Here is a 50,257-nt window from a genome sequence, read left to right as displayed (position 1 = left end):
CTGCTGGACGAGCGCGAGAAACCCGCCGTAGAACAGGTTCACCAGACCAAGGATGGCCAAGAGGGACCCCAGACTGGCCATCAGATCGGGGAACAGCCCCACGCCGAGGCGCATCATTCCGTACCCGCCGATCTTCAACACCAGTCCCGATTCCAGCATCACGACGGCCGGATGCGCTTCCTGGTTCACCCGAATCATCCAGGTATGCAGCGGCACCACGGGCAACTTGACCGCAAAAGCGGCAAGGATGGCCAGGAGCACGCCCCAGCGAAGCGGATCGCCGAGACCTGCCATCGTCCGGTACTGTTCATTCCCCAGCATCGACTGCAATTGCAGAAAATCCAGCGTCCCCGTATGTAACAACAAAACGATCAGGGCCAAAAGCAATATCAGCGACCCAATCCCGTTATAGAGGAGAAACTGAATGCCGGCCGACTCCCGTTCTCTGAAACCCCAGAAGCTGATGAGAAAATACATCGCCACAATCACCAACTCAAAGAACAGGAAAAACAGGAGCAGGTTCAGGGAGACAAACGTTCCCAAAAGCCCCGCCTCAAGGAGGAAGAGCAGCATCAGGAACGCTTTCACCCGCTCTGCAAGGTGCACCGCCGCAAGGGCGACCACGCAGCTGACGATGGCCGTCAAAAGGATGAGCGCCATCGACAGCCCGTCAACGCCCACCGTATATTCAAAGACAAATCCTTGCCCCATCCCCCCCGGGATAGGGATCGCAAACCAAGGGACTGAGCCGTCAAACTGCATCCCTTCGGCATCCCGGTCAAACTGGGCATACATCAGCAACGCAAGCACCAGCGGCACCAGCGCAACCAGTACGCCCACCGTTTGCAAAAGCCGCTTGCTTTCCCGCGGGAGAAAGGTGAGGATGAGGATGCCAAGCAGCGGCGACAGCAACAGTGCCGTTGTCCAGAGCATCACAGCCAGACACCCCCCAGGGTCAAGATCAGAAGCAGGACGACCAGTCCCACCACGCTGACCAGATGGGCGGTCTGCACCTGTCCTGTCTGCAAGCCCGCCCCCAGCCGGCCCACACCCGCGGCCAGCATCCCTGCCAGCGCCACCAGACCGGAAATGATCCAGCGGTCAATCCACTGCAACAGTCTGCCCATCTGAACGGCAAGCCAAACCACCGTCACCCGATACAGTTCATCAATCCAGTACTTGTTCAGCAACACCTGATAGACCGCAGAAAACCGGTCAGCCAGACGCGCCGGCGACAATGCCTCGCGGTAATACATCAGGAAGGCCAGCCCGATGCCACCCAACGCCAGCAGGACAGACAGGACCGTAATCCAGCCGTTGAACGTGGGCGCCGCATAGGAAGCGGTCAACTGATCCGCGCTCAGCCAACTGGCCAGGCCGTGGCTCCACGGCGTGTTGACCCATCCGGCGACGACGCTCAGAATGGCCAGTATAATCATGGGTACCGACATCTCGCGGCCGATGGGCCGGATCAGTCCCTCCTTTTGCGGCGCACCGGCAAACACCATGAAGTACAGGCGAAACATGTAAAAGGAGGTGAAAAAGACGGCGGCGAGCGCCAGCCAGAAAAGAAAGGGATGGCCGCTCTCCCAGGTGGCCAGCAAGATCTCTTCTTTGGAAAAATAGCCGGCAAACGGAGGAATTCCCGAGATGGCCAGCGCCCCGATCAAAAACACCCATCCGGTCAGCGGCATCTTCCGCCAGAGACCGCCCATCTCCCGGATATCCTGCGTATGGAGCGCATGAATCACTGCGCCCGCGGCGAGGAACAACAGCGCCTTGAAAAAAGCGTGCGTGCCCAGGTGAAAGACGGCCGCGGTATATCCGGCCGCTCCCAGAGCCAACATCATGTAGCCCAGTTGGCTGACCGTCGAATAGGCCAGCACCCGCTTGATGTCCGTCTGCACAAGGCCGATGGAAGCGGCAAAAATGGCCGTAAAACCGCCCACTGCCGCAACCACCAACAGCGCCGTCTCTGACGCCTCAAACAACGGATAGGTCCGCGCCACCAAGTACACCCCGGCGGCCACCATGGTGGCTGCGTGGATCAATGCGCTGACCGGCGTCGGTCCCTCCATCGCATCCGGCAGCCACGTATGCAGCGGAAACTGTCCCGATTTGCCCATCGCGCCAATAAAGATCAGGATGGCCGTAAGGGTCACCATCCCGGACGGGATCTTTCCCGCATCCACCGCCGCGAAAATTTCGCTGAACTGGAAGGAACCCACCTGCCAGAACAGCAGGATCATCCCGGCAAAAAGGGCCACGTCGCCCACCCGCGTCATCAGAAACGCCTTCTTGGCCGCCTCACGCGCCTCCGGCTTGAAATACCAGAAACCGATCAGCAAGAACGAGCTCAGGCCTACCAGCTCCCAGAAAATGTAGGTCTGCAACAGGTTGGGAGAGATCACCAGCCCCAGCATGGAAAAGGTAAACAGCGCCAGGTAGGCGAAATAGGTGCCGTACCGCTCATCGCCCTGCATATAACCCAGCGAGTAAATATGTACCAACAGGCTGACAAAGCTGACAATCCCCAGCATCAGCGCATTGAGCCGGTTCACTTCCAGACCGACCGAGAACGTCGTCTCCCCCGCCGTCAGCCAGCTGACCTGCCGCACGAAAGACCCTGCCATCATCCACTGTTCGGCCAGGACGTACAACGAGAGGACAAACGAGACGGCAACCGCCAGAGAGGCAAGATACCCTGCCGCCTGCTTGAGCCTGCTGCCGAATCCGATCAGAAAAAGAAAGACCAGCAGCGGAAGTACCGGTATGAGCCAAATATATGCGGTCATCGGGATCACCTCTTCATCAAATCCATCTCGTTGACCTCAGCCGTGCCCCTGTTTCGGAAGAGGGCAATCAGGATGGCCAGCCCCACCGACGCTTCGGCTGCCGCCACCGTGAGAGAAAACAACGTGAACACCTGGCCGTCCAGTCCCGGAAACAGGCCGTATTTGGAAAAGGCCACCAGGTTCAGGTTGACGGCGTTGAGCATGAGCTCAATGGAAAGCAAGACAATCACGGCATTGCGCTTGGTCAGCACGCCGAACAATCCGAGACAAAACAAAATCGCCGCAATGGACAGATAAGACGCCAGATTTACCATCTAATCCTCCACCTCCCGTCTGGCCAAGACAACGGCCCCGACCAATGCCGCCAACAACATCATTGCCGCCAGTTCAAAGGGGATCACGTACTTGTTGAACAGCGCCAGCCCAAGCTCCTTGACGTTGTTCTCCGCCAGCGGCTTGTCCGCAGGCGCCTGCCATGGGGTGGTCATAATCCCATACAGGAGAAACACGAAGAGCCCCCCAACACCCGCCACGGCAAACAAGGTGTGCACCGGGCGGCGGATGGGGATGTCTTCCGCATCATGGCGCGTCATCATAATTCCGTAGATCATCAGGATGGTAATCGCCCCGGAATACACCATGATCTGGGCAAAGGCGATAAACTCCGCCTCCAGCAACACATAGATGCCGGCCAGTCCGAAAAAGGTAAAAGCCAGCGCCACCACCATGTGTACCACTTTGTACAGGTTGAGCATGTAGAGCGCCCCGCCGATGGCGACCATGGCCAGGACGAAAAAGGCGATCAGGGTCCAGTCCATTCAAGCGTCACCTCGGCGGATCTTTGTGTCATTCTCGCTCAGCCATTTCATGTCCTTGAACAATTCGTCACGGCTGTAGACGGACAGCTCGTAGTTGTTGGTCATCAGGATGGCTTCCGTTGGGCAAACCTCCGTGCACAAGTCGCAGAGGATGCAGATCTCGAAATTGATGTCAAAACTCTCCAGCACCTTTCCCTTGCCTGCGGGATTCGGCTTGCCCTGAATGTCGATGCACTGCGTCGGGCAGATCCGCTCGCATTGCAGACAGACAATGCATTTGTCCACATCCAGGTATTGGATGCCGCGGAAACGCTCCGGCATCTCCAGCGGCTTGTCAGGATAATCATAGGTGGACTTCTGCTCAAACATCTGCTTGAAGGTATACCCCAGGCCTTTCATAAAGCCGGGAATGGCTGACATTTTTTCCACCTCCAGATGGAAAACCTTCCGATTTTCGAATCACGTTTTCAAAACACGTTCTCAAACCATGGCCTTGATCAGGGCCGTCGCCACCAGGTTCAGCAGGCTGACCGGAAGCAGCACCTTCCAGGCAAACTTCATCAGCAGCTCCGTCTTGAAACGGGGCATCGTGGCCCGCAGCCAGATCCAGTAAAAGACGACCGCCACAAACTTCAGGAGAAACCAGATGATTCCCGGAACCGCCTGCAAAAACTGCAGGCCCGGCACCCATTGCAAAGGCGGCAGCCAGCCGCCGAGAAACAGCACGACGATCAGGGAGGACATGGCAAACATGTACACATACTCCGTCAGCATGAAGATGGCGAAGCGGAAACCGCTGTACTCCGTGTGATACCCGGCCACCAGCTCCGATTCCGCTTCCGGCAGGTCAAAAGGCGAGCGGTTCATCTCCGCATTGGCGGCGATCAAAAAGATCAGGAACCCGATGATTTGAGGAACGACAAACCAAACGCCCATCTGCTGCTGGTATTCCACGATGCCGCGCAGATTCATCGTGCCGGCCATCACAACCACCCCAAGCACCGAGAGGAGCAGGGGGATTTCGTAGCTGATCATCTGGGCAGCCGAACGCATCCCGCCGAGCAGGGAATATTTGTTGTTGGAAGCCCACCCCCCAAGCAGGATGCCCAGGATGGTAATGCCGCTCAGCGCGATGTAAATCAGCAGGGCCACGTTGGTGTCCGTAAAACCGATGGCGTCCGTAAACGGGATCACGGCAACGACCGTGAAAGAAGGCACAAAGGCGAGCACCGGGGCCAGGATGAACAGCGGCTTGTCAGCCAGCTTCGGGATGATGTCCTCCTTGAGGAGCAGCTTCAGCACATCGGCCGGTGTCTGAAGGAGCCCGAACGGCCCCACCTGCGTCGGTCCGTGCCGCAGCTGAATCCAGCCGATCACTTTCCGCTCGAAGTAGATGACATACGTGACAAATCCGAGCACGATGACGAGCAGCAACACCGCGAAAAGCGCCATCCAGACAAAAGTGCCGAACGTCATCGGCTGGTGCAGCCAGTCGATCATCAGCCGTCCACCTCCCCAAGGACAATGTCAATGGCACCGAGAACCGCCACAAAGTCGGACATCGAAAGGCCCACGGCCAATTTCGGGAGAATCTGCAGGTTCACAAAGGAAGGACGGCGAAACTTGATCCGGTAAGGCCGGTCCTTGCCGTCGCTGACAATGTGGCAACCCAGCTCTCCCCGTGCCCCCTCGATGGAGGTGAACACTTCACCCTTGGGCGGACGCAGCATCTTCGGCACCTTCGCCATGATCGGCCCATCCGGAATCTGCGCCACCGCCTGCTCCACAATCCGCAAGGACTGCCGGATTTCCTCCAGGCGCAACATATACCGGGCATAGCAATCCCCTTCCTCCGAAAGGGGAACCTCAAAGTCAAACCGGTCGTAGATCGAATAGGGCTTGAACTTGCGGATGTCGTAATTCACCCCGGTACAACGCAGGTTGACCCCGCTCAGCCCAAAGGCCAGGGCCGTCTCCGCGTCATACTTTCCGACCCCGCGCATCCGGGAGAGGAAGATTTCGTTCCCCGTGACCAGCGTGTGAAACTCGTCCACTTTCTGGCGCATGCGCTGGACAAACTGCGCCACTTTCTCCAGCCAGCCCTCCGGCGCATCCCACTTGACACCGCCGACGCGCATGTAGCTGTAGGTCAGGCGCGCCCCGCACAGTTCATTGAACAGATTGAGAATCGTCTCCCGCTCGTTGAAAGCAAAAAGAAATGGACTTAACGCCCCGATGTCCAGCAGGTAGGTCCCAAACCAAACCAGGTGACTTGCCACCCGGTTCAGCTCCATGGTAATGACCCGCAAATACTCTGCCCGCTCGGGGATCTCCAAGCCCATCAACGTTTCCACAGCATGTACCAGGTTATAGTTGTTCAACATCGCCGCCAGATAATCCATCCGGTCGGTATAAGGAATGATCTGGGTAAAATTGAGATCTTCCGCCAACTTCTCCGTTCCCCGGTGCAAATAGCCGACGACGGGCTCCACATGCGTGATCCGCTCCCCATCCAACGTCACGACAAGACGCAAGACGCCATGGGTGCTGGGATGCTGGGGCCCCACGTTCAACGTCAATTCTTCGGTCCGAATCATCTCCGTACACCTCCAACTCGTCCACCAGCGGCACACGCGCTAAATCTCGATGTCATACGGCTCATAATCCTTGCGCAGCGGATGGCCCACCCAGTCCTCCGGCAGCATGATACGGCGCAGATCGGGGTGCCCGGCAAACCGAATTCCCAGCAAATCGTACGCCTCCCGTTCCTGCCAGTTTGCTCCTGCCCAAACGGAAACCACCGAAGGAACGCTTGGCTCTTCCCGATCCGTCCTGACCTTCACGGTGAGGTGTTCACGGTGCGCGATGGAGACGAGGTGGTACACCACTTCCATGTATTGAACGTAATCGACACCCACAATGTCACTCAGGTAAACAAAGGAAAGCTCCGGATCCTCCTTGAGGAAACGGGCCACCTCCAGCCAGTGTTCCTTGTTCACAACCAGGGTCGGCCGATCCTGGCTCAGGCGGTTGATCAACGCCTCTTCCACCACACCCTCGCCAAACCGCTCCTTGAGCCGCCCGACAAGCCTGTCTAACCAGGGTTGTTTGGGCGAGGGTTTCTCCGGCTTCTCTTCCGCCTGCTTGCCGGCGCCTGCCCTCGGCGCTCCTGCCGCACGGCCTCTCGCCGGGGCTTTCGCTTCCTGACGCGGCGACGCGGTCTGGGGACGGGGAGTCTTGTCCGTTTCCGGGTCATCCACCTGGCTGGCCGTCGTCCCGCGGGCGCCCGCACCAGGCTTTCCATCCCGCTCTCTGGCCAGCTTCTCGGTTACCTCGCCGGCATCCGTTCCGCCCGCTTGCCTCGCGCCACCCGTTTCACTTGCGCCGTCCGCTTCACTTGCGCCTCCTGCTTCACTCGCGCCGCGCGCCGCCTCAGCCCCACCGGCTTCGCCCGTTTCATTCGCCGCGGCGGCTGTCGCTTTTTCCTCTTGTCCCGCCGGCGCCCGCTCCGCCTTTTCTTCCGGCTGCGGTGCGCGCTTGGTGTCCTCTTCCCGGCTCATCCGTCGGTCACCTTCTTTCCGGTTCGCGCCTCGTAGCGGATTTTATACTGCAATTTCTTGATTCCGTATATCAACGCCGCCGGATTGGGAGGGCAGCCCGGAATATACACGTCTACCGGCACAATCTGATCCACGCCCTTGACCACCGCATAGGAACGGACATAGGGCCCGCCTGCCGTGGCGCAGGAACCCATCGCGATCACATACTTGGGTTCCGGCATCTGATCGTACAGCCGCCGGAGCAGCGGTCCCATCTTCTTCGTCACGGTCCCGGCCACGATCATCAAATCAGACTGTCGCGGCGACGGCCGGAAGATCACGCCGAACCGGTCCAAATCGTAATGCGGTGCGCCCGCGTTCATCATCTCAATGGCGCAGCAGGCCAGGCCGAACGTCAAGGGCCACATCGAGTTGCTGCGCGCCCACGCCTTGATCTGTTCCACGGTCGTAAAAAGAACATTCCGCTTTAACTCCTCAGCGGCCTGCAGCTCCTCCAGATCCAGCCCTTCCAGTTCCAATTCTAAACCCATTCTAACACCTTCTTCTTCCAGGCATAGACCAAACCGATGAACAGCAGAACGACAAACAGAACGGCTTCGATGAACGCAAACAATCCCAACTGGTCAAAAGCGACCGCCCATGGCAACAGGAACAGCGCCTCCACGTCAAAAAGCACGAACAACAAGGCAAACATGTAGTAACGAACATGAAAACGCACCCAGCTTTTTCCCTTCGGGTCGACACCGCTTTCATACGTGGTTTGCTTTTCCGGCGTCGGGTTGCTGGGTCTCAAAAGACGTCCCACAAACAAAGCCGCGATTGGCAGAAAGATGCTCAACAGCAAAAAAACGGAGAGCATCAAGTAACTGTTGAGATATGTGTCCATGGCTTCCCCCCATTGGCCGTTCGCAAATCGCTGACTGGTGCGATCTTCTGTTGGTAGGTCCTCACCTATTGTCATTCCAGTTTCCTGTACATTTTAAACCATGTTAAATTTTTCCGCTCCCATTATAACAAATTGACGATTTTGTGTCTAATCACGACCCCGGAAAAAAAGCAGGCGCCCCTTTCATGGAGAGGCACCTGCTCTGACGACAGGCCTTACTTGCGGGCCAGTTTGAGACGGTTCATGGCGCGCTGCAACGCAAGCTCGGCCCGTTTGAAGTCGATCTCCTCCGAACCTTTCTCCGCGAGCCGCCGCTCTGCCCGCTCCTTCGCAGCCAGGGCACGGTCGACGTCGATCTCCTCCGGAAATTCGGCCGCCTCCGCCAGGACGACCACCCTTTCCGGGGTCACCTCCAGGAATCCGCCATGGACCGCCAATTCGTGCGTCTCTTCCGCCTCTTTGATCCGCAAGATGTCAATGGCCAGGTTGGCAACCAGGGGGGCGTGTCCAGGCAAAATGCCGATTTCCCCGACCGTGGTCTTGGCCACCACCATCTCCACTGGCCGACTGATGACCGTCCGTTCCGGCGTAACCAGATCAAATTGTACCGTGCTCATCGTGCCATCCGCTTCGCTCTCTCGACCGCCTCTTCAATGGTGCCCACCATCAGGAAGGCTTCCTCAGGCAAGTCGTCGTGTTTTCCTTCGACAATCTCCTTGAAGCTGCGGACGGTCTCCTTGACGGGCACGTATTTGCCGGGAATATTGGTAAACTGTTCGGCCACATGGAACGGCTGCGAAAGGAAGCGCTCCAGACGGCGGGCCCTGTGCACGATCAGTTTGTCCTCGTCGGAGAGTTCATCCATGCCGAGAATGGCAATGATGTCCTGCAGTTCCTTGTAACGCTGCAGAATCCGCTGTACTTCCCGGGCCACCCGGTAATGCTCTTCCCCAACCACGGCCGGATTGAGCAAGCGGGATGTGGATGCCAGCGGGTCCACAGCCGGGTAGATCCCTTTTTCCGCAATGCTCCGCTCCAGGTTTGTGGTCGCGTCCAGGTGAGCAAAGGTGGTCGCCGGCGCCGGGTCGGTGTAGTCGTCAGCCGGCACGTAAATGGCCTGGATCGAGGTAACGGACCCTTTCTTGGTCGAGGTGATCCGTTCCTGCAGCTGTCCCATTTCCGTCGCCAGCGTCGGCTGGTAACCCACCGCCGAAGGAATCCGTCCCAACAGCGCGGATACTTCCGAACCGGCCTGTGTGAAACGGAAAATGTTGTCGATGAACAACAACACGTCCTGGCCTTCCCGGTCGCGGAAATACTCCGCCATCGTCAGCCCGGTCAAGGCCACGCGCAGGCGGGCGCCAGGCGGTTCGTTCATCTGGCCGAACACCATCGTCGTCTTGGAAATGACGCCGGATTCCCGCATTTCGTGATAAAGATCGTTCCCTTCGCGCGTCCGCTCGCCCACGCCCGCAAAGACGGACAAGCCGCCGTGCTCCTGGGCGATGTTGTGAATCAGTTCCTGGATCAAGACGGTTTTCCCCACGCCGGCTCCTCCGAAGAGACCGATCTTTCCACCGCGCGCATAGGGAGCCAGCAAGTCAATCACCTTGATCCCCGTCTCCAGAATCTCCTCTGTGGCGGACAGTTCCTCAAACGAAGGGGCAGGCCGGTGAATCGGGTGGTACTCTGTCGCCTTCACCTCGCCCGCGTTGTCAATCGGCTCGCCCAGAACGTTGAAGACGCGGCCCAATGTGGCTTCCCCAACCGGCACGCTGATGGGCTTGCCGGTGTCCACGGCCTCCATTCCCCGTACCAAACCATCCGTGGAAGCCATCGCAATACAACGGACGACGTTATCGCCGAGGTGTACCGCCGCTTCCACCGTCAGGTTGATGTCCCGCTCATGTTCCGACCTCGCCCGATGTTCGATGCGAATGGCGTTGTAGATTTCAGGCAAGTGGCCGCGCTCGAACTGGATGTCGACAACGGGCCCCATCACCTGTAACACACGTCCCTTGTTCAAACACATTCCCTCCTTACCATCCCGTTACGATCTATAAATCCGCTATCCCTGCAGGGCATTGGCGCCGCCGACAACCTCGGAAACTTCCTGCGTGATGGCCGCCTGTCTGGCCCGGTTGTAATAGAGGTTGAGTTGCTTGATCATCTCACCGGCGTTATCCGTCGCATTGCCCATTGCGGTCATCCGCGCTGCCTGTTCGCTGGCCTTGGCGTCCAGCAGAGCGGCATAAATCAGGCTCTCCGCATACTTGGGCAAAAGCGCCGACAACACTTCTTCCGGTGAGGGCTCATACTCGTACACATAACGCTTGGCAGACCCCTGCTGGTCGTTCCCCAGCTCTTCCAGCAGGTTGACCAACGGCAGGAGCAACTCTTCGCGCGGCTGCTGCTGCACGGGATTGACGAAATGGTTGTAGTACAGATACAGTTCGTCAAAGGCCTCCTCGGCAAACAGCGACACCGCCGCGGAAGAGATATCCTTGATGTCGGCATACGTGGGAAAATCGGACAGCCCCACGATCTGCCTGATCACCGGGTAGCCGCGCTTGCGGAAAAAGTCCGCGCCTTTGCGTCCGATCACGAAAATGACGTATTCTTCCGGAGACTGGTGCCGCTGGCGGATCTTCCCTTCCACTAACCTCAGCAGGTTGGCGTTATAGCCGCCGGCCAGTCCCCGATCGGAGGTGATTACCAGGTAACCGGTTTTTTTCACTTCCCGCCGGCTGAGCATGGGATGGCGAAAGCCGCTCGAGCCGGCGGCCACACTGGCGATCACCTCGCGCATCTTATCCGCATAGGGACGGGAGGATTGCGCCCGTTCCTGACAGCGGCGCAACCTGGCGGAAGCCACCATTTCCATCGCCTTGGTCACTTGCTGCATGTTTTTGGCACTGCGTATCCGGTTTTTGATCGCTTTCGTCCCTTGCAAATGAACTCACCACCTTTGCGAGTGGTCATATGAGGAATCGTTCCAGCTTCCGCGCGGGCAGTCAGGAGGCAGCGCCGTCACGCCTTGCTGGAGACAAAGCCTTTCTTGAAGTCTTCAATGCATTTTTGCAGTTTTTCCTCTGTCTCAGCGCTCAAGTCTCCAGTCTCACGAATCGCTTTGAGCACTTCCTGTCCCTGCGGCTGGGCATCCATGTAAGCGAGGAATTCGGATTCAAAGCGCAGGACATCTTCCACCGGATACTCGTCCAGATACCCTTTCACAGCCGTGTAGATGCTGACCACCTGCTTTTCCACGGGCATCGGCTTGTACTGATCCTGTTTAAGAATCTCCATCGTCCGCTGTCCGCGAATCAGCCTGGCCTGTGTCGCCTTGTCCAGATCGGAGCCAAACTGGGCGAAGGCAGCCAGCTCCCGGTACTGCGCCAGGTCGAGACGCAGCGTCCCGGCCACTTTCTTCATCGCCTTGATCTGCGCCGCTCCCCCTACCCGCGAAACGGACAGACCGACGTTGACCGCGGGGCGTTGGCCCGAGTAGAACAGATCGGATTCAAGGAAGATCTGACCGTCCGTAATCGAGATCACGTTTGTCGGAATGTAGGCCGACACGTCACCGGCCTGCGTCTCAATAAAGGGCAATGCCGTCAGCGACCCGCCTCCCAGCTCGTCGTTCAGCTTGGCGGCCCGCTCCAGCAGGCGGGAGTGCAGGTAGAAGACGTCACCCGGATAAGCTTCCCGGCCTGGCGGACGGCGCAAGAGGAGCGACAACTCCCGGTAGGCAGCCGCCTGTTTGGACAGGTCATCGTATACGACCAGCACGTGCTTGCCCTTGTACATGAAATATTCGCCCATGGCGCAACCGGCATACGGCGCCAGGTACAAGAGCGGTGCCGGCTCCGATGCGGAGGCGCTGACGACAATGGTGTAATCCATCGCGCCGTGCTTTTTCAACGTCTCCACGACGCTAACCACCGTCGACTGCTTCTGTCCGATGGCCACGTAGATGCAGATCATGTTCTGGCCCTTTTGGTTGATGATCGTGTCCACGGCAATCGCCGTCTTTCCGGTCTGGCGATCCCCGATGATCAGCTCCCGCTGGCCGCGGCCGATCGGCACCATCGAGTCGATCGCCTTGATACCGGTCTGCATCGGCTCATGCACCGACCGCCGATCGATCACGCCAGGGGCGGGAGATTCAACCGGACGGTATTCGCTCGTCTGAATCGGACCCAGCCCGTCGATGGGCTGACCCAGCGGGTTGACCACCCGTCCCAGCAGGGCCTCGCCCACCGGCACCTCCATAATCCGTCCCGTCCGCTTGACGCGGTCGCCTTCGTGAATGCCGGTGAAGGGACCCATGATCACGACGCCGACGTTGTCCTCTTCCAGGTTCTGGGCCATTCCCATGACGCCATTTTCAAACTCCAAGAGTTCTCCGGCCATCACATTGGACAGGCCATAGACACGCGCAATCCCGTCACCAACCTGGATGACGGTCCCGACATCGCTGACTTCCAGTTCGGTCTGGAAGTTGGCGATCTGCTGCTTGAGTATGGTACTGATTTCCTCAGGTCGGATGCTCATTGATTCACCCCTTCTCTCACATTACTGCCCTAACCTGCTGTCAGGCTGTCACCAGTTGTTTCTCCATCCGCTGCAGAAGACCACGGACGCTGCCGTCGTACAGCCGGTCGCCGATCCGGACCAGCACCCCGCCGATCAGCTCGGGGTCTGTCTCCTTGTGCAGGACGACCTCCGTCTTTCCGGTCAACTCCTTCAGCGAGGCGGCGAGGTGCTCCTCTTCTGTCTCCGTCAGCGGGAACGCGGACGATACATGCGCATGGACCACACCCTTGTACTCGTCCACCATGTCCAAATAGCTTCTGACCACCTGGCTGATGAGCAGTGCACGCCTGTTTTTGAGCAAAATCAGCAGGAGATGCAATACTTCAGGGGAGACCTTTTCCCCGTACAGCTGGCGAACCGCGGATTGCTTGTCCTGAGCCGACACCTGCGGGTTGGCCAGCCACTCCCGCCAAGGGGCATGTTGATCGATACTGTCTCTGATCAGCGTCAAGTCAGCGGCGATCTCATCCAGCCGCCCCTGTTCCAGCGCCAGTTCAAACATCGCCTTGGCATATCGCTTTGCCACCATCATTGCACTTTCCCTACCTGTTCGACAAAGCTGTCAATCAGCTCACGCTGCGCTTGCGGATCGATTTCCTTTTCGATGATTTTGGCCGCAATCTGAACAGAAAGGACAGCCATTTGCTCGCGCATCGCGGCAAGGGCCACCTCTTTCTCCCGCTGAATTTCAGCCAGTGCCTGCTGCCGCTGGCGTTCGGCTTCCGCCTTGGCCTGGCTGATGATTTCTTCCGCCTGCTTCTCGCTTGTCACGCGGGCGCGTTCGACAATCTCGCGCGCCTCCTCGCGCGCCTGCTTGAGGAGCTGTTTCTGTTCAGCCAGTAGCTGTTCCGCCTCCTGGCTGCGGGCAGCCGCCTCCTCAATCTGTCTGGCGATCTCCTCCTGACGCTTGGCCATCACTCCGATCAGCGGACCAAACGCGTAGCGGCTCAGCAGCCAGAAAAGAATTCCAAACGCGATAATGGTGATCAAAAAATTGCCGATGTGAAACGCCAAGCCGACTCACTCCTTTTTTCTCTGATACAAGACAAAGGCGGGGCGAGATCTGCCGCCGCCCTGATCATCCCCCGCTCCTGTCCGTCAGGAGCTTTTCGTCCTTTGTTAGGAGAAGAAGGCAAGCAAACCAATAACCACCGCGATGATCGGCAAGGCTTCAACCAGACCGAAGCAGATAAACATCAGACCCATCAAACGACCCTGCAATTCGGGCTGCCGGGATACCCCTTCCACGGTACGGCCAAACAGCAACCCGTTGCCAATCCCTGCTCCAACGGCGGCCAGACCTGCTGCAATCGCTGCGGCTAAAATATTGAGACTCATTAATGTCAGCACTCCTTTCACAATTTGAAGACAAATATTTGGAAATGGCAGCAACCTGTCATGAAATGAAGCAAGATATCATATCATGAAACCCATGGTTCACATCCATGGCTCGGGAAAAATTCCGGAAATCAGTGACTGTGTTCAATTTTCCGGCTGATATAGACCATGCTCAGGACTGTAAAGATAAAGGCCTGCACGGCGCCGACAAACACGCTGAATCCCTGCCAGACAATCATCGGCACGATACCGACCGCGCCCAGCATGAGAATGACCGCGATCAGCACCTCGCCCGCGAAGATATTGCCAAAAAGACGCAGGCCCAGCGTCAGCGTGTTGGCCACCTCTTCAATCAGGTTGAGCGGCAAAAAGACGGGATAAGGTTCGACAAAATGTTTCAGGTAGGCTTTGGGACCGGCCATGCGAACGCCGAGGATATGACTGAGAACGATGATCATGAATGACAACCCCAGCGTCACACTGGCATCAGCTGTCGGCGATTTCCACCAGACCATGGAGACGCCGTGCTTGCCCTCCGCCTCCGCCTCTGCCAGCATCTCTTCCGAAACCACCTCGATCCCCAGAATGGTCAGGGGTTCGGTGTGTTCGGTCTCGATCACCCAGATCAGTCCCAGAAGATTGGCGACGAAAATGAACATGATCAAGGTCAGCCCCAGCGAGAGGAAGCGTTCCCCTTTCCGCAGGTCCATCGCGATGCCGATGATGTTGCGGACAAAATCCACCAGCCATTCCAGGACGTTTTGCAATCCCCGGGGCACGCCCGTGGTCGCGCCACGTGCGCCGAACCAAGCAATGAGAAACACGATGACCATCGTGATCAGCGTCATGTAGAGGGTGGACAGGTCAAACGTCAACCACGGCAGACTCTCCAGCGGCACCCAGACCGGACTCTCATGCAACGGTATCACCCCTTTCACGGTTGGTTATTGCGGATAGAGTATTCCTTGAGGGTTAACAGGCCATGAATGAGGGTCATGGCCGGGGCTGTCACAAGTCCCAGGATCGTGCCGAGCAAATCCACCTGCGGCCAGCGCCAGGCCACCAGGGCTGCCAGGATGGCCATGCTGAACCGGAATGGCGTGCCAGCCGCAAGCCGCGGCCGCCTCCCGGTCAGGTTGTACCATCTGAAAAACCGCCGCACCCTCCAGGCCATGTGCAACGCATTGACGAGGCTGACCAGGCTCCCCACGATGAGGCCCAGGAAAAACGGTTTCCATGGCGTAAATCCCCAGCCGAGCACCCAAACCGCCATGAGCAGCAGCATCAAACGAACCAGGCCGTTCACCCGGCGGGTCAAATCATCGTTCATGGCCATCTCCCGCCAAGCGCTTGACAATGGGCAAAAGGCTTAACACCCAGCCGAGCAAACCCAGCAACATGCCCAGGATCATGAAAAGAGGCATCGTCTGAAAGATGCGATCCAGCCAGCGTCCCAGCGCCACGCCGAGGAGAAAAAAGATGGCCAGATCGATGCCGATCACGCTGACGATCGCAGCCGCCCGCCATAGGTTCCCGCGCTCGGGGTGGGTCACGCCTCGCTCTCCTTTCTGGCCTCAAGCTCCCGATTCTGTTTCTTGCATACTCGTGGAAACGCTTCTCGTGTCCTATGCTATGGTACAATAGCCGGGTAACCATGTCAACGAAAGGCACAGGGTCCCCGGCTATTTCCAGCTGTTCCATGCGATTTGTGACAAAATTGTCACAAAGACGCTTGCGGCGAAAAAGGTTCAGGCGGTTCTTTTTCAAATCCGAAATGGTAACCAATCGCCCGGGCAATCCTTGCGGCAGCCTGTCCGTCGCCGTAAGGGTTGGCCGCCTGCGCCATCCGGCGATACGCGTCCTCGTCACGCAGGAGCCGGTCGGCTTCGGCAAAAATCCGCTCTTCGTCCGTTCCCACCAGCCGCAGCGTCCCCGCCTCCACACCCTCCGGCCGTTCCGTCTTCTCCCGCAGCACCAGTACCGGCACCCCGAAAGCGGGTGCTTCCTCCTGAACGCCGCCCGAATCGCTGAGTATCAGGTGCGCGCGGGCTTCAAAGTTGTGAAAATCCAGGACATCCAGCGGTTCGATCAAGTGAATTCGCGGATGTCCGCCGAGCCCTTCCCGGACCGTTTCCTGCACCGCCGGATTGAGGTGTACCGGGTATACCACGGCAATCTCCGGATGCTCCTCCACGAGGCGCAAAACGGCGCGGCAGATCCGGCGCAGGGGCTCTCCAATGTTTTCCCGCCGGTGCGCCGTCATCAGCACCATCTTTTTTCCTGCGATCTTTTCCAAAACGGGGTGGCTGTAGTCCGGACGGACCGTCGTCGCCAGCGCGTCAATCACCGTGTTGCCGGTGATCCAGATCTGCCCGGAGGGTTTGCGTTCCCGGCGCAGGTTCTCAGCCGCCCATTTCGTCGGCGCAAAATGCAGGTCAGCCAGCACGCCCACCAGCTGCCGGTTCATCTCTTCCGGGTATGGCGCGTTTTTGTCGTATGTACGCAAGCCCGCCTCCACATGTCCCACCGCCACATGATGGTAAAAGGCGGCCAAAGCCGCGGCAAAACTGGTGGTGGTATCCCCGTGGACCAGGATCAGATCAGGGCGCAACTCCTGGATGATGCGCTCCAGCCCTTCCAGCACGCGCGTGGTAATCTGGGTCAAACTCTGCCTGGGCGTCATGATGTTCAAGTCATAATTCGGATCAATGGCAAATGCCTCCAACACCTGATCCAGCATCTGCCGGTGCTGGGCGGTGACACAGACATAGGAACGGATGCCCGGCATCTGCCGCAGGCGATGAACCACCGGTGCCATCTTGATCGCCTCCGGCCGGGTGCCGAATACACTGAGAACCTTCATCTATGACGGACAACTCGCTGTCCTCTACCCTCCCTTTTGCTTCTCCTTGCTTGCGCCATACGTTCCGGTTTCTTTCTTGCTGTGTTTTTTCTTCTCTCTGTTTTTTCTTCGCTTACTTGGTCCCAAACAACCGGTCTCCGGCATCCCCCAGGCCGGGAACGATATACCCGCACTCATTCAGGCGTTCATCCACCGCGGCGACATAAATGTCCACATCCGGATGCTCCTCCTGAATCCGCCGAATTCCCTCCGGGGCCGCAACCAGGCACATCAACTTCACACTTTTGGCGCCCCGTTCTTTCAGCAGCGCAAGCGCCGCCGCAGCGGAACCGCCGGTCGCCAGCATCGGATCGATGACAATCAATTCCCGTTCCGCGATGTCCGTAGGCAGCTTGACATAGTATACCACCGGCTGCAGCGTCTCGTGATCCCGATACAATCCCACATGCCCCACCTTGGCCGCCGGAATCAGCTTCAGTATGCCGTCCACCATGCCCAATCCGGCCCGCAAGATGGGGATGATGCCCAGTTTTTTGCCGCTGATCACGCGGCTTCTGGCAGTCCCCACCGGCGTTTCGATCACCACTTCCTGCAACGGCAGGTCGCGGGTGATTTCATAAGCCATCAGCGTGGCCACTTCGTCCACCAGTTCGCGGAACTCCTTGGTCCCCGTGCGCCGGTCGCGAATAAAGGTCAACTTGTGCTGAATCAACGGATGATCAAAATGATAAACTTTGCCCATGTTTTCCCTCATCCCCAGTCGCCAGTTTCTCTTCCGCGCAAGGCGTTCTCCGCCACCGCTTCACGCCTCGGCATAACGAAGCTGGGCATACAAGGGAAAACGCCGGGTCAGCTCAGCCACTTTGCGGCGGGCCTCCTCCTTGACCGCCGCATTGTCCCGCTCCTTGAGCACCGACGCGATGATCCCGGCAATTTCGACCATCGCCTCCGCATCCATGCCACGCGTCGTGACAGCCGGCGTGCCGATGCGGATGCCGCTGGTGACCATCGGCTTGGCCGGATCGTACGGAATGGCATTTTTGTTCACGGTGATATTCACCTCGTCGAGAATGGCCTCCGCCTCTTTGCCGGTCAGGCCGAGGTTGCGCACATCCACCAGGATGAGGTGATTATCTGTCCCGCCGGATACCAGCTGCAGCCCATGATTCATCAGCGATTCGGCCAGCGCCTTGGCATTCTCCACCACCTGCCGGCAATAATCCCGGAACGCAGGCTGCAGCGCCTCGCCAAAAGCCACCGCCTTGGCGGCGATCACATGCATCAGGGGGCCGCCTTGAATCCCCGGGAAAATGGCCTTGTCGATCTCCTTGGCAAACGCCTCCTGGCAAAGAATCATGCCGCCCCGCGGCCCGCGCAGCGTCTTGTGGGTGGTGGTGGTGACAAAATGAGCGTACGGAATCGGAGACGGATGCAGCCCGGTGGCCACCAAGCCGGCGATGTGGGCCATGTCCACCATCAAATAAGCTCCGACCTCATCGGCGATCTCCCGCAATGCGGCGAAATCGATCACCCGCGGATAGGCGCTGGCCCCTGCCACAATCAGCCTGGGACGGTGCTGGCGCGCCAGCTCCCGCACTTCATCGTAGCGGATCAGGTGGGTTTTTTCATCCACCCCGTAAGGGATGAACTGGTACAGCTGGCCGGAAAAGTTGACCGGGCTGCCGTGGGTCAGGTGACCGCCGTGGGCCAGGTTCATCCCCAGCACCTTGTCGCCGGGCTTCAGCACGGCACTGTAGACGGCCATGTTGGCCTGGGCGCCGGAGTGCGGCTGCACGTTGGCGTGATCGGCCCCAAAAAGCTGTTTGGCCCTCTCCCGCGCCAACTCTTCCACAACATCCACATACTCGCAGCCACCATAATAGCGGCGCCCAGGATACCCCTCGGCGTATTTGTTGGTCAAAACGGTACCCAGCGCCTCCAGCACGGCCGGACTGACGAAGTTTTCCGAAGCGATCAACTCGATGTTCTGGTTTTGCCGCTGCAATTCCTTTTGCAGCGCGGAGGCCACCTCCGGATCCTGCCTGACGAGATGTTCCAGCATGTTTGACGTTCCCCTTTCTTTGCTAAAATGGCAGACGATTGACGCGTCAGTTCCTCGAATACACAGCCCGTGAGCCGCCAATCAGCTTGGGCCTTGTCCACGCGGCGGTGACATGGGCACGGCCCACTTGCCGGCAGGATGGCCGAAAAGGAACCGCAACCGGCTTCAAGTGCATCCCGATCAGAGTGTCGCCAATGTCGATGCCGGCATCCGCCCGGATGGCCTCGACCACCACCGGATCCTCCATGTGGGCAAATGCATAGGCAGCCAGCGCCCCTCCCGCTTCAGGAACCGGAACCACCGTCACCGGCTCCCAGGAATGGGCCATCGCGGTGCTCCGATCCACCACCAACGCCCGATTGAGATGCTCGCAACACTGGTAGGCCATCCGGATGTCCCGTTCCCGGGCCACCTCTTCTGCCGCGCGAAAAATCCGTGCCGCAATCGCCTCGCTGCCCTGTTTGCCAATCGGATGGCCCTGTACCTCGCTGGTGCTGGCCCCGATCACCCAAACCTGCGGCGCTGCAGGCCCCCTCTTTTGTCCCTGCCACAACGCTTCCCTCTGTTTCTCCCACAATTCTTCCAGAATGGATCGGACCGCCTGATAGACGCCGTCCAGATCCAAAGTGCCAGCCGCTCCGCATACGGGCGTCTCTGCCAGCTGCCGGTTCCGATCGCTCACCGGCTCACCTCCTCATTTCCCTGCCCCATCGCAACAGGAAGGCAGATGATCAGGCTCCGGATGTTCCTGTGCTTCCAGCTCCCGGATCTTTTCGATGCGCCGCTGATGCCGCCCGCCGGCAAACGGCGTTGTCAACCAAATCCGCACGATCTCCCGCGCCAGCCCCGGGCCGATCACCCGCTCCCCCATCGCCAGCAGGTTGCTGTCGTTATGTTCCCGCGTCGCCCGCGCGGAAAAGGCATCATGCACCAAGGCGCAACGTATTCCGCGCACCTTGTTCGCCGCAATCGTCATGCCAATCCCGGTGCCGCAGATCAGAATCCCGCGATCAAATTCGCCCGCTGCCACCTTTTTCGCCACCGGGATGGCAAAATCGGGGTAATCTACAGAATCAGGCGAATGGGTGCCGAAATCCTCGTAGATAACCCCCATCTCTTCCAGTTCTTTCTTAATCTCTTCCTTCAGGCGAAACCCCCCGTGGTCTGCCGCTAGTGCCACTCTCAACTGGCCGTTTTCCATGAAAGGCTCCCTTCCTCTCTGCAAACTCCTCTGCAAACTCCCTGCCATTATAACGCATCTTCGGGCTGGCTGACAGAGGCTGCCAACAACTGTAACAAATGGCGGATGTTCTCCTCCAGCTCATCCCGTGTCTGCCGGTAAACTTCCAGCTCTCCGCCGAACGGATCCCTGACGTCCAGCGAAGAAAAATAGGACTCCAGGTACTCCCATGAAAAATCATCAGGCCCATCCCCTGACTCCCCGGACTCCTGTGGCTGCTTCGCTTTGGACTCCTCTGGCCCTTCCGCTTCCGCCGCCGGCGACGCACCGGTGGCTTCCGCATCGGCTCCGGCCGCCTTTTGCGGGCCATGTTCCCGTATGTACTCCTTCAAGGTAAACGTCTTATCCTGAAAATCAGGAAACTCCTCCCACAAGTGGCGCTTATGTTGCATGGTCATCGTCAACACCAGATCTGCCCATTTCATATCCTCCTCCTCCAGCATGGCAGCCTGGTGCTCCATCTCAATTCCCCTTTCGCCCAGCGCCTCACGCGCATATTGGCTCAACGGGTCGCCAGGCGCGGCATACAATCCCCGGGAGCGCACCTCAAGCGCATAGGGCAAAGCCAGTTCCTTCCCCAGTTTTTCCGTCAATGCGGCGGCCATCGGCGAACGACAGGTATTGCCCGTGCATACGTAAAGCAGTCGGATGGTTCTCACGTCCTTGTCCCCCCTTTCACGATCTGGCATCCCTTTCATGCGTCATCGAACACCTTCATAATAAAAATGATACTCCAAACACCACCAATATCAAACCCCCCAGGATTTCCCCCACCATCCCCAGTTGCTGCCCGACGCGGCGCCCCAGCACCAGTCCGGCCAGGGACATCCAAAAACCGCAAAAACCAAACACCAACAGGGAGAGGATGATGTCAACCGAAAAAAGCCCCATCGAAAAACCAATCGCCAAGCTGTCCACGCTGACGCCAAACGCCAGGAGGATGAGCCACCACAGGGACCCGTCAAGCCCGCTTCGCATCTCCAGGGAGGATCCCCGCAACCCGGAGACGATCATTTGCACACCCAACAAAAACAAAAGCAGGCCGCCCAGCAAGACAGCCATGTAACCCATGCGATGGCTGAGCCAGCCGCCAACCAGGATACCCAACGTCGGCGACAAAATATGAAACATCCCGACCAGCAAACTCAAATAAACCATCTGCCGGCGCCGAATTCCACTCATCCCTACGCCGATTCCCAGTGAAAGTGCATCCATCCCCATGGCCATGGCAATGGAACCAATCGTCAGCCACTGGCCAATCTGGACCATCACCGCATCCAGCGCCTCTGCCATGCTACCCCTCCCGGCCCTTGTCTGTCGTCTCCTGTCCAATATATGCGACAAGCCGGAGGGTTAGCATCCTTTTTGGCTGATAGGAACGCTTTTGACTATTCACGCTTTTGACTGATAGGAACCCTGGGCTGATATGAAACGGCCGCCGCTGGCCTTCTCCAGGCGATTCATGATCGCCGCGCCAATCCCTTCGGACGCAAAGGACTCGGCATAGATCACCTGGATATCCGCCGCATCAAACTGGCGCAGACAGGCATACAAAAACCGGGCCACCGTCTCCAGCCGGCTGCGCCTGCCGCAAGGGAGAACGAGCACCGGCAAACCAGCCAGCGCCTGCCGGTAATAGGCTTCCCCTTCCTCTGTCGTCAGGATTCCCACCCTGAGCCCCGAACATCCACGAGCGCGAGCCTCTTCCACAATCCGGCGGCGCACCTCAGCCAGCGAACCCTTGACCAGCCACAGCTGCCCTTTTGGCGCATAATGGGTGTACTTCATCCCGGGCGCACGCGGCACCAGGGAATCCTCCCGCCCGGGGGCAGATCCCTGTTTTTCTTCAAGCCCTGCCGCCGGGATCGCTGTGCCCAGGACACGCTCCAGCTCCTCCCGCGTGATGCTGCCGGGCCGCAAGATGACTGGACGGCCTTTGCTCACATCCACCACGGTGGATTCGGTGCCGATGGGTACCGGCCCGCCATCCAACACGCCGGCAATCCGCCCTTTCAGATCCTCCAGTACGTGCCCCGCGGTGGTTGGACTGGGGCGTCCGGACCGGTTGGCGCTTGGCGCCGCCAGCGGAAAACCGCACGCCTTGAGTAACGCCTGCGCGACAGGATGGGAGGGCATCCGGACCGCCACCGTCTCGAGCCCCCCGGTCACCTCCGGGGCAACACGTCCTGACGATGGCAGAATCAAGGTTAACGGCCCAGGCCAGAATGTTTCCATCAGGAGGCGGGCCGCCTCCGGAACGACGGTCACCAGCTCCTCCAGGGACTCCGGATGCCAGATATGGACGATCAACGGATTGTCGCTGGGACGGCCCTTCGCCGCAAAGATCTTCCGAACGGCGTCTGAATGATAGGCATTTGCGCCCAGACCATAAACGGTCTCTGTCGGAAACGCCACCGTCTCCCCCCGGCGCAAGCATGCCGCCGCTTCCTGAACCGCAGGATGCTCCGCAAGCTGCGGCGACTGCGAATCGATCAGCCAATGTGCGGTATCCAGTCGCTTCATCTTGATTTTCATCCCCATCTCTTCCACAAGGTTATCCACAATCTTATCCACAGTTCCGCCAAAACTGTGGATAATTTCAGCATATCAATTTCAGCATATCACAAGAAAGCCCGCCATCCACCCATACGATTCGGGCGTGGCGAGCCATTTCCCGTCCTGGATCCATTCCCTCTTTCACTCTCCATGCATGATTCCCTATGCTTCATCATTCACGATTCCTTCTCAAACCATCCCCGCAACCAGTCCCACAGGAAAAAACGGATTTCGGCATGTAACGGCGCCGAATCGGCCTTCGTTTCCCTTGCCTCCTCTTCCCCCTTGTCCGGATTGTCCGGACCCGCAAAACACAAAGGCGGAAACAGCACGCACCACCAATTGTCACCCTGTCCCTCGCCGAGGATAATCCGCAGCGCCTCATACTGCCCGGCGGGAACCGTGCGGCCACCGAACGTCTTTTTCGGAAAAGGCACCTCGCCGTAATCTACCCTGCTCCGGTAGGGAAAGCCGTTTTCCATCAACACCCGATCCGCCAGGGCCTGCAGCTCGTCAACCCGGTTCCCCAGCACCTGGCGAACCGCATGCACATCCGCCGCATCGCCGACCCAGCGTTCAATCTGCGCGAGAACCGCATCCCTCACCCGGCGTTTGACCCATTGATCAGCCACCGTATTGCTGTTGGCCAGCACGCGAAAGCGGATCGCCTCGTCCGGAATCGTGAAGCTTGCGAGCGGAGATGAAGCGGGCTGAATCGAAAAAGGAACCATCCATGAGTGCAGCAGCCATAATCCGGCCAGCAATGAAAGCGTCAGCGCGCCGGCAAAACGGGACAGAAAACGGCGCAAAAGCGGAATCCACAAAACCCACATTCTCTTCTCCATCGGTTTCTCCTCCTCACCCACCAGTATGGGCAAGGATAAGAAGTTCTAAACCTATGAAAGAAAGAGAATGACGTTCCTAAACCCAACGGGCAAACACAAAACGCGGAATCCCCGCCAGATCGGCCCTCGCCTTGCAATCTGCAAACCCTGCTGTCTTCAGCATCCGGCACACTTCATCCGCCTGGTGAATCCCGACTTCAAAAGCCACCAACGCACCGGGGAGCAGGACCGAAGGAAGATCGCGGATAATCCGGCGGTAGGCATCCAGACCATCTTCCCCGCCGTCCAGCGCCAGGCGTGGCTCATAATCCCGGACGCCCGCCGGCAAGGCGGCCAGGTCGGAGCGGGCTACATACGGCGGATTGGAGATCAAAAGATCCACCCACACCCCCTGCTCCTTGAGGGGCTGACAAAAATCGCCTTCCAGCCAATGGATTTGCCCCTCCATCCCCAGCCGCCGGGCATTCTCTCGCGCCACGGCCAGCGCCGCGGCAGAACAGTCGACCGCCCAGACCTCCCAGCGGGGATGCAGGCGGGCCAACGTGATGGCGATGACCCCGCTTCCCGTCCCGATATCCGCCATGCGAAGGGGGCGTTCGGCGTTCCATCCGGCCTTCACCTCACGCAGCGTCTCCTCCACCAACAGCTCGGTCTCCGGCCGGGGAATCAGGACATGCCGGTTGACTGTAAACGTCATGTCGTAAAAGGAAACCTCTCCGAGAATGTACTGCAGCGGTTCGCCGTCCCGGTGCCGCCTGACCCATTCCTGAAAGACGGCCCATTGTTCCCTGGTCAGGGGCATCTCCGGCTCTGCAAACAGCTCCTCCCGCCGCCAGCCGCCTGCCCCGCAGAGAAGCATTTCCGCCGCCCTTTGCGGACGCTCTACCTGCCCGCGAAAAAAGGAGGAAGCCCAGCGCAGGGCTTCCCGAACGGTCACACCGGCCGCTTCCGGCCTGCCTGCTTCACCCATTTTCCATCACCCGTCTGTTCCGGCCTGTTTCAATCTTTCCGCCTGTTCGTGGGCAATCAGCGCATCGATGATCTCATCCAGATCCCCTTCCAGGATCTGCTCCAGCCGGTGCACGGTCAGGCCAATCCGGTGATCGGTCACTCTCCCCTGGGGAAAATTGTAGGTACGTATCCTTTCACTCCGATCGCCGGTGCCCACCTGGCTGCGGCGTGCACTGGCCTGTTTCTCCAGCTCCTCCTGCCGGTACTTGTCGTACAGGCGGGCGCGCAACACCCGCATTGCCTTCTCCCGGTTCTTGATCTGCGACCGCTCATCCGAGCAGCTGACGACGATGCCGGTGGGCAAATGGGTAATCCGTACCGCCGAATCGGTGGTGTTGACATGCTGCCCGCCTGCCCCGCTGGAGCGGAACACATCGATCCGCAAATCCTTTTCGTGGATTTCCACTTCCACCTCTTCCGCCTCAGGAAGCACCACCACGGTGGAGGTCGAGGTGTGAATCCGGCCTCCCGATTCGGTCACCGGCACCCGTTGCACGCGGTGAGCGCCGCTTTCATACTTGAGCCGGCTGTAGGCACCCTTCCCCTGAATCGTGAAGATCACTTCCTTGAAACCTCCGATCCCGGTCGGATGCGCCTCCACCAACTCGGTCTTCCAACCCTTGCTTTCCGCGTACCGCGTGTACATCCGGTACAGGTCGGCCGCAAACAAGGCCGCCTCTTCGCCGCCTGCCGCGCCGCGGATCTCCATGATCACATCTTTCTCATCATTGGGATCCCGGGGAAGCAGCAAGATCTGAAGGCGGTTTTCCAGCTCCGACTTTCGCGCCGCCAGATTGGCCATCTCTTCCCGAATCCATTCCTTCATTTCCGGATCAGAAGTGTCATTGGCCATCTCCCGGGCCTCTGCCAACTGCTCGTCGACGGAAAGGTACTCCCGATATACCTGCACGATTTCCTGCAAGTCGCTCTGTTCCTTGGAATATGCACGCAGCTTGGCCGGGTCATTGATCACTTCGGGATCGCAGAGCCATTGGCTCAGTTGTTCATAGCGCTCCATGATGGCCGCAAGGCGCTCAAACATGACCCAACCCCCTTTTTCACGTTCCAAAAGACTAACAGAATCATTGTACTAAATCCCTCGAACCGCGGGCAAGGGCGGCAGCCGCAAGACGGCCAATCCCTGAGACAAAAACATGCCGCACCCAGCAAACAAAACATGCCGGACGCAGGAAGATCTTGCCGCTTCCTCGTCCGGCACCTTGCATAGGAGGTTCCGTTGATCTGCTGTTTGTTGATGATGGGGTTTATCGAACCGGGGCGCGGTGCGTGCGAGCCTCAGCCATCCGGTCGTCAATCACGCCCAGCTGGTTGCGGTAATCATCCACCGGCCTGCCGCCGCGCAAGCCGTTGTCGATTTCCCTGAGCTGACCGAACAGATCGGCGTCGGACGTCACGACAACATGATAGCGGGGTGCCACGCGGCTGACGTGCCTGGCCACCTGATCCTCAACGGCGTCGGCCTGCCGGCGGTTCACCCGGGTATTCAGATCCAGCCCGACATATGCCGTCCCGCCGACAATCACTGCGGTGGCATTGTTGACGCCATTGACTTGTGCGGCCGCCTTGGCAATCCGGTCCGCATCCTGGAAGAAATTATTGACATTATTGCGGTTTCGTCCGTAATAAAGGTTCGGGTTGGCATTGGTAAACCCTTGCATGCCGTCATCGGGGTACGCGGTCCGGTCAGGGGCTGGCGTAAAGGGACGTCGCACGTTGTCATAGCGGTTATTGACCCGGCTGAAATCGTCCTGCCGCATCGGCGTTCCATTCGGAGCCTGGCGGTATTGATTGGGGGCCACATCCTGATCGGGAGCGGGACGGGCTGCCGGCGCACAGGCGGCCAACGTCAGCGACGTCGTTGCCGCCACGCCAAGCATCAGCATTTTTTTGCTCAGCATAGATCCACCTCCTAGAGGTAGCATGTCCGGGAGGCGGATCAATATGCCTTCCAATGATGCCTTCCGTTCTTCCATGATGCCTTCCGTTCTTCGCATAACCAGCAGGGGTTCCAAACAGGACAGCTCCCGCAAAGCGCGGGAGCTGATCCTGAAACAGGTTATTTGATGTTGTATTTCCTCTTGAAGCGTTCCACACGGCCACCCGTGTCGACAAACTTCTGCTTCCCCGTGAAGAAAGGATGGCACTCCGAGCAAATCTCGACCCGCAGGTTCTCCTTCACCGAACCGGTTTCAAACGTGTTCCCGCAAGCACAGGTCACCGTCGTCACTTTGAATTCGGGATGAATGCCTGTTTTCATCTGTTCCACCTCGCTTGCCCTGCTTCCCTAACCTGAAGCAGAGTAAAATTCGTCAATGAAAATGGACGGTCAAAAAAGACACGTGGTTATTGTATCACCACCCGGTCCCGATATGCAAGGGGAAATCGCTGCCACCACCGGCAGGAGGAGCGCCCTGCAGAAGATCCCCCCTTAAAGGAACGCCTGCCCGCGCCCGGGAGGTTAACCGGTTCTTGACAAGTTAGCCGGTCTTGATGAGTCAGCCGGTCTTGACAAACGGATCCTGAGAAGCTGTGAGGTTTGCCAAAAATTCCTCGTTGCTCTTGGTCGCCCGCAGGCGGCGAAGCAGCTGCTCCGTAAATTCATACGGATTTTCCGCGGCCATCGCCCGCCGGAGAGCCCAGACCTTTTCCAGGTGTTCCCGCGGCAGCAACAATTCTTCCCGCCGCGTTCCTGACCGGTGGATGTCGATGGCCGGAAAGATCCGCCGCTCCGCCAGCCGCCGGTCCAGGTGAAGCTCCATATTTCCGGTCCCCTTAAACTCCTCATAAATCACGTCGTCCATGCGGGAGCCCGTATCGACCAGAGCCGTGGCCAAAATGGTCAAGCTGCCTCCTTCCTCGATGTTCCGCGCTGCGCCGAAAAAACGCTTCGGCCGGTGAAAGGCAGCCGGATCGATGCCCCCCGACAACGTCCGGCCGCTGGGGGGAATCACCAGGTTATAAGCGCGGGCCAACCGGGTGATGCTATCCAGTAAAATCACCACATCCCGTTTGTGTTCGACGATCCGCTGGGCCCTCTCCAGCACCAGTTCCGCCACCTTGATATGGTGCTCCGGCAACTCGTCAAACGTGGAACTGATCACCTCGCCTTTGACCGAACGCTGCATGTCCGTGACCTCTTCAGGCCGTTCGTCGATCAATAAAATAAACAGTTCCACATCCGGATAGTTGGTGGCGATGCTGTTGGCGATTTCCTTCAGCAGGACGGTTTTGCCGGCTTTTGGAGGTGCGACGATCAAGCCGCGTTGGCCCTTGCCGACAGGCGCCAGCAGATCGATGATGCGGGTCGATAATTTATCCGGAGATGTTTCCAGAATGAAGCGTTCTTGTGGATGGAGGGGTGTCAGGGAAGCGAAGTGAAGCCGTTTCGCGGCGTTTTCGGGGTTTTCGCCATTTACTGCCTCCACTTGCAGGAGACCAAAATACCGCTCATTTTCTTTCGGAGGCCGAACTTTTCCGGATACCAAATCGCCGGTTCGCAAATCGAAACGCCGGATCTGTGAAGCGGAAATGTAGATGTCCTCATTGCTCGGAAGATAATGAAGCGGTCGCAAGAATCCAAACCCTTCAGGGAGGATTTCCAGGACCCCTTCCATGAACATCAGTCCATCCTGCTCCGCCAGTGAGCGCAGAATGGCAAAAATCAATTCTTTTTTCTTCATTTGACCATAATATGGAATCTTTAATTCTCGCGCCAGTTCATAGAGTTCGGTCAGTTTCTTGTTTTCCAGTTCGCCTAACGTCATCCGCATGCTCCATTCAATGCATTCTTTTAAAACGTGCTTGTAATCCGGATTTATGCTTTCTATACTTTTCTTAATCAATAGAACTTCTTTTATCAATGATCTTCTCTTATCAATGATGATGATATTTATCGATGATGCCGATCATTCCTGGATATCGATCATTCTTGCCGAATTTGCTCCGATTAAACCCAACGGTTAGCTGGAAGACCCCAGCTGGCTGGGATCCAGCCCATCCGTAAACACCAAATTGAGTTTGCGATCGAGGCGGTGTTTGCCCAAAATCCGGCGCACGGTGCCCGTTTTGGCCCGCATCACGATCGACTCCGTCGTCGCCTCCCTGCCGCGGAAGCGAACGCCTTGCAACAGTTCGCCGTCGGTGACGCCCGTCGCCGCAAAGATGGCATCATCCCCCTTGACCAGATCATCCATGCGCAGAATCTGCTGCGGATCGGCGATGCCCATCTTGATACAGCGCTCCCGTTCCTGTTCGTTTTGCGGCAGGAGACGCCCCTGGATTTCCCCGCCCAGGCATTTCAGCGCCACAGCCGCCAGCACGCCTTCCGGCGCTCCGCCCGTGCCGAAGAGAATATCCACGCCCGTATCTTCAAAAGCGGTATTGACGGCGGCGGCCACATCGCCATCCCCGATCAGCTTGATCCGGGCTCCGGCAGCGCGGATTTCCTCAATCAGTTTTTGATGCCGCGGCCTGTCCAGGACAACGGCCACAAGATCGGATACATCCCGGCCCAACGCGCGAGCCACCGCCTTCAGGTTATCCGCCACGGGAGCATCGAGATCCACATGGCCCGCCGCTTTCGGACCCACCGCAATTTTTTCCATGTACATATCGGGTGCGTGCAGGAGATTTCCCCGTTCCGCGATCGCCACGACGGACAGGGCATTCCAGCCGCCGTTGGCGACGATGTTGGTTCCTTCCAGGGGATCCACCGCAACGTCCACTTCCGGAGGATATCCCATCCCCAGCCTTTCTCCGATGTACAACATGGGCGCCTCATCCATCTCGCCCTCACCGATCACGACGGTCCCCCGCATCGGGATGGTGTCGAACACGGCCCGCATCGCTTCGGTGGCGGCGCGATCGGCCTCGTGTTTGTTCCCCCGGCCCATCCAGCGGGCGGCAGCCAGTGCGGCAGCTTCCGTCACCCGAACCAATTCCATCGTCAAACTTCGTTCCATGCTGCTCCTCCTCTGTCTCACCTTTTCAGTATATCACGTCATATATCCCGTTTCACCCTCTGCTGACCCGTGCTTTTTTCGCCGTCTCCCCAAGGGTGCCCGGATGGCGGGCCACACCAAGATACAGCAGCAAGATACCGACAAGTTCGCTCAACGGGAGAAAAACGGCCAGCCCCGCCGCAGCCAGACGGCCGCCGATGCTCATCACCAGAGCGCCCAAAAAGATGAAGAGGTTGCCCCAATAGCGGGTGCGGACAAACGAATACAGGCTGACAACCAGCAAAACAATCCCGCCAACGCCGGAAAGCCAGAAACTGTATTGCCGCACCGATTCCGGCATCGCGCTGCCCCCCACGGTCAGGCCAGCAGCCGGCAAGAGATCCTCCTTCACCTGCGCAGGGATGATTTGCAGCAGCATCAGGAGACTGGTCACGACCACATAGAACAAAAAGAGGTTTCCAATCGCCCTTCGTCGCAGCAGGAACACCGAACCGCTGGCCAGCACCGGCACCAGCACGATGCCCGTATAATAGTACACCTTGTAGATGAACGGCGACCAGCCGAAGACCATGGCAAACCATTCCACAAAGGCAGCCAGCGTAAAAAGAGCCAACCCGCTCGCATAAGCCAGCTGGTGGGCCTTTCGCTTTTGCAGATACTGCCGGGTCATGTCAACTGTCAGGAACAAACTGGTCAGTGAAGCCAAAAGCGGGATGACCCACATCCTCCGCGCACCTCCAGAAGCGAGCAGCTGTCATCACGTCTTCCGATCCTCGCAACTCTAGCAACTAGCTATCCTCGCCATCAGCGGACTGGCTCCTCAGGCGCCGCATGTCCGCGCCCAGGGCAGCGAATTTCTGTTCCAGCCGCTCATAGCCACGATCCAGATGGCCGGGATTGGCCACTTCGGTCACACCCTCTGCCACCAGGCCGGCAATCACCATGGCCGCCCCGGCGCGCAGATCGCTTGCCTGAACCCGCGTCCCTGTGAGCGGCGTCCGGCCCCTGACCACTGCCGTCCGGCCCTCGATTTGAATCGAGGCGCCCATGCGAAGCAACTCCTCCACATGCTTGAACCGCGAAGCGAAAATGTTGTCGGTGACCATGCTGATGCCTTCCGCCTGCGTCAGCAGGACGGTAAAAGGCTGCTGCAGGTCTGTGGGAAATCCCGGATATGGAAGCGTCTTCACATCCACCTGGCGAAGCGTCCGCCCGCTGGCAACCAGTTGCACGCGTTCGGCGTCCCACTCCACCTGCGCCCCCATTTCGCGCAGTTTGGCCAAAACGGCATCCAGGTGTTCCGGGATGATGTTCTCCAGGCAGACCTCGCCACCCGTGGCAGCGGCGGCAATCAGATAGGTCCCCGCCTCGACGCGATCCGGGATCACGTCATGGCGGCAGCCCTTCAAGTATTTGACACCTTCGATTTTGATCACATCGGTGCCGGCTCCCGTAATCCGGGCCCCCATGGCGTTCAGCAAGGTGGCCAGATCCACCACTTCGGGTTCCTTGGCCGCATGTTCCAGAATCGTCGTCCCTTTGGCCAGCACGGCGGCCAGCATCAGGTTGATCGTGGCTCCGACGCTGACGACGTCCAGGTAGATGCGCGTGCCGGTCAGCCGTTTGCCTACCAAGCGCAGGCACCCGTCATCGAAAGCCACCTCTGCGCCCAGCGCCTGAAAGCCCTTGATGTGCTGGTCGATGGGGCGCGGACCGAGCGCGCAGCCGCCCGGAAGGCCCACGATCGCCTCGCCGAAACGAGCCAGCAGCACCCCCATCAGGTAATAGGAAGCGCGCAGCCGCTTGACCAACCCATTCGGCAGCGGCTGATTCCCCAGCTTGGAAGGATCGATCTGCAGCATGCTGCCCGTCCTTTCCACCCGTGCCCCCAGATTCTCCAGCAACAGCCGGTACGTGTGAACATCCTGAATCTGCGGCACCTGATCCAAGATCACCGGAGAATCAGCCAAAAGCGCGGCCGGCATCAACGCAACCGCGCTGTTTTTGGAACCACTGATCGAAATGCTGCCCTTCAGGGGCACCCCGCCGCGGATGACCAGTCGATCCATTCGATGCCCCTCCCCGCATCAAGGTTTGGGGACCTTCTCCCAATCGGCCAAAAACCGTGCAATCCCCTGTTCCGTCAGGGGGTGGTGAAGCATTTGCCGGATCACATGATAGGGAATCGTGGCAATATGTGCCCCGGCCCGAGCCGCCTCCGTCACATGGATCGGATGGCGGATGCTGGCTGCAATGATCTCGGTCTCGATCCGGTGCAACTCGAAGATCTCCGCGATGTCCCGAATCAATTGCAGGCCGTCGTAACCGATATCATCCAGCCTGCCGATAAACGGCGAGACGTAACTCGCACCGGCGCGCGCCGCCATCAGCGCCTGGTTGGCCGAAAAGATCAGCGTCACATTGGTGCGGATTTTTTTCTTCGACAGCATCTTGACCGCCTTCAGCCCCTCACCCGTCATCGGAATTTTGATGACGATGTTCTTCGACAGGGCGGCCAACGGCTCCGCTTCGGCCACCATTTCCTGCGCCTGCGTGCTGACCACTTCCGCGCTGATCGGCGCATCCACAATGTCGGCGATCTCCTTCAGGGTCTCGATAAAGTTGCGGCCCTCTTTGGCGACCAGGGATGGGTTGGTGGTCACGCCAGAGAGAATCCCCATTTCATACGCTTCGCGAATTTCCTCGACGTTGGCGGTGTCAATGTAAAATTTCATCGGCTTGCAGCCACTCCTTTAGGTGCATGGTTATTCTAAGCCTTGCCATTGGAGCCGAACAGGCGGATCTTGCTGCGGACCACTTCTTTCATGGCCTCCTTGGCCGGTCCCAGGTACTTGCGCGGGTCGTAGACCTTCTCATCCCGGGCAAAAATCTCCCGGATCGTCTTCGTCATCGCCACCTGGTTCTCCGTGTTGACGTTGATCTTGCCCACGCCCAGCGCAATCGAACGGCGAATGGCCTCATCCGGAACGCCGGAACCGCCATGCAACACGATCGGCACATCAATTTGGGAGGCTACCTCCTGAATGATTTCATACCGGATGCGCGGCTCACCCTTGTACATCCCGTGGGCCGTGCCGACCGCAATCGCCAGGCAGTCCACGCCCGTCTCCCGCCAGAAGCGAATCGCTTCCTCGGGTTTGGCCAGCATCGCGTCTTCCTCATCGACGGACAAATCATCCTCGACGCCGCCAATCGTCCCCAGCTCGCCTTCCACCGAGACCCCTACCGCATGGGCTGCCTCCACCACTTTTTTGGTGAGCCGGATATTTTCCTCCAGGGGCAGGTGCGAACCGTCAAACATCACGGAAGTAAAGCCGGCCCGAATGCACTTCATGACGATCTCAAAACTGCTGCCGTGATCCAGGTGCAGGGCTATCGGCAGGCCGGATTCTTCGGCAGCCACGCGGGCCATCGCGACCGCGTACTCCAGCCCCATATATTTGATCGCGCCTTCACTCACGCCAAAGATAAAGGGCGATTGTTCCTCCATGGCCGCTTCTGTGATGGCTTTCGTAAATTCCAGGTTGTTCATGTTGAATTGTCCGACGGCAAAGCCTTCCGCCTTGGCACGCGGCAAAAACTCCGTCATCGGCACCAAAGGCATGTTTCATCGCTCCTTTCCGCATTCAGGCATGAGTATGTGTCGACTCGGCGGCATGTGCTGAGGCAAACCATTCACGCACGGATTCCCGCAATTTATCGATGTCAAAGGGCTTTGTAAAATAAGTCTTCACGCCCAAACGGGTCGCCTCTTTTATCATATCCAATTCTCCGTATGCTGTCATCATGAATACCTGCACATCGGACGGACGTTTGCGAATCGACCGCAGAATATCCAGGCCGTTCATCCCCGGCATCTTCATATCCAGGATGACCAGTTCCGGTTTCACTTCGTCAAACAGTTGCAAGGCTTCCTTGCCGCCGGACGCCTGGTAGGTTTGGTACCCATCCAGGGACAACACTTCGTGAAGCAACATCCGCACGCCAAACTGATCGTCAACCACCAAGATTTTTTTCGACATCGATCGACAAAACCCTCCTTCATATCAGCGGATTGCAGCCGGTATTTCCACCAAACGCCGCCAAAAATGACTATCCTGACGATGCGCGCATCTTCATTCTCTTTGTCTTAATTCTCTTTTTCTTGCATATTTCCTGCAAACGCCGCGGAAAAGACCCGGCCGAGACAAAAAAAGCCCGGAAAGGATCCCTTCCGGGAGACCCTTCCGGACATCTCAAGCCCAGGGCATCTCCAACGCGTTCAATGAACCGGCTGGCGTTCCCGGCAGCATATCGCCGCCCGGACGAACTCGCGAAACAGGGGATGCGGACGGTTTGGGCGGGAAGTGAATTCCGGGTGAAATTGCGTCGCCACGAACCAGGGGTGATCGGCATACTCCATAATCTCGGCCAGGCGGCCGTCGGGAGAGAGCCCGGTGACCCGCAACCCATGCTTCTCAAATACCTCTTTGTACTGAAGGTTGAACTCATAGCGGTGGCGATGCCGCTCCGCAACCTCTTCCGTCTGGTAGGCCTGGCTGGCCAAAGAACCGGGAAGCAGGCGGCAGGGATAAGCCCCAAGGCGCATCGTCCCGCCGAGCATTTCCCCGCTCTGGTGAGGCAGCAAATCGATGACCGGATGCGTGGTATCCGGGTCCATTTCCACGCTGTTGGCATCCTCCAACTTCAGGACATTGCGCGCAAACTCCACACAAGCCAGCTGCATCCCCAGACAAATCCCGAAAAAGGGAATGCGCATCTCCCGCGCATACTGAATGGCCAGCAACTTGCCTTCAATGCCGCGGCGGCCAAACCCTCCCGGCACGAGGATGCCATCCACCCCCTGAAGCCGCTCGCGCAGGTTGTCCGACGCCAGGTCTTCCGAGTTGACCCACTCAATCTCCAGTTTTTTCCCGTGGAAAGTGGCCGCGTGGTAGAGGGCTTCGTTGACGCTCAGGTAGGCATCCTTGAGCGAGACATACTTGCCGACGATCGCAATCCGCACCTGGCCATCCAGATGTTTCATCCGCTCCACCATCTGCCGCCACTCTTCCATCCGGGGCGCGCCGGCCGGCAGGCCGAGATGCCGCACGATAAATTCGTCCAGCCCCTGTTGCTGCAGCATCAACGGCACCTCGTACAGGGTTTCCGCATCCCGCGCCTCAATCACAGCCTCCGGATCGATGTCGCAAAACAGCGCCAGCTTGCGTCGCAGCTCCTCATTCAACGGCTGTTCGGTGCGGCATACCAGCACATGCGGCTGGATGCCGATGCTCCGCAACTCCTTGACGCTGTGCTGCGTCGGCTTGGTTTTCAATTCACCGGCCGCGGCCACATAGGGAATCAGCGTGACGTGAATGTACAGCACATTTTCCCGCCCGACATCCGACTTCATTTGCCGGATGGCCTCCAGAAACGGCAGACTTTCAATGTCGCCGACCGTACCGCCGATCTCGGTAATCACCACATCCGGATTGCCTTCCTGTTCCGCCAGGCGAATCCGCTCCTTGATCTCGTTGGTCACATGCGGGATCACCTGGACCGTTCCCCCCAAGTAATCGCCGCGCCGCTCCTTGGCCAGGACGGCAGAATAGATTTTCCCGGTGGTGATGCTGCTGTTTTTTGTCAGATGAATGTCGATAAACCGCTCATAATGTCCCAAATCCAGATCCGTCTCCGCACCGTCGTGCGTGACAAACACTTCCCCGTGTTGATACGGGCTCATCGTCCCCGGATCCACATTGATATACGGATCAAACTTCTGAATCGTGACGTTCAGTCCCCGGTTTTTCAACAGGCGTCCCAGGGAGGCAGCAGTAATCCCTTTTCCGAGCGAAGAAACGACGCCGCCTGTAACAAAGATGTACTTGGTCATTCTGGATACTCCTTCCAAAAAAATAAACAGACCCCCTGAACCAGGGGGCCTGTAACGTTCATTTAGCCCGTTGATAGTATAGCCAAAGCGGCCACCCTTGTCAACGGGGATCAGAAATCTTCCTCTTCGTCCAGCTCATCGTCCAGTGGAAGCTCATCCTCATCCTCCAGATCCAGGTCCTCGTCTTCACCCAGATCGACGATTTCCTCTTCCAGATCCTCCTCCAGGATCATTTCTTCCTCTTCATCCACTTCCAGTTCCTCATCCTCCGCCAAATCCAGGGACAAAATGTCATCCTCCGTCGACTCGAACGGATACCAGTGTTTCAGCCCCCAAAGATTCTCGCCCACACAGGTAAACCTTCCGTCCACGTTCAGATCGGTATAGAACATCGCCAGAAGTTGTTCGATCGATTCCTTTGGGTAACCCTTGATCTGGGCCACATGCTGCACCAAATCGTGAAATTTCTTCGGTTCCTTGGTTTCTGCCAGCCACTGGTAAGCCAAATCGACAAAGGACATCTCCTCTGTATCCAGCGCATAGGTTTCCTTCAGGTTGGCCTCAGTCATCCATGCACCTTCCTTTTCACGTTCAAGCCGTTCTCTATCCTCCATTTACATGCACATTGTACTGATGCCGCATGGCGGTGTCAAATGCCGGTTGTTTATTTATCTTGGCCTTTTCATGCTGGAAAAATGCTCCTGACGGTGTATAATTGTAACCAAAATATCGAAAATTTTTTGCGGAAAAGGAGGTTGCAGAGCATGATACCAAGTCCGGAAGAACGCCGGCAACGTCTCACGTCGCGCTTTCCCTCCTGGCCGCGCCGCACCCTGGGCGCCCATTTTCGCGTCCATTGCCGGGAGTTTGCGGAGCGACCCTATTTGATCGCGTCCGATCGCATCTACACGTATCGGGAAACCTGGGAGCGGTGCTGGACCGCAGCCAAGGCACTGCTGTCCTTGGGCGTCCGGCGGCGTGACCACGTGGCCATTTGGCTGGCCAACGAGCCGGAATATGTGTTTCTCAAATTGGCCGTGGCATTGGTGGGGGCCGTGGCCGTCCCCCTTAACACCCTCCTGCGCGAGGAAGAGATGGGGTATATGCTGCGCCAGTCCGACAGCCGTTGGTTGTTCGTCCACCAGACGGCAGCCGGCAACCGCCTGGAGGCGATGGCGGCGAGATGGCTTGCGCGCATGGAGCAGGAAGAGGGTTTCACCCTGAACGGAGCGGTGTGCATCCAAACGTCCGGCGAGTCACCCGAGCCGCGCTTTCTCACTTGGAACGCCTTTCTCGAAATGGCGTCCCAGGTGGACGATGAGGAGCTGGAACAGCGGATGCGCGCGTCAGAATACCCGGATGAGGTGAGCGATATCATCTATACGTCCGGGACCACGGGGCTTCCGAAGGGCGTCATGCTGACCCACGACATGTTTTTGCGCTGCGCCTTCAGCACGGCGCTCAGCCGGGCATTTGAAGACGGGCGGCGGGTGTTCACACCGCTGCCGTTTTATCACGTTTTCGCCTACGTCGAAGGCCTGCTTGCCGTCTCTTTCGTGGGCGGCGCCGTGATCTTCACGTCCCAGTTCCATCCCCGGGAAACCCTTGCCTTGATCGAACGGCATCGCGCCACCGATTTCCTCTGCGTCCCGTCGATGCTCGTGGCCATCCTCAACCACCCGGAACGGAACCGGTACGATCTGAGTTCGCTGCATGCGCTGATGTGTGCCGCCGCACCGGCACCGGTGCCGATTTGGGAGCGAACCGTCCAGGAGCTGGGCGTCAAGGAAATCTGCACGGGCTACGGCGGCACCGAGGCGACGGCCTCCACGGTACACACCGAAGTGGGCGATCCCATCGAGGTCATCGCCACGCGGGTCGGCCGCATCAAACCGGCCGGTGCCTCCGGCCTGCCCGAGTTCGGGGGCGCCAACGTCCAATACAAGGTGGTCGATCCCGAAACCGGCGAGGATCTGCCGGAGGGTTCCGTCGGCGAATTGACGGTGCGGGGAAACACCGTCACCCGCGGCTACTATAAGAAACCGGAAGAGACCGCCGCGGCCATCGACAAGGACGGCTGGTTCCGCACCGGGGACCTCGGGCGGATCGACGAAAAAGGATATATCGAGTTTCTCGGCCGCAGCAAGGAAATCTACAAAGTCTCCGGCGAGAACGTCTCCCAGAAAGAAGTGGAGGAGGTCATTTCGCGTCATCCCGCCGTCAGCCAGGCCTACGTGGTCGGCGTGCCCGATCCCTTGACGACGGAAACCGGAGCGGCCTTCATCGAGCTCAAGCCCGGCGCATCGTGCACCCGGCGGGAGATCATTCAGTGGTGCCAAGACCATTTGGCAAAGTTCAAGGTCCCCCGCCACGTCTGGTTTGTCGAACCGGGAAGCTGGCCGATGACGGGCACGGGCAAGATCCAAAAGTTCCGTCTGGAAGAGATGGCCCGGGAAAAGCTGCGACAAAGCCCCTCCCCTGCCTCCTCCGAGGAAGAAGAAAGCGCGTGAGGGGCGAGAACGCCATCGCTTGAAAGGAAAAATCTCTCGCAACGGAAAAATTCACTTGAAAGGGAAAATCACTGGAACCAAAATCACTGGAACCAAAATCACTGGAACCAAAATCACTGGAACCAAAATCACTGGAACCAAAATCACTGGAACCGCAAAAAAGGGCTGTCCAGGAGCCGTCACCGGGCTCCTTCGGACAGCCCCTCCGTTTTCTTGCCCGTTTCGCCGTCTCACATGTTGCGCCGGTACTGCCCGCCCACTTCATAAAGGGCGCGGGTGATTTGCCCGAGGCTGGCGCAGCGGACCGTCTCCATCAGTTCGGCGAAGATGTTGCCTCCTGCAAGCGCCACCTCCTGCAGCCGCCGGAGCGCTTTTTCCGCCTCTTCGCGGTGCGCCTCCTGGAAAGCTTTCAGCCGCCGGATCTGCAGCTCCTTCTCCTCGCGCGTGGCCCGGACCAGCTTGGGCGGCTTTTTCTCCTCCGCTTCCGGGTTGGGGTTCAGGAAGGTGTTGACGCCGATGATCGGCAGCTCGCCGGAGTGTTTTTTGCGCTCATACAGCATCGACTCCTCCTGAATCTTGCCTCGCTGGTACTGGGTCTCCATCGCCCCCAGCACGCCGCCCCGGTCGCTGAGGCGCTGAAACTCCGCCAGCACCGCCTCTTCCACCAGGTCGGTCAGCTCCTCGATGATAAAGGAACCTTGCAGCGGATTCTCATTCTTGGCCAGTCCCAATTCCCGGTTGATGATCATCTGGATGGCCATCGCCCGGCGCACCGACTCTTCTGTCGGCGTCGTCAGCGCCTCGTCATAGGCGTTGGTGTGCAGCGAGTTGCAGTTGTCGTAGATGGCCATCAGCGCCTGCAGCGTGGTGCGGATGTCGTTGAAGGCCATCTCCTGGGCGTGCAGCGAACGGCCCGAGGTCTGGATGTGATACTTCAGCTTCTGGCTGCGTTCGTTGGCGCCATAATGATGTTTCATCACCTTGGCCCAGATGCGCCGCGCCACCCGCCCGATCACGCTGTACTCCGGATCCAGGCCGTTGCTGAAGAAGAAGGAAAGGTTGGGTGCAAAGTCGTCCACCTTCATCCCGCGGCTGAGGTAATACTCCACATAGGTGAAGCCGTTGGCCAGGGTGAAAGCCAGCTGGGTGATGGGATTGGCCCCGGCTTCCGCAATATGGTAGCCGCTGATGCTCACCGAGTAGTAGTTCCGGACCTTGTTCTGGATGAAGTACTCCTGGATGTCGCCCATCAGCTTCAGGGCGAAGTCAATGGAGAAAATGCAGGTGTTTTGTCCTTGATCCTCTTTCAGGATATCGGCCTGCACGGTGCCCCGGACGTTTTGCAGGGTGTACGCCTTGATCCGTTCGTATTCCTCTTGGTTCGGCTGTCTGCCGTGCTCGCGGACGAACTTCTCCACCTGCTGGTCAATCGCCGTGTTCAGGAACATTGCCAGGATGATCGGCGCCGGACCGTTGATGGTCATCGAGACGCTGGTCATCGGATCGCAGAGGTCAAACCCGTCATACAGCCGCTTCATGTCCTCCAGCGTGCAGACGCTGACCCCGCTTTCCCCCACCTTGCCGAAAATGTCGGGCCGCCAGTCGGGATCCTCCCCGTACAACGTCACCGAATCGAAAGCGGTACTGAGCCGCTTGGCCGGATCGTCTTTGGAGAGGAAGTGGAAGCGCTTGTTGGTCCGCTCCGGCGTCCCTTCGCCGGCAAACATCCGCCGCGGTTCCTCGTCGGTGCGCTTCAGCGGAAAAACGCCGGCCGTATAGGGATAGTATCCAGGCAGGTTCTCCTTCAGGCACCAGCGCAGGATCTCCCCCCAATCCTCGAATTTCGGCAGGGCGACGCGGGGAATCCGCGTTCCCGCAAGCGAAACCGTGTACAGGGGCTGACGGCGCTCTTTGCCGCGCACGACGGTGACCAGCTCGTCCTGCTGGTACTGCGCCTTGATGCGGGGCCACTCCTCGAGAATGCGCCGGCATTCGGGATGAAGCTGGGCCTCCAGCTGCTGGATGCGCCGCCGGATCAGCTGCAACGCCTTCTGCACGTCTGCCGCATCTTCTCCCGCGCCTTCCGCAGGCACGTCTGACAGTTCCGCCTGGACCGCCTGCTCCGCCTGTTCCTCCAGCGCCTGCAAGCTGCCATGGAGCTGGTACAACTGGCGGGCGATGGCCACCTGCTCTTCCACAAATTTTTTCTCCTGTTTCAAGGTTTGCACGATTTCGCTGAGGTAATTCTGCCGTTCAGGCGGAATGATGGTCATCCGGCCAACCGGCGAACTCACCGCCGCAAACCGCGACTCCCACCGCTCGCCGGTCAGCTCTTCCAGCTCCGCCAGCAGCGCATGATAGAAACGGGTGGTGCCGGGATCGTTGAACTGGCTGGCAATCGTCCCGTAGACCGGCAAGGCTTCGTCCGGAACCTCATAGGGAATCCGGTGGTTGCGCCGGTATTGCTTGCGCACATCCCGCAGGGCGTCTTCGGCCCCGCGCCGGTCAAACTTGTTGATCGCCACCAGGTCGGCATAATCCAGCATCTCGATTTTTTCCAGCTGCGAGGCGGCGCCATATTCGCTGGTCATCACATAGACGGAACGGTCGGCCAGCTGCACCACCCGCGAGTCTGCCTGCCCGATGCCGCTGGTTTCCAGCAGGATCAGGTCAAAGCCGGCCGCCTGGACGATTTTAAGCGCATCTTGCAGCGCATCGCTGACCTCCACCCCGGCCCGCCGCGTGGCCAGACTGCGCATGTAGACATTGGGGTGGTGAATCGCATTCATCCGGATGCGATCGCCCAAAAGGGCCCCCCCGGTGCGTTGCTTCGAAGGATCGACGGAAAGGATGGCCACCTTCTTCTCCGGAAAGTCGTACAGGAAGCGGCGCACCAGCTCGTCCGTCAGCGAACTCTTGCCCGCCCCTCCCGTTCCGGTCAGCCCGATCACAGGGGCCTTGCCCATTCTCTTTTGCTGCAGGCGGGCAAGCAGATCGGGCCATGAAACGGCCTGTTCCCCTACCTTGATCTCCTGTCCCGCAGCCGCCTCCTCCGCCAAGGTGATCAGCCGGGCGATCGTCAGCGTCTGCTCCGTATCCAGCCGTTCCAGCTCCTCCTCCGTGACCCCCGGCGTGGGGAAGTCGGTCTGCTGCAGCATGTAGTCGATCATTCCCTCAAGGCCCATGCGCATGCCGTCTTCCGGGGAAAAGATCTTGGCGATCCCGTAAGCCTCCAGCTCCGCAATCTCGTGCGCGACAATCACGCCGCCTCCGCCGCCGAAAATCTTGATGTGCCCCGCCCCCAGCTCCTGCAGGCGGTCATACATGTACTTGAAAAACTCCATGTGTCCCCCTTGATAGGAAGAGACGGCGATTCCCTGGACATCCTCCTGAATGGCCGCCCGCACGATCTCCTCCACCGAGCGGTTGTGTCCCAGGTGGATCACCTCCGCCCCGGAATCCTGAAGGATGCGGCGCATGATGTTGATCGAGGCATCATGGCCGTCAAACAGGCTGGCCGCCGTGACGAATCGGATCGCATGCTTTGGCCGGTAACGCTGCCTGGCCGCATGGTCAGCAGGAGCTGACACACTCCGGCGGCTCCACGGTTTTTGTTGCGGCGTTTCCGGTTTTTGTTGCTGTGCATCCGGCTGCATCACCATGCTCACGGTTCCTCTCTCCTTTCATCCGGTTTTTTGGGCAAAAGCAGCGACAACTGGTGCTGCGTGTAACTTTCCAGAGTATACCGCCTGCGCAGTGCCCAGCGCCGGAATGCCCACATCTCTCCGAGGACGATGATGTCATGGGCAAAGAGCGGGATGTTCTCCTCCGGCACCGACAAGGTTCCGTCTTCCAGGCCGCGGCGGAGGATGTCGGCAAAGATGGCCGTGATCTCCTCCTCCCGCTGCAGGACGTGGCGCAACGCCTCAGGCGCGAGGGACTGCGCTTCCTGATAGATGAGGAGCACCTCCCCCTGCATTTCATCCATCACCTGGAAATAAGCGGTGATTGCCTTCTCCAGGGTCCGGCGGGCGGTATCACCGGCGGGCAGCATCTCACGCAACCGCTCCTCCACACGGTCGTGGATGTACTGGCAGACGAGATACAGGACGTCTTCTTTCGATTCAATATATTCATACAGCGTGCCGATGCTAAAGCCGGCCTCGCGGGCAATCTCTCGCGTCGTCGTTTTGTGGAACCCTTTATCCTGAAACAGTTTGACGGCGGCAGCCACGATTTGCCGCCTGCGCTGCTGGACTAACTCCGGATCCTTGACGGTGGACTGCACCGTAACCGGTTTGTGGGGCAATGTCTTCTCTCCTTTCCGAGCGAGCGTTCGTTCATATAGGTTGGAAAAGGGATGAACAGGAATTTTCCTGTCAATCCCTGAACCGCAACCCGTCGTTGAACGGGTGCCCATGGGCTCTCAACCCAGCTCCAGACGGCCCAAAAGCTGTTCGGCTACCTGCCTGGCGGCTGAATAAGGATCGCGTTGCCGGGTACGAACCTCTTCAATGCAAGACAATTCAGGAACCAACTGCTCCAGCCTGGCGGAAATGTCACGCAGGATCAGCTCCCGGGCAATCTCCACCACCTCTTCCGCGGCCTTTTGGCTGCGCCGCTCATCCCACAACCTGCTTTCCTGCAGATAGCGGACATGCTCCTCGGCCGCCTCCCAGATCTCGCCGATGCCCCGGTCCTCCTTGCTGCTGGCCTTCACCACCGGAGGGCGCCAAGCCGCCTCTTTCCTGGAAACGTCCAGCATCTCCTCGATCTCGGCCACCACGTTTTCAGCGCCGGGCAGATCGGACTTGTTCACCACAAACAGATCCGCGATTTCCATAATCCCTGCCTTGAAGGCCTGGACCACATCGCCCGCCCCCGGATGCAGGACGACACAGACGGAATCGGCCACATGCATGACATCCAGTTCCGATTGCCCGACGCCAACCGTCTCCACCAGGATGACGTCACAGCCGCAGGCATCCAGGATGCGGATCACTTCCCTGCTGGAGCGCGACAATCCGCCCAGGTTGCCGCGCGTTCCCATGCTGCGGATGTAGACACCCGTGTCGGTGGCGTGCCGCACCATCCGCACCCGATCCCCGAGCAGGGCACCGCCGGTATAGGGGCTGGTCGGATCCACCGCCAGCACCCCGACCTGCTTGCCCTGCCCGCGCAGGTATTGGATCAGGCGATCGACGAGGGAGCTCTTCCCTGCCCCGGGGCTGCCGGTGATGCCCAGCACGTAAGCCGTCCCGGTATGCGGATACAAGGCTTCAAGGAGGGGCAACTTGATCGGATCCTCGTTTTCCACCAGGCTGATGGCGCGCGCCACACTGCGCTTGTGCCCGGAGAGGATCTGACGGACAAAAGCCTGCAATTCGGTCATCGCGGTCTATTGCCCCTTCAAGAGGTGGTTGGCAATCACGATCCGCTGAATCTCGTTGGTCCCCTCATAAATCTGCGTGATTTTGGCGTCACGCATGAACCGCTCCACCGGATATTCCTTGGTGTACCCGTATCCGCCAAAAATCTGGACGGCTTCCGTCGTCACTTCCATCGCCACATCGGCGGCGTACATCTTGGCCATCGCCGACTGCTTGCCGTACGGCAGGCCTTGCTCCTCCCGCCACGCCGCCTGATAGGTCAGAAGACGGGCCGCCTCAATCTTGGTGGCCATGTCGGCCAGTTTAAACTGGATCGCCTGGTTTTTCGCGATGGGACGGCCGAACTGCTGCCGCTCCTGCGCGTAGGCCAGGGCATGGTCAAACGCCCCCTGGGCGATGCCTACGGCCTGGGCCGCAATGCCGTTGCGCCCGCCGTCCAGCGTCCGCATCGCAATCTTGAACCCTTCGCCCTCCTGTCCCAGCAGGTTGGCCGCAGGAACCCGGCATTCTTCGAAAATCACTTCCACCGTCGTTGAGGCACGGATGCCCATCTTGTTCTCGTGCTTGCCAAACTTCAGGCCCGGCATCCCCTTTTCGACGATAAAGGCGCTGACGCCGCGGTGTTTCTCCTCCAAGTTGGTGCGGGCAAACACCACATACACTTCCGCCTCTTCGCCATTGGTGATGAAGATTTTGCTGCCGTTGAGGATGTATTCGTCCCCCTTGCGCACAGCCGTGGTCTGCATCGCCCCCGCATCGGAACCGGAACCCGGTTCGGTCAGGCAGTAGGCACCCAGCAGACGGCCTTCAGCCATTGGCTTGAGGTACTTCAGCTTCTGTTCCTCCGTGCCGAACGTGTAGATTGGCCAGCTGGCCAGGGAAACGTGCGCGGAAAGCGTGACGCTGACGGAAGCGTCCACACGCGACAGCTCTTCCACCGCAATGCAATAGCTGACAAAGCCGGCGTCGGACCCGCCGTACTTTTCCGGCCAGGGAATCCCGGTCAGCCCCAGCTCCCCCATCCGCTCAAACAGCCTGCGCTCAAAACGGGCCGCCTCGTCCCGCTCGGCAGCGCCGGGAGCCACCTCGGTCTCGGCGAATTCCCGCACCATCTTCCGCATCATCTCTTGTTCTTCCGTCAATTGGAAGTACATGGCATGTCTCCTTTCGCTCCATGACTGTTCGAAAATCGTTCCTACATGCAGACGGTTACTGCTCGTAGACGTAAAAACCGCGGCCCGTCTTCCGTCCCAGCCATCCGGCGCGCACGTACTTCCGCAGCAGCGGGCACGGACGGTATTTCGGATCGCCGAACCCTTCGTACAGGATCTCCATAATGGAGAGGCAAGTGTCCAGACCGATAAAATCGGCCAGTGTCAGCGGGCCCATCGGATGGTTCATGCCCAGCCGCATCACCTGGTCGACCGCTTCCGGTTCGGCGATTCCTTCGTACACCACCCAGATGGCCTCATTGATCATCGGCAACAGGATGCGGTTGGAGACAAACCCCGGAAAATCCTTCACTTCCACCGCCGTTTTCCCCATCTTCACCGCCAGATCGTACGTCGTCTGGTACACCTCGTCGGACGTGGCCAATCCGCGAATGATTTCCACCAGTTGCATGACCGGCACCGGATTCATAAAGTGCATCCCGATCACTTTTTCCGGCCGCTTGGTGGCCGCGGCAATCTCGGTAATCGGCAGGGAAGAGGTGTTGCTGGCCAAAATGGTTTCCGGCGGCGTGATGGAATCCAACTTTTGGAAAATCTCCCGCTTGATGTCCAGGTTTTCCGTCGCCGCCTCAATCACCATCTGGCTGTCGCGGGCATCTTCCAGAGCGGTGGTCAGCGTGATCCGGCCCAGCACCTGCTGCATCTGTTCCTTGCTCAGGCGTCCCTTTTCCACCTGCCGCGACAGATTCCGCTCGATGGTCAGGTATCCCCGCTTGGCATACTCTTCCTTGATGTCATGCAGCACCACATTGATCCCGCTGACCGCCGCCACCTGGGCAATCCCGCTGCCCATCTGGCCCGCGCCCACCACCGTCAGTTGCTGTACTTCCACGATGCCATTCTCCCTTCCTTTTGTCCCTTCATTTTGAATCATCCACTTTGACCAAGACGGCGTCCCCTTGTCCGCCGCCGCTGCAGATGGCCGCTATCCCATAGCCCCCGCCGCGGCGCCGCAGCTCGTAAATCAAGGTGCCCAGAATGCGGGCGCCACTGGCGCCAATCGGATGGCCGAGGGCCACCGCCCCGCCGTTGACATTCACCTTTTCCGGATCCCAGGGCGTGATCTTCTGACAGGCCAGGACCACGGCGGCAAACGCCTCGTTCACCTCAAAGCGATCGATCTGCTCCAGACCGAATCCGGTCTGCTTCAGGAGCTTCTGGATGGCATAAGCAGGCGCAATCGGGAAATAGGCTGCCTCCACGCTGACCGCCGCATGGGCGACAATGGTCGCCAGCGGCTCGCTGCCAAGCTCCCGCGCCCGCTCCCGGGAAGCGAGCACCAGTGCGGCCGCGCCATCGTTGACCCCCGGCGCGTTGCCTGCGGTAATGGTCCCTTCCGGGTCAAAGACCGGCGGCAGTTGGGCCAACTTTTCCAGGCTGGTGTCCCGGCGGGGAGCCTCATCCTCGGCCACGACCGTCTGCGCCCCCTTTTTCCCGGCCACTTCCACCGGCACAATCTCCTCCGCCAGCTTGCCGCTCTCCATCGCCGCAATCGCCCGCTCGTGGCTGCGCAGCGCCCACTCATCCTGCGCCTGCCGGCTGATGCCGTACTCCCGCGCGATGCGGCTGCCGTGCACCGCCATATGCACGCCGTCGAACGCGCACTCCAGCCCGTCATGGATCATCAAGTCATACACCCGGTCGTGTCCCATCCGCATCCCCCAGCGGGCACGCGGCAGGGCAAAAGGAGCATTGCTCATGCTCTCCATGCCGCCGGCCACGATGAGCTGGGCATCGCCGGCGCGAATGATCTGATCACCCAGGGTGACGCTGCGCAGGCCCGACGCACATACCTTGTTCACCGTCTCCGTCGGCACCTCCCAGGGGATGCCCGCCTCCCTGGCCGCTTGGCGGGATGGAATCTGGCCCGCGCCTGCCTGGACCACCATCCCCATGATCACTTCCTCCACCTGTTCGCCGCTCACCCCGGCCCGGCGCAGCGCTTCCTTGATCGCCATGCCGCCCAGCCGCGTCGCCGGCAGGCTGCTCAAGCTGCCGCCAAAACGGCCGAACGGCGTCCTGGCCGCACTGAGAATCACCGTCTTCCCCGTCTCACCCATCTCCGGCTCCTCCTCTGCCACTCATGATCTATCTTGCATCTTGCTTGCATCTTGCCTTTGTCGATGATCTTGCCTCTGTCGTTTCTTGCATGTACCTGCATTCCGAGCGAGCGCTCGCTTGATTCTCTCTTGATTCTATTATATCGAAAGGTTGAACATTCGGCCAGTGTATTTTTCCGCTTTTTTTTGCGATTCTTGCGGCTAAACGTTTTCAAAGAAACGGCAAACTCGCAAACAAAAAACGAGGATGCCCCTCTGCAGCGGCTGCCGAGGGACACCCTCCTGCTTGCGTTTGGACTGCCGGTCTGTGCCGGATTACAGGGTCATGGCCAGGATCTCCACCACGTCCATGGTTTGCACCTTGTCCTCGACCTCTTTGGCCTTGGTTCCGTCCGAAATCATCGTCATGCAGTACGGGCAGGCCGTTCCGATCATCGTCGGGTTGACCTCCAGCGCCTGTTCCGTACGGGCCACGTTAATCCGTTTGCCTTCTCTCTCCTCCAGCCACATCAAACCGCCGCCGGCACCGCAGCACATGCTGTCGGAACCGTGACGCTTCATCTCCACCAGCTCCACGCCGGGGATGGACTGGAGAATCAGGCGCGGCGCATCATAGACACCGTTGTAACGGCCCAGATAACACGAATCGTGGTAGGTGATCCGCTCCTTCAGCTCCTTGGTCGGCTTGATCCGGCCTTCTTCCAGCCACTTGGCCACCAGCTCCGTGTGGTGGTACACCTCGACCCCTTCCAGGCCAAAGTCCGGATACTCGTTTTTGAAGGTGTTGTAGGCGTGCGGATCGCAGGTGACGATCTTCTTCACGTTGTACTTCTGGAACAACTCGATGTTTTCCATGGCCAGCTGCTGGAAGAGGAACTCGTTGCCCAAGCGGCGCGCCGTGTCGCCCGAGTTCTTCTCCTCATTGCCGAGGATGGCGAAATTGATGCCCGCCTTGTTCATCACCTTGATAAAGGCCTGGGTGATCTTCTGGCTGCGCTTGTCATAGGAGCCCATGGAACCGACGAAAAAGAGATATTCGAAGTCCGGGTTTTCCTTGACGGTAGGCACCTTCAGATCGTCGCCCACCTCATCCAGCCAGGCGGCGCGTTCGTTGCGGTTGAGACCCCACGGGTTGCTCTGCCGCTCGATGTTCTGGAAGACGCGGGTCGCCTCGGCCGGCATGGACCCTTCGGTCATCACCAGATAGCGGCGCATGTCGATGATCTTGTCCACATGCTCGTTCATCACCGGGCACTGATCCTCACAGTTGCGGCAGGTGGTACAGGCCCACAGCTCCTGCTCGGTGATCACGTCGCCGATCAGTTGAATCGTGTATTCAAAGGCCGGCGCTTGCCCCTCTGCCGCCTCCGCGGCCGCCGCCTCCTGCGCCGCCAGGGCGTTGGAGCCCGAAACCATCACCGGCGTGCCCGGGTTAAACAGGTTGCCCGGCATGAAGGCTGTCCGCGAGGTGACCGCCTGTCCCTTTTCCGTCAGGTGATCGCGCAGCTTGACGATCAGATCCATCGGCGAGAGCATCTTGCCCGTGCCGGATGCCGGACACATGCTGGTGCAGCGTCCGCACTCCACGCAGGCATACAGGTCGATCAGCTGCTTTTGCGTAAAGTCCTCAATCTTCCCGACCCCGAACGACTCCGCATTCTCGTCCTCGAAATCGATCGGTTTCAGCTTGGCCGGCGGATCGAGCCGCTTCAGGTAGACGTTGATCGGCGCGGCGATCAAGTGGAAGTGCTTGGACTGCGGCACGTAGACCAGGAAGGTGAGCAGCGTCAGGGTGTGCACCCACCAGAAGATGTAGAACCCGACCGCGGCGGCCGTCGTGCCCGCCAGACCGGCAAACGGCAAGGTAAGCAGAGAAGAAAACGGCTCAAACGCGCTCGGTTCGTGACCCAGCCAGAGGTTCTTGAAACCGATGCTCAACAGTTCGGAAAACATCAGGATGGTCAGGAACCAGATCACAAGCCCTGAACGCCAACCCCGCTTCAGGCGCGGCAGTTTCTCCCCATACCGCCGGTACCACGAGTAAGCCACGGCGAGAATGACGAGAAACACCGTGATCTCCTGAAAGAGGCTGAAATAATGATGCGCCGGGATCGGCAGCCGCCACTCCGGAGCGAACCCTTGACCAATCAGCTCGATGGCACCGAGCTGGATGATCAAAAAGCCGTAAAACAGGATCACGTGCATGATACCGCTTTTGGTGTCCTTGAGCAGCTTCTTCTGGCCAAACACGTTGTTCAGCACCAGGTTCACCCGCTGCCCCACATCTTTTCGAAAGTCGGCCGGCTTGCCCAGCTTGACAAAGGTGTAGCGGGCATACACCACGCTGGCAAACGCATAGAGGGCAAAACCCAGAACCGCCATGAAGGCAGCCAGATTCAGCAATTCCAGCGTGTTCTGCATGGTCATTTCCCCCCCGTTTCTCCCAAAATTGCTCTACTCTCTCATCTCTTTAGACAATCAAAATAAAAACGGCATAAAAAGAATGGCATAAAAAGAGTGGTATCAAAAGAAAATTTTAACATCAACACTTATCATGCCCTCATCGTTTGAAGCCGCTCCCATGGTTTAAAGCCCTCATCCGGCCATGGATTGCCTGCCATGCTGATGATGCGCCGGCCTTTGTCTGCGGTTTCATGAACAAGCTTCAGCAATTATAACACAGAAGCAAGACAAAAGTGAATAGAGATTCAATGCATGTTGTTTCCCATTAAACATGTCGTTTATTACTTTTTGCTTTCATTATACCATAGGCGCTCCGAAGAGGCTTCCGCTTTGCCTTCGCCGCAATGCTTCATCCATTGAGCAATATCAGTCAAGATCTCCTGTTTCATGTGAAGTACCCTATAAACAAAGGAGGTGAAACCGGTGCACGACCAACACATCCTGCAAAAAGCGATTGGTTACATTGAGGATCACTTGCATGAACCTCTTACTCTGGAAATTGTGGCTTCTAATGCCGGTTTTTCCAAGTACCATTTCCATCGCGTTTTCCAGAAGGAAACCGGCATGACAATAGGGGACTACATACGGCTCAGAAGGCTCGCCAAGGCTGCCAGCATGCTCCTTTATAAAACCGGGGAGGGTCTGGGAGGGGCAATAAAACCCAGGTCCTTTAGGTGTGGGATACATGGACATCTCCCAGCAAACATTTGTTCCGTCTTCTTCTCCCATGGTATCATAAGGACAAGGAAAGAAGGTGGAACAAATGCACAAAGCGTACCATTTTCGCATCTACCCAAACAGGATGCAACGTGAACTCATCCATAAGACGTTCGGATGTTGCAGGTACGTCTTCAACCACTTCCTCGCCAAACGGAAGGAAGTGTACGAGGTGAAAGGCAAAACGCTTGGGTATAATGCCTGTTCTGCCCTGCTGACCATTTTGAAAAAGGAACTGGAGTGGCTAAAGGAACCGGATGCCACGGCGTTGCAGACGGAACTTCGGCATCTGGATGATGCCTTCAAGCGCTTCTTCCAGGAGAAAAAGGGTTACCCACGCTTCAAAAGCCGGAAGAATCCGGTGCAATCCTACACATCCAAAAACAACAAGGGAACCATCGCCATCCAAGGAAACCGGATTCGTCTCCCAAAACTGG

At 58.6% G+C, this 50,257-nt stretch carries 50 protein-coding genes and 2 pseudogenes; 3 read left to right on the top strand and 49 right to left on the bottom strand.

From position 1 onward, the window contains the following. From BAA01_10200 to BAA01_09995, 42 genes and pseudogenes are all read right to left on the bottom strand, one after another. Nucleotides 1–933: pseudogene (locus tag BAA01_10200) on the bottom strand (hypothetical protein). Beyond that, nucleotides 933–2,795 (bottom strand): NADH-quinone oxidoreductase subunit L, encoded by a 1,863-nt coding sequence (locus BAA01_10195; protein ID OUM85065.1) that lies wholly within the window; start codon nt 2,793–2,795, stop codon nt 933–935. The pseudogene BAA01_10200 and the gene BAA01_10195 overlap by 1 nt, the downstream one beginning before the upstream one ends. A 5-nt stretch (nt 2,796–2,800) precedes the next feature. Beyond that, the gene (locus BAA01_10190) at nt 2,801–3,109 is read right to left on the bottom strand and encodes an NADH-quinone oxidoreductase subunit K (protein OUM85064.1); all 309 of its coding nucleotides are present in this window, start codon (nt 3,107–3,109) and stop codon (nt 2,801–2,803) included. After that, a complete protein-coding gene (locus tag BAA01_10185) occupies nt 3,110–3,613 on the bottom strand; it encodes an NADH:ubiquinone oxidoreductase subunit J (GenBank protein ID OUM85063.1) in 504 nt (167 codons plus the stop codon). It abuts the gene before it with no gap. Next, nucleotides 3,614–4,024 (bottom strand): NADH-quinone oxidoreductase subunit I, encoded by a 411-nt coding sequence (locus BAA01_10180; GenBank protein ID OUM85076.1) that lies wholly within the window; start codon nt 4,022–4,024, stop codon nt 3,614–3,616. A 69-nt stretch (nt 4,025–4,093) separates the two neighbouring features. Beyond that, the gene (locus BAA01_10175) at nt 4,094–5,113 is read right to left on the bottom strand and encodes an NADH-quinone oxidoreductase subunit H (GenBank protein OUM85062.1); all 1,020 of its coding nucleotides are present in this window, start codon (nt 5,111–5,113) and stop codon (nt 4,094–4,096) included. Then, nucleotides 5,113–6,210 carry an NADH dehydrogenase gene (locus BAA01_10170; GenBank protein OUM85061.1) on the bottom strand — a complete coding sequence of 366 codons (1,098 nt, stop codon included), beginning with the start codon at nt 6,208–6,210 and terminating at the stop codon, nt 5,113–5,115. The genes BAA01_10175 and BAA01_10170 overlap by 1 nt, the downstream gene beginning before the upstream one ends. A 39-nt stretch (nt 6,211–6,249) precedes the next feature. Then, on the bottom strand, nt 6,250–7,173 hold the full coding sequence (locus BAA01_10165; GenBank protein ID OUM85060.1) for a hypothetical protein: 924 nt from the start codon (nt 7,171–7,173) through the stop codon (nt 6,250–6,252). Further along, on the bottom strand, nt 7,170–7,703 hold the full coding sequence (locus tag BAA01_10160; protein ID OUM85059.1) for an NADH dehydrogenase: 534 nt from the start codon (nt 7,701–7,703) through the stop codon (nt 7,170–7,172). Before BAA01_10160 ends, BAA01_10165 begins: the two co-directional genes overlap by 4 nt. Next, nucleotides 7,694–8,059 carry an NADH:ubiquinone oxidoreductase subunit A gene (locus BAA01_10155; GenBank protein ID OUM85058.1) on the bottom strand — a complete coding sequence of 122 codons (366 nt, stop codon included), beginning with the start codon at nt 8,057–8,059 and terminating at the stop codon, nt 7,694–7,696. The genes BAA01_10160 and BAA01_10155 overlap by 10 nt, the downstream gene beginning before the upstream one ends. A 215-nt stretch (nt 8,060–8,274) precedes the next feature. Continuing rightward, complete coding sequence (locus tag BAA01_10150; GenBank protein OUM85057.1) at nt 8,275–8,676, bottom strand: F0F1 ATP synthase subunit epsilon; 402 nt, start codon at nt 8,674–8,676, stop codon at nt 8,275–8,277. Beyond that, on the bottom strand, nt 8,673–10,085 hold the full coding sequence (locus BAA01_10145) for a F0F1 ATP synthase subunit beta (GenBank protein ID OUM85056.1): 1,413 nt from the start codon (nt 10,083–10,085) through the stop codon (nt 8,673–8,675). Before BAA01_10145 ends, BAA01_10150 begins: the two co-directional genes overlap by 4 nt. A gap of 42 nt (nt 10,086–10,127) precedes the next feature. After that, the gene (locus tag BAA01_10140; GenBank protein OUM85075.1) at nt 10,128–10,964 is read right to left on the bottom strand and encodes a F0F1 ATP synthase subunit gamma; all 837 of its coding nucleotides are present in this window, start codon (nt 10,962–10,964) and stop codon (nt 10,128–10,130) included. Nucleotides 10,965–11,089: 125 nt separating this feature from the next. Continuing rightward, nucleotides 11,090–12,613, bottom strand: coding sequence for a F0F1 ATP synthase subunit alpha (locus tag BAA01_10135; protein ID OUM85055.1), 1,524 nt, complete (start codon nt 12,611–12,613; stop codon nt 11,090–11,092). Nucleotides 12,614–12,653: 40 nt separating this feature from the next. After that, nucleotides 12,654–13,187: an ATP synthase F1 subunit delta gene (locus BAA01_10130; GenBank protein ID OUM85054.1), complete on the bottom strand. Its 534-nt coding sequence runs from the start codon at nt 13,185–13,187 to the stop codon at nt 12,654–12,656. Further along, on the bottom strand, nt 13,184–13,669 hold the full coding sequence (locus BAA01_10125; GenBank protein ID OUM85053.1) for an ATP synthase F0 subunit B: 486 nt from the start codon (nt 13,667–13,669) through the stop codon (nt 13,184–13,186). Before BAA01_10125 ends, BAA01_10130 begins: the two co-directional genes overlap by 4 nt. 105 nt (nt 13,670–13,774) lie before the next feature. Continuing rightward, nucleotides 13,775–13,993, bottom strand: coding sequence for a F0F1 ATP synthase subunit C (locus BAA01_10120; protein OUM85052.1), 219 nt, complete (start codon nt 13,991–13,993; stop codon nt 13,775–13,777). Between the two features lie 131 nt (nt 13,994–14,124). Beyond that, nucleotides 14,125–14,913, bottom strand: a complete 789-nt coding sequence (locus BAA01_10115) for a F0F1 ATP synthase subunit A (protein OUM85051.1) — start codon at nt 14,911–14,913, stop codon at nt 14,125–14,127. 14 nt (nt 14,914–14,927) lie between these two features. Beyond that, a complete protein-coding gene (locus BAA01_10110; protein OUM85050.1) occupies nt 14,928–15,323 on the bottom strand; it encodes a hypothetical protein in 396 nt (131 codons plus the stop codon). Continuing rightward, complete coding sequence (locus BAA01_10105; GenBank protein OUM85049.1) at nt 15,313–15,546, bottom strand: hypothetical protein; 234 nt, start codon at nt 15,544–15,546, stop codon at nt 15,313–15,315. Before BAA01_10105 ends, BAA01_10110 begins: the two co-directional genes overlap by 11 nt. 167 nt (nt 15,547–15,713) lie before the next feature. Further along, the gene (locus tag BAA01_10100) at nt 15,714–16,856 is read right to left on the bottom strand and encodes a UDP-N-acetylglucosamine 2-epimerase (protein ID OUM85048.1); all 1,143 of its coding nucleotides are present in this window, start codon (nt 16,854–16,856) and stop codon (nt 15,714–15,716) included. Nucleotides 16,857–16,968: 112 nt separating this feature from the next. After that, nucleotides 16,969–17,598 (bottom strand): uracil phosphoribosyltransferase, encoded by a 630-nt coding sequence (locus tag BAA01_10095; protein ID OUM85047.1) that lies wholly within the window; start codon nt 17,596–17,598, stop codon nt 16,969–16,971. A gap of 60 nt (nt 17,599–17,658) precedes the next feature. Further along, entirely contained in the window at nt 17,659–18,918 is a 1,260-nt protein-coding gene (locus tag BAA01_10090) for a serine hydroxymethyltransferase (protein ID OUM85046.1), read from the bottom strand. Nucleotides 18,919–18,964: 46 nt separating this feature from the next. After that, a complete protein-coding gene (locus BAA01_10085; protein OUM85074.1) occupies nt 18,965–19,537 on the bottom strand; it encodes a TIGR01440 family protein in 573 nt (190 codons plus the stop codon). 75 nt (nt 19,538–19,612) lie between these two features. Further along, on the bottom strand, nt 19,613–20,104 hold the full coding sequence (locus tag BAA01_10080) for a ribose 5-phosphate isomerase B (protein ID OUM85073.1): 492 nt from the start codon (nt 20,102–20,104) through the stop codon (nt 19,613–19,615). A gap of 62 nt (nt 20,105–20,166) precedes the next feature. Then, nucleotides 20,167–20,808: a hypothetical protein gene (locus BAA01_10075; GenBank protein ID OUM85072.1), complete on the bottom strand. Its 642-nt coding sequence runs from the start codon at nt 20,806–20,808 to the stop codon at nt 20,167–20,169. A gap of 64 nt (nt 20,809–20,872) precedes the next feature. Further along, on the bottom strand, nt 20,873–21,451 hold the full coding sequence (locus BAA01_10070; protein ID OUM85045.1) for a hypothetical protein: 579 nt from the start codon (nt 21,449–21,451) through the stop codon (nt 20,873–20,875). A 99-nt stretch (nt 21,452–21,550) separates the two neighbouring features. Continuing rightward, nucleotides 21,551–22,693 carry a threonylcarbamoyl-AMP synthase gene (locus tag BAA01_10065; GenBank protein ID OUM85071.1) on the bottom strand — a complete coding sequence of 381 codons (1,143 nt, stop codon included), beginning with the start codon at nt 22,691–22,693 and terminating at the stop codon, nt 21,551–21,553. Between the two features lie 197 nt (nt 22,694–22,890). Continuing rightward, a complete protein-coding gene (locus BAA01_10060) occupies nt 22,891–23,511 on the bottom strand; it encodes a stage II sporulation protein R (protein OUM85070.1) in 621 nt (206 codons plus the stop codon). Nucleotides 23,512–23,635: 124 nt separating this feature from the next. Beyond that, the gene (locus BAA01_10055; GenBank protein ID OUM85044.1) at nt 23,636–24,529 is read right to left on the bottom strand and encodes a protein-(glutamine-N5) methyltransferase, release factor-specific; all 894 of its coding nucleotides are present in this window, start codon (nt 24,527–24,529) and stop codon (nt 23,636–23,638) included. A 6-nt stretch (nt 24,530–24,535) separates the two neighbouring features. Further along, entirely contained in the window at nt 24,536–25,612 is a 1,077-nt protein-coding gene (locus BAA01_10050; protein OUM85043.1) for a peptide chain release factor 1, read from the bottom strand. Between the two features lie 223 nt (nt 25,613–25,835). Continuing rightward, nucleotides 25,836–26,489, bottom strand: coding sequence for a hypothetical protein (locus tag BAA01_10045; GenBank protein OUM85042.1), 654 nt, complete (start codon nt 26,487–26,489; stop codon nt 25,836–25,838). Nucleotides 26,490–26,647: 158 nt separating this feature from the next. Next, nucleotides 26,648–26,848 (bottom strand): 50S ribosomal protein L31, encoded by a 201-nt coding sequence (locus BAA01_10040; GenBank protein ID OUM85041.1) that lies wholly within the window; start codon nt 26,846–26,848, stop codon nt 26,648–26,650. A 238-nt stretch (nt 26,849–27,086) separates the two neighbouring features. Then, nucleotides 27,087–28,361 (bottom strand): transcription termination factor Rho, encoded by a 1,275-nt coding sequence (locus tag BAA01_10035; GenBank protein ID OUM85069.1) that lies wholly within the window; start codon nt 28,359–28,361, stop codon nt 27,087–27,089. A gap of 189 nt (nt 28,362–28,550) precedes the next feature. Next, on the bottom strand, nt 28,551–29,552 hold the full coding sequence (locus BAA01_10030; GenBank protein ID OUM85040.1) for a fructose-1,6-bisphosphatase, class II: 1,002 nt from the start codon (nt 29,550–29,552) through the stop codon (nt 28,551–28,553). A 52-nt stretch (nt 29,553–29,604) separates the two neighbouring features. Next, on the bottom strand, nt 29,605–30,276 hold the full coding sequence (locus BAA01_10025; protein OUM85039.1) for a hypothetical protein: 672 nt from the start codon (nt 30,274–30,276) through the stop codon (nt 29,605–29,607). 64 nt (nt 30,277–30,340) lie between these two features. Further along, on the bottom strand, nt 30,341–31,621 hold the full coding sequence (locus tag BAA01_10020; GenBank protein OUM85038.1) for a UDP-N-acetylglucosamine 1-carboxyvinyltransferase: 1,281 nt from the start codon (nt 31,619–31,621) through the stop codon (nt 30,341–30,343). An 18-nt stretch (nt 31,622–31,639) separates the two neighbouring features. Continuing rightward, nucleotides 31,640–32,287, bottom strand: coding sequence for a fructose-6-phosphate aldolase (locus BAA01_10015; GenBank protein OUM85037.1), 648 nt, complete (start codon nt 32,285–32,287; stop codon nt 31,640–31,642). Between the two features lie 35 nt (nt 32,288–32,322). Further along, nucleotides 32,323–33,177: a fructose-1,6-bisphosphate aldolase, class II gene (locus tag BAA01_10010; GenBank protein OUM85036.1), complete on the bottom strand. Its 855-nt coding sequence runs from the start codon at nt 33,175–33,177 to the stop codon at nt 32,323–32,325. Nucleotides 33,178–33,199: 22 nt separating this feature from the next. Then, complete coding sequence (locus tag BAA01_10005; GenBank protein ID OUM85035.1) at nt 33,200–33,595, bottom strand: two-component system response regulator; 396 nt, start codon at nt 33,593–33,595, stop codon at nt 33,200–33,202. 239 nt (nt 33,596–33,834) lie between these two features. Then, entirely contained in the window at nt 33,835–35,448 is a 1,614-nt protein-coding gene (locus tag BAA01_10000) for a CTP synthase (protein ID OUM85034.1), read from the bottom strand. A gap of 110 nt (nt 35,449–35,558) precedes the next feature. Next, nucleotides 35,559–36,017: a DNA-directed RNA polymerase subunit delta gene (locus tag BAA01_09995; protein OUM85068.1), complete on the bottom strand. Its 459-nt coding sequence runs from the start codon at nt 36,015–36,017 to the stop codon at nt 35,559–35,561. Between the two features lie 195 nt (nt 36,018–36,212). Between BAA01_09995 and BAA01_09990 the strand changes: the two genes are divergently transcribed. Next, complete coding sequence (locus tag BAA01_09990; protein OUM85033.1) at nt 36,213–37,958, top strand: AMP-dependent synthetase; 1,746 nt, start codon at nt 36,213–36,215, stop codon at nt 37,956–37,958. Between the two features lie 230 nt (nt 37,959–38,188). Here the strand turns inward: BAA01_09990 and BAA01_09985 are convergent, their stop codons facing one another. From BAA01_09985 to BAA01_09955, 7 genes are all read right to left on the bottom strand, one after another. Next, a complete protein-coding gene (locus BAA01_09985) occupies nt 38,189–41,548 on the bottom strand; it encodes a methylmalonyl-CoA mutase (GenBank protein OUM85067.1) in 3,360 nt (1,119 codons plus the stop codon). Nucleotides 41,549–41,622: 74 nt separating this feature from the next. Beyond that, nucleotides 41,623–42,267 carry a TetR family transcriptional regulator gene (locus tag BAA01_09980; GenBank protein ID OUM85032.1) on the bottom strand — a complete coding sequence of 215 codons (645 nt, stop codon included), beginning with the start codon at nt 42,265–42,267 and terminating at the stop codon, nt 41,623–41,625. Between the two features lie 117 nt (nt 42,268–42,384). After that, entirely contained in the window at nt 42,385–43,350 is a 966-nt protein-coding gene (locus tag BAA01_09975) for a GTPase (protein ID OUM85031.1), read from the bottom strand. Between the two features lie 6 nt (nt 43,351–43,356). After that, nucleotides 43,357–44,502, bottom strand: a complete 1,146-nt coding sequence (locus BAA01_09970; protein ID OUM85030.1) for an acyl-CoA dehydrogenase — start codon at nt 44,500–44,502, stop codon at nt 43,357–43,359. A 55-nt stretch (nt 44,503–44,557) separates the two neighbouring features. Beyond that, the gene (locus tag BAA01_09965) at nt 44,558–45,412 is read right to left on the bottom strand and encodes a 3-hydroxybutyryl-CoA dehydrogenase (protein OUM85066.1); all 855 of its coding nucleotides are present in this window, start codon (nt 45,410–45,412) and stop codon (nt 44,558–44,560) included. A 28-nt stretch (nt 45,413–45,440) separates the two neighbouring features. After that, on the bottom strand, nt 45,441–46,640 hold the full coding sequence (locus BAA01_09960) for an acetyl-CoA acetyltransferase (GenBank protein OUM85029.1): 1,200 nt from the start codon (nt 46,638–46,640) through the stop codon (nt 45,441–45,443). 315 nt (nt 46,641–46,955) lie between these two features. After that, nucleotides 46,956–49,061 (bottom strand): hypothetical protein, encoded by a 2,106-nt coding sequence (locus tag BAA01_09955; protein ID OUM85028.1) that lies wholly within the window; start codon nt 49,059–49,061, stop codon nt 46,956–46,958. 465 nt (nt 49,062–49,526) lie between these two features. Between BAA01_09955 and BAA01_09950 the strand changes: the two genes are divergently transcribed. Continuing rightward, entirely contained in the window at nt 49,527–49,916 is a 390-nt protein-coding gene (locus tag BAA01_09950; GenBank protein ID OUM85027.1) for a hypothetical protein, read from the top strand. Next, a pseudogene (locus BAA01_09945) lies at nt 49,867–50,257 on the top strand (transposase). The gene BAA01_09950 and the pseudogene BAA01_09945 overlap by 50 nt, the downstream one beginning before the upstream one ends.

The sequence above is a fragment of the Bacillus thermozeamaize genome, from assembly GCA_002159075.1.
Lineage (GTDB): Bacteria > Bacillota > Bacilli > ZCTH02-B2 > ZCTH02-B2 > Bacillus_BB > Bacillus_BB thermozeamaize.
Note: the sequence above shows the minus strand (reverse complement) of the source record. Positions and strands in the feature narration are given on the sequence as shown.

What these genes read in the sequence shown, in the direction of transcription:
- BAA01_10195 (OUM85065.1), bottom strand. Translation starts at nt 2,795, where the DNA reads ATGACCGCATATATTTGGCTCATACCGGTACTTCCGCTGCTGGTCTTT.
- BAA01_10190 (OUM85064.1), bottom strand. Translation starts at nt 3,109, where the DNA reads ATGGTAAATCTGGCGTCTTATCTGTCCATTGCGGCGATTTTGTTTTGT.
- BAA01_10185 (OUM85063.1), bottom strand. Translation starts at nt 3,613, where the DNA reads ATGGACTGGACCCTGATCGCCTTTTTCGTCCTGGCCATGGTCGCCATC.
- BAA01_10175 (OUM85062.1), bottom strand. Translation starts at nt 5,113, where the DNA reads ATGATCGACTGGCTGCACCAGCCGATGACGTTCGGCACTTTTGTCTGG.
- BAA01_10170 (OUM85061.1), bottom strand. Translation starts at nt 6,210, where the DNA reads ATGATTCGGACCGAAGAATTGACGTTGAACGTGGGGCCCCAGCATCCC.
- BAA01_10165 (OUM85060.1), bottom strand. Translation starts at nt 7,173, where the DNA reads ATGAGCCGGGAAGAGGACACCAAGCGCGCACCGCAGCCGGAAGAAAAG.
- BAA01_10160 (OUM85059.1), bottom strand. Translation starts at nt 7,703, where the DNA reads ATGGGTTTAGAATTGGAACTGGAAGGGCTGGATCTGGAGGAGCTGCAG.
- BAA01_10155 (OUM85058.1), bottom strand. Translation starts at nt 8,059, where the DNA reads ATGGACACATATCTCAACAGTTACTTGATGCTCTCCGTTTTTTTGCTG.
- BAA01_10150 (OUM85057.1), bottom strand. Translation starts at nt 8,676, where the DNA reads ATGAGCACGGTACAATTTGATCTGGTTACGCCGGAACGGACGGTCATC.
- BAA01_10140 (OUM85075.1), bottom strand. Translation starts at nt 10,964, where the DNA reads ATGCAGCAAGTGACCAAGGCGATGGAAATGGTGGCTTCCGCCAGGTTG.
- BAA01_10135 (OUM85055.1), bottom strand. Translation starts at nt 12,613, where the DNA reads ATGAGCATCCGACCTGAGGAAATCAGTACCATACTCAAGCAGCAGATC.
- BAA01_10130 (OUM85054.1), bottom strand. Translation starts at nt 13,187, where the DNA reads ATGATGGTGGCAAAGCGATATGCCAAGGCGATGTTTGAACTGGCGCTG.
- BAA01_10120 (OUM85052.1), bottom strand. Translation starts at nt 13,993, where the DNA reads ATGAGTCTCAATATTTTAGCCGCAGCGATTGCAGCAGGTCTGGCCGCC.
- BAA01_10110 (OUM85050.1), bottom strand. Translation starts at nt 15,323, where the DNA reads ATGAACGATGATTTGACCCGCCGGGTGAACGGCCTGGTTCGTTTGATG.
- BAA01_10100 (OUM85048.1), bottom strand. Translation starts at nt 16,856, where the DNA reads ATGAAGGTTCTCAGTGTATTCGGCACCCGGCCGGAGGCGATCAAGATG.
- BAA01_10095 (OUM85047.1), bottom strand. Translation starts at nt 17,598, where the DNA reads ATGGGCAAAGTTTATCATTTTGATCATCCGTTGATTCAGCACAAGTTG.
- BAA01_10090 (OUM85046.1), bottom strand. Translation starts at nt 18,918, where the DNA reads ATGCTGGAACATCTCGTCAGGCAGGATCCGGAGGTGGCCTCCGCGCTG.
- BAA01_10070 (OUM85045.1), bottom strand. Translation starts at nt 21,451, where the DNA reads ATGGCAGAGGCGCTGGATGCGGTGATGGTCCAGATTGGCCAGTGGCTG.
- BAA01_10065 (OUM85071.1), bottom strand. Translation starts at nt 22,693, where the DNA reads ATGAAAATCAAGATGAAGCGACTGGATACCGCACATTGGCTGATCGAT.
- BAA01_10055 (OUM85044.1), bottom strand. Translation starts at nt 24,529, where the DNA reads ATGGGTGAAGCAGGCAGGCCGGAAGCGGCCGGTGTGACCGTTCGGGAA.
- BAA01_10050 (OUM85043.1), bottom strand. Translation starts at nt 25,612, where the DNA reads ATGTTTGAGCGCCTTGCGGCCATCATGGAGCGCTATGAACAACTGAGC.
- BAA01_10045 (OUM85042.1), bottom strand. Translation starts at nt 26,489, where the DNA reads ATGCTGAGCAAAAAAATGCTGATGCTTGGCGTGGCGGCAACGACGTCG.
- BAA01_10040 (OUM85041.1), bottom strand. Translation starts at nt 26,848, where the DNA reads ATGAAAACAGGCATTCATCCCGAATTCAAAGTGACGACGGTGACCTGT.
- BAA01_10035 (OUM85069.1), bottom strand. Translation starts at nt 28,361, where the DNA reads ATGCGGATGACGTTAGGCGAACTGGAAAACAAGAAACTGACCGAACTC.
- BAA01_10030 (OUM85040.1), bottom strand. Translation starts at nt 29,552, where the DNA reads ATGGAACGAAGTTTGACGATGGAATTGGTTCGGGTGACGGAAGCTGCC.
- BAA01_10025 (OUM85039.1), bottom strand. Translation starts at nt 30,276, where the DNA reads ATGTGGGTCATCCCGCTTTTGGCTTCACTGACCAGTTTGTTCCTGACA.
- BAA01_10020 (OUM85038.1), bottom strand. Translation starts at nt 31,621, where the DNA reads ATGGATCGACTGGTCATCCGCGGCGGGGTGCCCCTGAAGGGCAGCATT.
- BAA01_10015 (OUM85037.1), bottom strand. Translation starts at nt 32,287, where the DNA reads ATGAAATTTTACATTGACACCGCCAACGTCGAGGAAATTCGCGAAGCG.
- BAA01_10010 (OUM85036.1), bottom strand. Translation starts at nt 33,177, where the DNA reads ATGCCTTTGGTGCCGATGACGGAGTTTTTGCCGCGTGCCAAGGCGGAA.
- BAA01_10005 (OUM85035.1), bottom strand. Translation starts at nt 33,595, where the DNA reads ATGTCGAAAAAAATCTTGGTGGTTGACGATCAGTTTGGCGTGCGGATG.
- BAA01_10000 (OUM85034.1), bottom strand. Translation starts at nt 35,448, where the DNA reads ATGACCAAGTACATCTTTGTTACAGGCGGCGTCGTTTCTTCGCTCGGA.
- BAA01_09995 (OUM85068.1), bottom strand. Translation starts at nt 36,017, where the DNA reads ATGACTGAGGCCAACCTGAAGGAAACCTATGCGCTGGATACAGAGGAG.
- BAA01_09990 (OUM85033.1), top strand. Translation starts at nt 36,213, where the DNA reads ATGATACCAAGTCCGGAAGAACGCCGGCAACGTCTCACGTCGCGCTTT.
- BAA01_09975 (OUM85031.1), bottom strand. Translation starts at nt 43,350, where the DNA reads ATGACCGAATTGCAGGCTTTTGTCCGTCAGATCCTCTCCGGGCACAAG.
- BAA01_09970 (OUM85030.1), bottom strand. Translation starts at nt 44,502, where the DNA reads ATGTACTTCCAATTGACGGAAGAACAAGAGATGATGCGGAAGATGGTG.
- BAA01_09960 (OUM85029.1), bottom strand. Translation starts at nt 46,640, where the DNA reads ATGGGTGAGACGGGGAAGACGGTGATTCTCAGTGCGGCCAGGACGCCG.
- BAA01_09955 (OUM85028.1), bottom strand. Translation starts at nt 49,061, where the DNA reads ATGCAGAACACGCTGGAATTGCTGAATCTGGCTGCCTTCATGGCGGTT.